Genomic DNA, 57,671 nt, shown 5'->3' with positions numbered 1-57,671 from the left:
GGCATCAAGGACACCGTAGCCTTGTTCTCTACCAAGACGGAAGCCGAAATCAAGGAAATACGCAAGCGTGCAGGCCAGGTGGCAGAGCAGGCTTTGTGGAAGCACTTTATACAATATTATTACGAGGCTTACGACATTGCACTGCGCAATGCCATGAAGCGTCAACTAAAATAAAAGAATTATTAATCAATTAGTTATCATACAATGAAGATTAAAGTTAGTAATGTAAACACTCCTAACTGGAAAGATGTGAATGTGAAATCGCACATTCCCGCCGAACTGGAGAAACTGTCTGAACTGGCACATAACATCTGGTGGGCATGGAATTATGAAGCCACCGAACTGTTCAGAGACCTTGACCCTGCTCTCTGGAAAGAAGTGGGACAGAACCCCGTACTTCTGCTGGAACGTATGAGTTATGCTAAACTCGAGGCACTCGCAAATGACAAAGTTATTCTGCGCAGAATGGATGACGTATACTCCAAGTTCCGCACATACATGGATGTGAAGCCTGACAGCAAGCGCCCGTCCGTGGCTTATTTCAGTATGGAGTATGGTTTGAGCCATGTACTTAAGATATATTCCGGCGGTCTGGGTGTACTTGCCGGTGACTACCTGAAAGAAGCTTCCGATAGCAACGCCGACTTGTGTGCAATCGGTTTCCTGTACCGCTACGGTTACTTTACACAAACATTGTCTATGGACGGCCAGCAGATTGCCAATTACGAGGCACAGAACTTTGGCCAGTTGCCCATCGACCGTGTATTGGATGAGAAGGGCGAGCAGATGGTAGTGGATGTTCCTTATCTGGACTACTACGTGCATGCTTATGTGTGGAGAGTGAACGTTGGACGTATCTCTCTCTATCTGCTTGATACTGATAATGAAATGAACAGCGAGTTCGACCGTTCCATCACTCACCAGCTGTATGGCGGTGACTGGGAAAACCGCTTGAAGCAGGAAATCCTGCTCGGTATCGGTGGTATTCTGACGCTGAAGAAGCTGGGCATCAAGAAAGATATCTATCACTGCAACGAAGGACATGCTGCTTTAATCAACGTACAGCGCATCTGTGACTACGTGGCCGAAGGTCTGACTTACGACCAGGCTATCGAGCTGGTACGTGCTTCTTCTCTCTATACTGTACATACTCCGGTTCCTGCCGGTCACGACTACTTCGACGAAGGCCTTTTCGGCAAGTACATGGGCGGCTATCCTTCAAGAATGGGTATCAGCTGGGACGACCTGATGGACCTCGGACGTAACAATCCGGGCGACAAGGGTGAACGTTTCTGTATGTCTGTATTCGCTTGCAACACTTCTCAGGAGGTGAACGGTGTGAGCTGGCTGCACGGAAAGGTTTCCCAGGAGATGTTCGCTTCCATCTGGAAGGGTTACTTCCCCGAAGAAAGCCATGTGGGCTACGTTACCAACGGTGTACACTTCCCCACTTGGAGCGCTACGGAGTGGAAACATCTCTATGCTGCGCATTTTGATGAGAACTTCCTCTACGACCAGTCCAACCCCAAGATTTGGGAGGCTATCTATAACGTGTCCGACGAAGAAATCTGGAAGACGCGCATGGTGATGAAGAACAAACTGATTGACTATGTTCGCAAGCAATACCGTGAAACTTGGTTGAAGAACCAGGGTGACCCTTCACGCATCGTTTCCCTGCTGGACAAAATCAATCCGAACGCTCTGCTGATAGGTTTCGGACGCCGTTTCGCTACCTACAAGCGTGCACACTTGCTGTTCACCGACCTCGACCGTCTGGCCAAGATTGTGAACAACCCCGACTATCCGGTACAGTTCCTCTTTACCGGTAAGGCTCACCCGCACGATGGTGCCGGCCAGGGCTTGATTAAGAGAATCATCGAGATTTCCCGTCGTCCGGAGTTCCTGGGCAAGATTATCTTCCTGGAAAATTATGACATGCAGTTGGCACGTCGCCTCGTTTCAGGTGTGGATATCTGGCTGAACACTCCGACACGTCCGCTCGAAGCATCCGGTACTTCCGGCGAAAAGGCGTTGATGAACGGTGTTGTAAACTTCTCCGTACTCGACGGCTGGTGGTTGGAAGGCTATCGTGAAGGTGCCGGTTGGGCATTGACCGAAAAGCGTACTTACCAGAACCAGGAACATCAGGACCAGCTCGATGCCGCTACTATCTACAGCATTCTTGAGCAAGAAATTCTGCCGTTGTTCTATGCACGCAACAAGAAGGGATATTCTGAAGGTTGGGTGAAGACTATCAAGAACTCCATCGCACAGATTGCTCCCCACTATACAATGAAGCGTCAGCTGGATGACTATTACGACAAGTTCTACATCAAGGAGGCCAAACGTTTCAAGATGCTGGCTGCCGACGGTTGTGCCAAGGCTAAAGAAATAGCTGCTTGGAAGGAAGAAGTTGCCGAGAAGTGGGACAGCATTGAAGTGGTGTCTTGCGAAAAGACCGAAGACCTGGTGAAAGGCTCCATCGAGAGCGGTAAGGAATACACCATTACTTACGTTATCGACGAGAAGGGCTTGAACGATGCTATCGGTCTGGAACTGGTGACTACTTATACGGCTCAGGATGGCAAACAGCACGTTTATTCCGTAGAACCGTTCAATGTAGTGAAGAAAGAAGGTAACCTTTATACTTTCCAAGCTAAGCACAAGATGGAAAATGCGGGTAGCTTCAAGGTTTCTTACCGTATGTTCCCGAAGAATGCAGACCTGCCTCACCGTCAGGACTTCTGCTACGTTCGCTGGTTCGTATAAGAGCATAAAAAAAGATAATGTGCCTGCGGATATGGCGGAACACATTATCTGTTCAGATAAAAGATATCATCTGCATGATGCAGGCAGACCATCCGTTTAAAGTAAACGGATGGTCTGTTTCTTTTCTAGAGCTTGCTTTTTATTTCGGCTGTCCAGGCATCAATGCGTTCGGCGGTTTTGTTACTTTCGTTCACTTCGTCGAGGGGAAGTCCTACGAATGCACCGTCTACCACGGCGATGGAAGAGGAGAAGGAATACCCGTCCGTGCTAACTTTGTTGCCCAAGAAGGTACACCCGCTATCCTTCAGGTCCTCGTAGAGTACTCCGATGCCGTCGCAGAATGTGTCGCAGTAGGATTCGGAGTCACCGCAACCGAATAGGGCTACGAACTTCATGGAAAGGTCGGCGCTCTTCAGTACTTTTACACCGTCATACCAGTCGTCCTGCGGTTCGCCGTCTCCCCAAGTGGAGGTACCTAGAACCAGCACTTCATATTCCTTGATTTTATCGGCGGTCATCTTGTCAACACTATGTACGTCGGTGGAGGAAACTCCCAACTTTTCGGCTATCTGGTTAGCCAACTCTTCGCAGGTTCCGGTACTGGAACCATAAAAAACACCAGTCTTTTTCATTGTAAATAAAGTGATTAAATTGTTTGCTGCAAAGTAAAGGCTTTGCCGGAGAACGTGAAATACCTACATGTAGGGCTTTTAGTGTTGTGCCGCTCCCCATTTCGGGTTAGCTTGTGGCGTGGTTTATAGAGGTCGCGGCTACCTACTAATTGGGATGGCAGACTCTCTTTTTGATGAAAAGTAGGTATTGCCGGATTGTTAAAAATGAAGGACATTTGTACCGGTAATAATAGACAAGTGTTTATGGTTAGATTCGTACATTCCACTCATTCGCAATTCCATCCTTCCGTGGCTGGTAAGTGGCTGGTGTGGGGGACTTTGATGATGCTTCTTGCGGGGGTGGCTATCATTGTTTTTTCGGTATTCTCGCATGATGCACTCGATGCGTGCTGTAATTGCATAATCTGTACTTTCAACCGTGTCCCGAAGGAAGGGGAATATTTATATAACCGCTACCTGCCGGTCATCAGCATGGTGTGGGTGGCGTTTCTGATACTTTTGGTATATGTGGTCCGCTATTGCATGAACAAGAGGAGGTAGCCGGGTGTTCTATAGGTAAAACTGAAAGGAGACTATATGAAAAAGATTGTTTTGCTTCGCCACGGCGAGAGTGCATGGAATAAGGAAAACCGCTTCACGGGGTGGACGGATGTTGATTTGACAGAGAAAGGCGTTGCTGAAGCTGTAAGGGCGGGTGAGCTGCTGGCAGAAAAGGGATTCCGCTTCAAGAAGGCGTATACTTCCTATCTGAAGCGTGCCGTGAAGACACTGGATTGTGTGCTGGACCGCCTCGACCAGGACTGGATTCCGGTGGAGAAATCGTGGAGGTTGAATGAGAAACACTACGGCCAGTTGCAAGGGCTGAACAAGGCAGAGACGGCTGCCAAGTACGGTGACGAGCAGGTGTTGGTATGGCGCCGGAGCTTTGATGTGGCTCCGCATGCATTGGCCGAGGATGACCCGCGTAATCCGCGTTTTGAGGACCGTTATCAAGAAGTGCCCGATGCCGAACTGCCCCGTACGGAGTCGTTGAAAGATACGATTGAGCGTATCATGCCTTACTGGAAATGTGTCATCTTCCCGAATCTGAAGACGGCCGACGAATTGCTGGTAGTGGCTCATGGCAATAGCCTGCGGGGGATTATCAAGCATCTGAAGCATATTTCGGACGATGAAATTGTGCATCTGAACCTGCCTACGGCGGTGCCCTACGTCTTTGAGTTTGACGATGAGCTGAACTTGACGAAAGACTATTTCTTGGGTGATCCCGAGGAGATAAAGAAATTGATGGAGGCTGTGGCCAATCAGGGAAAGAAGAAATGATTTTGGCGCGCGGAAGCGCGCTATTTCTTTATCCTCTCATTCCATGGAGCAGCGTCATGCTGAGCAGTACCCCGACCACTATACAGATGAGGATAAGGAACCAGTTCATGAGCCGTGCGCCCAGCTTGGTTTCCTTGTGCAAGTTCTGGTCAAAGTAGTTCTTGAAGAACAGATAGATGGCAGGAACGGTAGCGCTTGCCAGTAGCAGGTCTTCGGGAATCTTGTAGATGTAGACTTTGGAAAAGGCGATGAGCGCCCAGTGGCAAAGGAACAGAATGACGAGCAGGTTGACCCTGCGCGAGAAAGCCAGCAGCAGCCCGATGGTGAAAACAGCCACCGAGCAGGGCATCACGGTGGTGGTCATCATGGGAAACTCCATTCCGCGTGCCCACGAAAGGAGCGGGTAGAGGAAAGGCATTGCATAGAGTACCCCCACCAGTACCTTGTATTTCGGGTTGCGCTCGAACGGAGTGTAGCCGGTAAACAAATCCCATAGCCACAACAGTGCAATCACTCCCCAGAAGATGGCTAGTATATGGTGGTGTCCGCGCGCTCCGCAATACATCATGTAGTACACGATGGATATCCACCCGTTCAGAAATACCATGTAGATTTTCATGGAGCGCTTTGCCCATAAGGTCGGTTTCCGGTAGAGCTGCGTGGTGAGCAGGATACCTGCTGCGGTGATGAGGAACTGTGCCCACCAGGTGGCCTCGTTGTATTGTGCGATAGTATTCCAGAATATTTCCATTTGTGTCCATTAAAAAAACGGCCGCAAAGGTAGAGTTTTCTGCCGAAAGAATGAAATCGTTTTCTACATTTTGCCTATCTTTGTGCCTCCAAAAAAAATAGGTAAAAAGATTCATGGATAAGACTTTGACTGAACAAGAGATTGCCCTGCTGCGCAGGAAACTCGATTTATTGCTTCGTACCGGACAGCTGCTGGTGGAGAGTGCGGCTGATACAAACCGTGTTGTTCGTAACTTGAACCGTGTTGCCGCCTATCTGGGACTGCCGGAAGAAAAGCTCCACATCGACGTAAGTTATACCATGCTGGTGGTGAATGTGAGCGACGGCCTGCATTCGTTCTCCAAATTCCAGAAATGTGAAAAGCATGGCATCAACATGACTGCCATTTCCGAAATCAGCAAACTGTCCTGGCGGGCTATTGAGAATGACTATTCCCTCGACCAGTATGAGGAGGAACTGGAAAGAATCAAAAACAAGAAGCGGAACTATGTGCCATACGTTGTTGCCATCGGTGCCGGCTTTGCCTGCGGAGGTTTCTGTAAACTGTTCGGTGGTGACTGGATGGCGTTTCTGTTTACCTCTATCTGCGCTTTTGCCGGCTTCCGCGTCCGTGCCCGTTGCATGGAGTTCGGCATCAATCACTATATGAGTATTGCCATTGCCGCATTGATTTCTACCTGTCTGGCCTATGTGTCTTCGTTTGCCGGGCTCTCGGAAACTCCCTATCATCCGTTGTTGGCGTGTGCACTGTTCATCGTTCCGGGGGTGCCGCTGATAAACTTTGTGGATGATATGATTGACAATTATATCCAGGTGGGCATTGTGCGGGCTGTGAATACGGTGCTGATGGTCTGTGCAATGGCCTTCGGCATTGTAATAGCCATGCGCCTGCTGACGGTGGAGGATGTCGTGATTGACAAGAAGTTCAGCGAATTGAGTATGGTGCCTCATGACAGTTATCTGGTGTATGCCATTGCGGCGGCGATAGCTGCCATGGGATTTTCCATGATATTCAACATACAGCGGCGTTTGTTGTGGGTTGTTGCGGTGGGCGGCATCATTGCCGTTTGTACGCGTAACTTTGTCAATTTCGAATTGGGTTACGGACCGGTGATAGGTTCGTTCATGGGCAGCATGGTTGTCAGCCTGATAGCCGTGAAGGCAGTGCATTGGTTCCATGTTCCCAATCACGTACTGACGATTCCTTCTGTCATCCCGATGATTCCGGGAGTGCTGATGTATCGTGCACTTTTCGGGCTTATCAATATGCACGGTGTGGTAGGCGAGGTGACGGCGGTTGTTTCCAACGGCATCACGGCTTCACTGATTATTCTCTGCATAGCGCTGGGAGTGGCGGTGCCCAATATCTTTGCCCGCCGGTATATTGCCAAGGATAGGCAGCGCTTTCTTCAGGAGGAGCTGCAGAAGCGCAGGGAAAGAGGGAAATTTATAGAATGGTGATATAGGTGGAGGGTGTCAAAAAACTCTTAACACTTTCTTTTAGGCGCGGATTACGCGGATTTCACGGATTTTGTTTATTGAATCCGTGTTATTCCGTGTAATTCGCGCCTGATATTATAACATTATAAAAGTGCTCATATATTTTTGAAAACTTCTCTTCTTTTTTAAATGCCCTTTTTCGGATTATAGTGGTAAATGACGGTTTCGCCTTTTTGCAGGGATGTTTGTACGTCAATCAGACGCTGGTTGCGGCTTCCCCGGAAATAGAGTTCCTCATCCCTCAGTTCTTTCTTGAATTTGCCGTCCACCAGTACGTCGATGTACTTCAGCAGTTGGGCTTGGCGCGGGTTGCGCAGTAGTTTTTCGAAAGTATAGCCCGTATAGCACCAGATGTTTTTCCGGCTCCGCTCCTTGATGGCATGTGCCAGTTGGGTGAATCCTTCCGGCTGGAACATCGGGTCTCCACCACTGAAGGTGACGTCTGCAAAGTTGTCGGCAAGGACTTTTTCCAGAATCTCTTCCGTACTCATCCAGTGCCCGCGGTTGATGTCCCACGACTCCGGATTGTGGCAACCGGGACAACCGTTGGGGCATCCGGCAGCATAAATGGCGGTCCGGAAGCCCGGACCGTCTACTGTGGTATCTTCTAAAATATCGAGAATAGAAAGCATGAGTAGGGAATTAATAATTAAAAATTAAAAATTAAACATCGCAGGTAGGAAGCTGAACATTAATCATTAAAAATTAAACGTCAACCATTAAAAATGAAGCTCCGCTTTGCACTGCGCGGCCCTTTAATTTTTAATTTTCAATTATGAACGACCCTGTCGTTCAACTCTGCCAGCTTGGCATTGTTCCAGCGGTCGGTTGTCCCCACCAGGTAGCCGGTGATGCGTTGCAGCTTGTCGATATGCTTGCTGCCGCACTTCGGGCATTCTTCCAGGTTTGGGGTGGAGTTTTCGTGACCGCACTCCAGACAGCGGTTACGGTTGTGGTTTACCGAACCGTAGCCGATGTTGTATCGGTCCATCATGTCCACTACACGCATAATGACTTCCGGATTGTGGGTGGCGTCACCGTCTATCTCCACATAGAAGATGTGTCCGCCGCGGGTCAGTTCATGATAAGGAGCCTCCACTTCCGCTTTGTGGCGGGCGCTGCATTTGTAGTATACGGGCACGTGGTTGGAGTTGGTGTAGTAGTCACGGTCCGTAATGCCCGGCAGCGTGCCGAACTTCTTACGGTCGATGCGGGTGAACTTGCCCGACAGCCCTTCGGCAGGAGTGGCAAGCACGCTGTAGTTGTGCTGGTATTGCTCCGAGAACTGGTTGGCACGGTCGCGCATATAGGTCACGATTTTCAGTCCCAGCTCCTGGGCTTCGCCAGATTCGCCGTGATGTTTTCCGAGCAATGCCACGAGACATTCTGCCAACCCGATGAAACCGATTCCCAGTGTTCCCTGGTTGATGACGGAAGCAATCGTATCGTTCGGTTTCAGCTTCTCGCTGCCTATCCACAAGGCAGACATCAGTAGCGGGAACTGCTTGGCGAAGGCGGTCTTTTGAAACTCCATGCGCTCGTGCAGCTGGCGTGCGGTCACTTCGAGCATACTATCCAACTTGGCAAAGAACCGGGCGATGCGCTGTTCTTTGTCTTCGATGTTCATGCACTCAATGCCCAGACGGACGATGTTGATGGTAGAGAAAGAGATGTTGCCGCGTCCGATGGAGGTCTTCGGTCCGAAACGGTTTTCGAATACACGGGTGCGGCATCCCATGGTGGCAACTTCATGCTGGTAGCGTTTCGGGTCATCGGCTTTCCAGTCCTCGCTTTGGTTGAAGGTGGCGTCCAGGTTCAGGAAGTTCGGGAAGAAACGCCGTGCCGTCACCTTGCAGGCCAGTTGGTAGAGGTCGTAGTTGCGGTCTTCAGGCAGGTAGCTCACACCCCGTTTCTTTTTCCATATCTGGATGGGGAAGATGGCGGTTTCTCCGTTTCCTACCCCTTGATAGGTGCTTTTCAGCAGCTCGCGGATGATGCAGCGCCCCTCGGCAGAGGTGTCTGTGCCGTAGTTGATGGAGCTGAACACCACTTGGTTGCCGCCGCGTGAGTGGATGGTGTTCATGTTATGGATAAACGCCTCCATGGACTGGTGCACGCGCGATACGGTCTTGTTGACAGCATGCTGCACGATGCGGTCCTCGCCCGTCAGTCCGTCCAACGGCTGTAGCAGATAGTCGGCCAGTTCCTTCTGATAGAGATGGGAATAGTCTTTTCCATTCAGTTCTTCCAGGTTCTTGACTTCCTCGATGAAGCTGTTGCGCACGTAGGGGGCAAGGTAGAAATCGAATGCAGGGATGGCTTGTCCGCCGTGCATCTCGTTCTGGGCTGTTTCCAGCGAGATGCATCCCAGGATACTGGCAGTCTCGATGCGTTTGGCCGGGCGCGATTCGCCGTGTCCGGCAGAGAAGCCGTATTTCAGAATATGGTCCAGCGGATGCTGCACGCATGTCAGGCTCTTGGTGGGATAATAATCCTTGTCATGGATGTGCAGATAGTTCTGGGTGACAGCATCCAGCACTTCTTCACTCAGCAGATAGTCGTCCACAAAAGGCTTGGTGGTTTCACTGGCAAACTTCATCATCATGCCTGCCGGGGTATCGGCATTCATGTTGGCATTTTCGCGTGTGATGTCGTTGGACTTGATGTTAATGATTTCCAGGAACATGTCGCGCGTCTTTGCTTTGCGGGCAATGCTTCGCTGGTTGCGGTAAGCGATGTATTTCTGGGCAACGTCCTTGCGGCTGCTCTTCATCAGCTCCACTTCCACCAAATCCTGGATGGCTTCCACCGTCATCTGCGAATCTCCCTTGAAAGAGATGCGGTCCGTAATCTGGTGTATCAGTTGCAGGTCTTCCCCCTTGTCTGTATGCAACATGGCTTTGCGGATGGCCGTTGCTATTTTTTCTTCGTTGAATCCGACGACGCGCCCGTCGCGCTTGAGTACTGTCTGTATCATAACCTTTTATGCTTAAATATGACTGTCTTTTTTAGTTTAATTGCGGAAACAAAGATATTATAGTTATTGATAGGTTTTGCTTTTTGGAAAACTTTTTGTGGTTTAAAAAGTGTTAATCTATTGATTGTTAATGATGTAATTGTTTAAAGTGGAAAACTTCTAATGAAAAATAACTTTTAAAGTTGTTCATTGCTGATTATTATTGCATGCATAAGCATCATCTGATTTCGAAGTGTCAAATGAAGATAAATCTTTTGGGCAGATTGTGAATCTTCGATTTTTTTAGTTATATTTGCAACGAATTGGTTTATTTAAGGTTTTTAGTCCTTGATAATACTTCTTGTTGCCATTCGATTGTATTGCTTTGCTGCTCATGGTATTGGGGCAAAAGTATCATTATTATAATAATCAAAGAAAGGATGAACATGGCAAATGTATTTCCTCCGTTTAAAATTGATATAGCTGGGGCTTTTTGTGTACCTCGTGCATTGAAGGATGTCCGCGAGCAATATCAGAACGGGCAGGTGAGCCGGCAGATATTGCAGGCTGTTGAAGATGCGGAAGTGCGCAGTCTGGTGGAACGGCTGGAGCTGGGAGGCATGAAGGTTGTTTCCGATGGTGGTTTCCGAAGTCGCGATTTTTTGGAAAGCTGGGAGGGTATTTGTTCCAAAGACGGCCGGCCTTTCTCCGAAGGTTCTCCTTTGGAGATTACAGGACGGCTCAGTTTGCTACGGCATCCTATTCTGGAAGAATTCGCATTTCTTGATTCCATTGTGGACGGAGGGGTGATGAAAAAACAGCATATCCCTTCGCCGGCAGAGGTTATGACCCAGATTATTCAACGTGTGGAGCGGACTCAGATAGAAACCGTTTACTCCGACATCCGGCTTTTGACGGATGATATTGCTTCCTGCTACAAATTTTTGCTTACCAAACTTTATGATGCAGGCTGCCGCTACGTCCAGTTCGACGGGGTACATTCGGTGATAATGGAAGATACCATCCGGCTCAACAACCGGGTTTTGCGTGAGCGTCCTGCAGGGATGTATGTTGCATTCCATGCACCGACGGACATGCTGGTGCAACTGCATGGGGCCGATGCTTATTTCCTGAATTACGACTGTGGCGCGTGCGACCGTAACCGTCTGCTCTGGTTCATACACGAGAAGGAAGCGGTGTTCGGTTTCGTGCTGTCCCATTATCCTCAGGAGGACGAGTTGGATGAATTGCAGGCAAAAACCGAAAGTGTATTGAACTATATTCCTTTGAAACGTTTCACTTTATGTCTGCCGGATGCCAATGCGCTTCTTTCGCCTTCGGAGGCCGATGAGGAGAAACAGTGGGAAACCGTAAGGTTGGGGATGGAAATGGCTGCGCGTATCTTCTCTTGAAAAACGCCGCATTCCATCATTCCGAATGCCACACTTCAGCAAGGAAAATGCCACATTTCACAGAGGTAAATGCCATTGATTGGGCCTCGTGAAGTGTGGCATTTCGATTGACGAAGTGTGGCACTCCTTTTTTAGTTTCCGGTGTGTCCGGTTTTATTATTTGACAGCTTCGGCTATCTTTTCCTGAAGCTCGTCACCGTGCAGTCCGCGTGCAAGGATAGTTCCTTCACCGTCAATCAACACAGTGTGGGGGATGCTGCTTACGGCATAAAGCTGTGCGCCTTCGCAGTTCCAGTATTTCAGGTCGGACATTTGCGGCCACGTGATGTTCAGCTTCTTGATGGCTTCTTTCCATGCGTCAGCACTCTGGTCCAGAGATACGCCTACAATCTCGAAGTTCTTGTTCTTATATTTGGCGTAAGCTTCCACCAGGTTGGGCATCTCGCGACGGCAGGGGCCGCACCAGCTTGCCCAGAAGTCAACAAGGACAACTTTGCCCTTGCCTACGTAGTCGGACAGTTTTACCGTTTTTCCTTCCGGCGTCTGCATCTCGAAGTCTGTAAACTTCTGGCCTACGGCAGTGGCTTTCATCTTTTCAACGTTGTTCTTTATCTTGACGATGGCTTCGTCGTTGTCGTAAGCTGCAGGGATTTGGGGCATCAGCGGGTCGAGGTCTGCCACATCCATGTAGTAGTAGTTCTGCTTCAGCAGGAGTACACCCACCGGGTTGGTGATGTTCTTGTTGATGCCGGCTTTGATGGCGGATATCATGCTGTTTTCCAGATTTTCCATCTCTTTGCCTTTAGCCTCGCGTTGTTCGTCGGTCAGTGTGGTGTCCGACATGGATTCGTAGATGCTCATCATTTGTTTGTTCAGACCGTTGATTTGGGCTCTGATTTCCTGGTAGGCATCATTGTTGGCAGTACCGGTGGCAGAGTTGTTTTCCTGCGACAAGTTGATTTTAATCTTGCCGTTTTCCAGGAAGAAGTCGATGGCTGCGCCGTCTTTTCCTTCGGCTTTGTAGGAGATGTAGCGGTTGACAGCAGTATCTTGTGTACCCTTGAAGGTAAATGTTCCATCTTTGATGACAGCAGAGTCCAATTTTACGAATTGGCGTCCTTCCACGGTTTCCAGATATACGGTGTCGCCGTCGGCTGCACCCTCTACAGTTCCGGTTACGGTGTAACCGTTGTTTCCACTGTTACAAGCTGTAAATACAGCGGCTACAGCGAGCAGATAAGTAAACTTTTTCATTGTTTGTTTTTTTAATGAATGATTATAGCTGCAAATATAGTAATAAAAAATCCCCTCCGATATGAACCGGAGAGGATTTTTATAGTTTTAATCCCATTTTTAGCGATAACGCTGTGCTTACTATTATTCGGCAGCAGCTTCTTCAGCAGCAGGGGCTTCTTCGGCAGGAGCCTCTTCGGCCGGTGCTTCGGCAGCGGCTTTTGCAGCAGCTTCAGCAGCTTTCTTTTCAGCCAGTGCTTTTGCTTTTTCTTCGTTTATCTTCTTTTCAGCTTCCAGACGTGCTTTTGCTTCAGCTTTCTTAGCTTCGTCTTCCTTAGCCTTCAGAGCAGCCAAACCGCTTTGTTTGTTGTTCTTCCAGGCTTCGAACTTAGCATCAGCTTCAGCTTCGCCGAATGCGCCTTTCGCTACACCGCCCAGCAAGTGCTTCTTCATGTAAACACCTTCGCGAGAGAGGATGTTACGAACTGTGTCAGTAGGTTGTGCACCCTTCAACACCCAGTCAAGTGCGCGGTCGAACTTCAAATCTACTGTGGCAGGATTGGTGTTAGGATTGTAAGTACCAATCTTCTCAATAAATTTACCATCACGTGGTGCTCTTACGTCTGCAATAACGATAGAGTAGAAAGCGTAGCTTTTACGTCCATGTCTTTGCAATCTGATTTTTGTTGCCATTTAATTAAAATGTTTTTAGTTAATGATTTGAATTATGCTACTATCTCGTAATAGCGAGTGCAAAGGTAAGAAAAGATTTTGAGTTTTGAGTTATGAGTTATGAGTTATTTGTTGGCACGAGGGGTGTTTTTTTTAAATGTTCACACAACGTCACCCATAACTCATCACTTGTCACTCATCCTTCTCCCGAGTATTTCCTGGGGTATCTCAGCAGAATGGCGAGTATGGCGCATGTTCCCATGCAGAAGGGGTAATACAGGTTTCCGATGATGCTGATGGGTGAAATGCCGGCAAGTCCGGAGGCTATCAGCATTTGCGCTCCGTAGGGGATGATTCCTTGCACGAGGCATGAGAAGGTGTCCAGTATGCTGGCTGTTTTCCGGCGGTCCAGGTGGAAGCGGAGGGCGATGTCCTTGGCTATGGGGCCGGTGGTGATGATGGCAATGGTGTTGTTGGCGGTGCAGAGATTGGCGATGCCGACCAGGGCGGCGATGCTGAATTCGGCTCCCCGCTTGCCGCTGACGTGGCGGGTCAGCCGGGAGATGATGAAGTCGATGCCGCCGTTGTAGCGGATGGTCTCGAGCATGCCTCCGGCCAGCAGGGTGATGATGATGAGCTCGCCCATGCCGGTGATGCCCGTTCCCATGGCTCCGAACCAGTCGAAGAAGGCGGTACCGGTATAGATACCGATAATTCCAGTAGAGAGGATGCCCAGCAGCAGTACCAGCATGACATTGACGCCTGCTACGGCCGTACCCAGTACGATGAGGTAGGGGATTACTTTTATCCACTCGATGGTCTGTACTTGTGGTGGGGCAGAGACGGACAGTCCTTGAAAGATATAGATGCCCAGTATGATAAGTGCTGCCGGTACCACAATCATAAAGTTGACGCGGAACTTGTCCCTCATCACGCAGTCCTGCGTCTTGGTCGATGCAATGGTGGTGTCGGATATGAAGGAAAGATTGTCTCCGAAGAACGAGCCTCCCACCACGATGGCAACCATGTAGGGCAGGTCGATGCCCGTCTTTTCCGCCAGCCCCACGGCTACAGGAGTCAGTGCGACGATAGTTCCTACGCTTGTTCCTATCGAGAGGGAGATGAAGCAGGCTGCAATGAAGATGCCCGCCAGCAGCAGGTTGTCCGGCAGTATATGTAGGGTCAGATTTACGGTCGCATCAATGGCGCCCATCTGCTTGGCGCTTTGGGCGAATGCTCCTGCAAGGATGAATATCCATACCATCAGCATGATGTTCTTGTTGCTGGCGCCTACGGAAAACTGATAGATGCGCTGTTCCAGATTCAGGCCGCGCGTGATGGCGATGGCATAGCAGGATGAGGCGAGGAAGGCTACCGTGATGGGGACTTTATAGAAGTCGTTCACCAGGAGCGAGGTCACCAGGTAGAGGCAAAGGAACACCGCCAACGGGCTGAGTGCCCACCAGCCGCCTTTGGTTTTAGGGGTTGTATCGGTTGTTGCTGACATAGTTGTATTGTTTGGTTGAGATTAATGTTTCACCACAGATTTCTATCTTTCAATCAATTCCATGTTAATCGGTGTTATCTGTGGTGAAATCAATTCCGCCGCAAAGGTAACAAAAACAAAGGGCGGCACAAAATGGTTTTGTCCCGCCCTCCATCTATCAGCCCTTAATTTTCAATTTACAAAGTTACTCCGGTCTTGAAGATGGCTATTTCCTTGTAGCCTTTCTTTTCGTTGTTCACGAATTCACCGCTTGCTACTTTGATGATATATTCGATGAAGCGTTCGCAGGTTTTCTCCATCGGTTCGTTCTCGACGATAACTCCGGCGTTGAAGTCTATCCAGCCCGGCTTGTTCTTTGCCAAAGTGGAGTTGGTGGAAATCTTCATGGTCGGCACATAGGTTCCGAAGGGGGTTCCGCGTCCTGTGGTGAACAGCACCATGTGGCATCCGCAAGAGGCAAGGGCAGTGGCGGCTACAAGGTCGTTTCCCGGAGCAGACAGCAGGTTCAGTCCCTTTACTTTCAGGCGTTCGCCATATGGAAGTACCCCTTCCACGTAGCTTGTGCCGCATTTCTGTGTGCATCCCAAGGCCTTGTCCTCCAATGTAGAGATGCCACCCGCCTTATTTCCCGGAGACGGGTTTTCACCTACCGGTTCACCGTGTGAGAGGAAATATTCCTTGAAGTCATTAATCAGCTTCACCGTGTCCTCAAACAGCTCTTTGGTGCGGCAGCGGTTCATCAGTATGGTTTCTGCGCCGAACATTTCCGGCACTTCCGTCAGTACGCTGGTGCCGCCTTGTGCTACGAGGAAGTCGGAGAACATGCCCAGTAGCGGATTGGCGGTGATACCGGAGAAACCGTCCGAACCGCCACACTTCAGGCCTACGCGCAGTTCGCTTAAGGGAATATCCTCGCGCTGGTCCTGGATGGCTTTGGCATAAAGTTCGCGCAGCAGTTCCATTCCTTCTTCGTATTCATCACCCACTTTCTGGGTCACCATAAACTTTACGCGCTCCTGGTCATAGTCTCCCAGGAACTCGCGGAATACATCCGGCTGATTATTCTCGCACCCCAAGCCTACCACGAGTACGGCTCCCGCATTGGGATGCAGCACCATGTCGCGGAGGATTTTCTTTGTATTCTCGTGGTCGTCGCCCAACTGGGAGCAGCCGTAGTTATGGGGATAAGCCATGATGGCATCCACGCCCTTTCCGCCCGTTTCGCGGCGCAGGCCTTCGGCAAGCTGGTTGATGATTCCGTTCACGCAGCCCACTGTCGGAATAATCCATATCTCGTTGCGCACACCTACGTCGCCGTTCTTACGTTTGTACCCTCTAAAGGTCAGGTTTGGCGCGCCGGTATTGAGGTTTAGGGTTGTAGTATTGAGGTCTACGTTGACGGGGTTGTAAGTGTATTCCAGCAACCCGGACAAGTTGGTCTTGATATTGTTTTCATTCATCCAATCCCCCTGCTTCTGCGCTTTCCGGGCGTGGCCGATGGGATATCCGTATTTAATGACGTTTTCGCCTTCCGCAAAATCTTTCAGTGCAAATTTGTGTCCGGCAGGAACATCCTCATTCAAGGTGATTTCCTTTCCGTCCACCGTGAGTTTTTCACCGGCCGGGAGTGCTGTGATGGCCACTGCAACATTGTCGGCAGGGTTGATTTTCAGGTACTTTGCCTCCATCTTTTAAATTTCCCATTTACCATTTACAATGTACAATTTGGCTGCGCTGCATTAGTATTAGTCCCCTTCCGCATGGCCGAATTGTACATTGTAGATGGTGCATTGTACATGTAACTATTTATTGTAATAAAACTCTATATTCTCCTTCGTCAGCAAGTCAATCGGCATGAAGTTCTCCCTTGTGATTTCCTTCTTCAGAATCAGGTATTCGCACAAGGCCTTGATGCCGTCGAATCCTTGCAGGGTGGGCTGCTGTGCTATGAGGAAGAAGATGCTTCCCTGCTTCAGGCAGTCTACGTTGCGTTGCAGCAGGTCATAGCCCATCAGGTTGAAGCCCTTTTTCTCTTTCTTCAGCAGGTATTCCCCGATGATGTATGCTTTGGAGTTGAAGGTGATTCCGTTCTTTACGGTAGGATGCTCTTGGAAGAACTCGTCCAGCATCAGTGTGTCCTCGCTGTCGCGCTTGGCATGCAGGTCCAGTTCCCAGATGCGGCAGGCGGGATGATGCTCCTGCATGTATTCGCGGAAACCTATTTCGCGGCGTTCCTGCTGGTTCGACCCCACGATGCCTTCATTTATCTTGCGGAAGATGACGATTTCCTGCGCGTCTTCTCCGGCAAGCAGCATCAGCATGCGGGCGGCAAAATATCCGCTCTGGTGCGAGTTCTGCCCGTAGAAGGAGAGGGCGGGCTCTTCCTTTATGTTGGAGTCTATATATATATAAGGTATATTATGTTGCGTCAGCTCATCCGTGAAGGGCTTGGTGTATTGCGGAACGGTGGGGGCAAACATCACTCCGTCCGGCTCCAGTGCCAGAATCTGTCCGGAGGCTTCCGCGAATGAATGATAGTCATACGGGTCATAGTAGGAGAGGTGCACGGCCACGTTGAAGTCAGAGTAAGTCTCTACGGCGTTGTGTATGCCCGTCTCCACGTCTGTCCAGTATTCGCCTTTCTCGTGCAGTGGCAGCAGGCAGGCAAATGCGTACTTCTTGTTCGAAGCCAGTGCACTGGCATACATATTGGGCTGGTAATCCAGTTGTTTCAGGATTTCTTCCACCCGCTTCCGGCTGGACTCGGACACACCGCTACGCCCGTGAATCACACGGTCGACGGTTCCCACGGATACATCGGCCATCTTGGCGATATCCTTTATTCTGACTCTTTCCATCTGTATATTTACGATTTAACGATTTACGATGTACGATTGATGTTGCTTTGGCTACGATTCTACAATGTAATCTCAATCGTCTAATCGTAAATCGTCCCATCGTACATCTTCTTGTGCTCGCACACAATTATAATCTTAATATTTTCGATACAAATATATGATAATTTTTTGTATTTCAAAAATTGTTGTATCTTTGTGCCCGTACACGAAGACTATGAAGAACGAATATTATTTTGATTTACTCTCCATAGTTTCAGATGTTTAGGTTCTGTTTATACCTCGAAATGATAAATTGAAAGGAAACAAATTAATTTCATATTAAAATAAAACATAGAAAGATTATGGGAAAGAAAGTAGTTACATTAGGTGAAATCATGCTGAGGCTGTCTACTCCGGGAAACACCCGTTTTGTGCAGTCCGACTCTTTTGATGTGGTATATGGCGGCGGCGAGGCCAACGTGGCTGTCAGCTGTGCCAACTACGGACATGATGCTTATTTTGTAACCAAGTTGCCGAAACATGAAATAGGCCAGTCGGCTGTCAACGCATTGCGCAAGTATGGTGTAAAGACAGATTTCATTGCGCGTGGTGGTGACCGTGTAGGTATCTACTATCTTGAGACCGGTGCTTCCATGCGTCCCAGTAAGGTAATCTATGACCGTGCACACTCTGCCATTGCCGAGGCAGATGCGGCAGACTTTGATTTCGATGCCATCATGGAAGGTGCAGACTGGTTTCACTGGTCAGGTATCACTCCCGCCATCTCCGACAAGGCCGCCGAGTTGACCCGCCTGGCTTGCGAGGCTGCCAAACGTCACGGCGTTACGGTGTCGGTAGACCTCAATTTCCGTAAAAAACTCTGGACCAAAGAAAAAGCCCAGTCCATCATGAAGCCTTTGATGCAGTATGTGGATGTCTGCATCGGCAATGAAGAGGATGCTGAACTCTGTCTGGGCTTCAAGCCCGATGCAGACGTGGAAGGCGGCAAGACGGACGCTGAAGGCTACAAGGGAATCTTCAAGGCGATGGCGAAGGAATTCGGCTTCAAATACGTAATCTCTACGTTGCGCGAGTCTTTCTCCGCTACCCACAACGGCTGGAAAGCAATGATTTACAACGGCGAGGAATTCTACGAGTCAAAGCGTTACGACATCAATCCTATCATCGACCGCGTAGGTGGCGGCGACTCTTTCTCAGGTGGTATCATCCACGGCCTGCTGACAAAACCCAACCAGGGTGCCGCCCTCGAATTTGCAGTAGCCGCTTCCGCCTTGAAGCACACTATCAACGGTGACTTCAACCTTGTTTCCACAGAAGAGGTAGAAGCGCTGGCAGGAGGGGATGCAAGCGGACGAGTGCAGAGATAAGTTCATTTACAATTTATCATTTACAATGTACAATTTGTGCTGCTGATGAATCGAGATGATATGAAAAACCGCTTGAAGATGTTTGCGGTACGAATAATAAGGCTGGTAGACAAGTTGCCTAATACATCAGCAGGTAGAGCTATTGGCAACCAGATTGTCCGTTCCGGTACTTCTCCCGGTGCCAATTATCGGGCAGCTTGTGTTGGAAAATCAGACAAGGATTTCTTAAACAAATTAAAAATGGTAGAGGAAGAACTTGATGAAACGGCCTATTGGTTGGAGCTTATAATGGAATTGGAACTTGTTAAACCTGATTTGTTGCAGGATTTGTATCTTGAAAACAAGGAGCTTTTGAAGATTGTAGTAAAATCTATACTCACTATGCGTGATAAAGTAAATGGTAAAGTATAATATATAGAGGTAAGTATAATATATTAAGTAATATGACAATTAAGCATTGTACAAGTAGTCCGCATGGTAAATTGTACATTGTACATTGTAAATAGTAAATAAAAAGATGAGTAAATTTGATAAAATCTCAGTATTGAATAAGATTGGTTCTACCGGAATGGTGCCTGTCTTTTATCATAAGGATGCAGAAGTTGCAAAGAAAGTTGTAAAGGCTTGTTACGATGGAGGTGTTCGTGCGTTCGAATTCACGAACCGTGGTGACTTTGCCCACGAGGTGTTTGCGGAAGTTGTGAAGTTTGCGGCAAAAGAGTGCCCGGAGATGGCTATGGGTGTAGGTTCCATCGTTGACCCTGCTACTGCGGCGCTGTATTTGCAGTTGGGTGCATGTTTCGTTGTAGGCCCGTTGTTCAACCCGGAGATTGCTAAGATTTGTAACCGTCGCCTGGTAGCCTATACTCCGGGATGCGGAAGCGTTTCAGAAGTGGGCTTCGCGCAAGAAGTAGGGTGCGACCTCTGCAAGATATTCCCGGGCGACGTGCTTGGTGCCAAACTCGTGAAAGGTCTGCTGGCTCCGATGCCCTGGTCCAAGCTGATGGTGACCGGTGGGGTGGAGCCGACTCAGGAAAACCTGACCTCCTGGATTAAGGCGGGTGTGTTCTGCGTAGGTATGGGTTCCAAACTCTTCCCGAAGGATAAGGTCGCTGCCGAAGACTGGACTTACGTTACAGAAAAATGTAAAGAAGCTTTGGGGTATATTGCCGAAGCAAGAAAATAAATAAGAAATTCATTTTGTTTAAAGGGGACAGCTATCGAAGCGTTTCGGCGCTTCGGTGGCTTGTTTTTTACTGGAAAGTATACTCCCGATGAACAACAAACTGTTTATAAGTGTAAACTACACCCTTAAACTCTAAAACAATGTTATAAAACATGCGAAAAATGTGCCGGTATTTTGCGTGCGCGGAGAAAACACTTACCTTTGCAGTGCAGTTGGGAAACTGCATTTGGATTTGATAAATAATAAAAACAGTTTTCAATAAAGGATATTAGTTGTTAGGTAAAAGGATTGAAAATAGATTTTTTTCATAAGCTAAATGTTTTGAATAAATAGGTAAATTAGGTAAAGGTAAAAATTGGATTTTGAAGTTTTCAGAATAGGTAATTGAAGTTTTATTTTTCAGGTAAAGAGAAAGATTGATTTTTAGGTAACATTGACGCAGTTTAAAAGAAAAGCCTTTAAGGCTTTTCTTACAGGGGCGAGGGGTTCGTGAGAGCTTGCTCGTTTTTTTATTCCTATATTCTTCGCATTTTTTGTATATTTTGTCCGGACTCTACTTCTTTTTTGTATCTTTGTGTCGGATACCCATTAAAAACAAGCAGCAACTCTAAAGCTTAAATAGCTCTGAATTTGGAACATATATTGAATATATTCGATTGGCTTTTATACATATGGTTTGCAATAAACATACTGTATCTATTGGTTTACAGTCTGGCGTCACGCCGGCGTGACCTGCCTCTGCCCCCTCCAGCCAAGGAACACAAGCGTTTTGCCATACTGATTCCTGCCTACCGCGAAGATGCCGTGATACACGAGTGCGTCCATTCATGTCTGGAGCAGGATTATCCCGCCGACTGTTTTGATACGGTTGTCATTTCGGACCGTATGCAGCCCGAAACCAACGCTTCCCTCGCTGTGCTTCCTGTCCGCCTGGTTGAAGTGCATTTTGAGAAAAGCACCAAGTCCAAATCTCTGAATGCCGCCATGGCTGCCATCGGCAATGACTATGACATCGCTTTGGTGCTCGATGCGGACAATGTCATCCCTTACGATTATCTGAGTGATATTAACGACCTCTTCGCCAATCCGGAAGTCGAGATTGTGCAGACCCACCGGAGTGCCAAGAACCTGAACAATGACATGGCCCTGCTCGATGCCATCAGTGAGGAAATCAACAATACCATTTTCCGTCTGGGGCATGCCAAGCTGGGCTTGTCGGCTGCCCTTATCGGTTCCGGTATGGCGTTCCGTTATGACTTGTTTCGTGATACGATGGCTGACATCAAGGCTGTGGGCGGTTTCGACCGTGAATTGGAGCTGACCCTGCTCTATCGTGGCAAGCGTTTTTATTATCTGCCCGAAACCTTTGTGTTCGATGAGAAGATACAGAACACCGGCGATTTCTCCCGTCAGCGCCGCCGCTGGCTGTCGGCACAATGGCACTACTGCCAGACTTTCGCCAAGTTTCTGTGGAAGGCGCTTGTTGCGCGTAACTGGGACTTCTGCGACAAGCTTTTCCAGCAGCTTTCCATTCCCCGCCTGCTGTTGATGGGCTTCACGTTCCTCTTCTCCGTGTTGTTTACGGTTTATCGCTGGACATGGGGGCTGAAGTGGTGGCTGCTCTTGGTGTTGCTCGCTGTCGCACTGCTCGTTGCCGTTCCCAAAAGGTTCTGCACCAGCCGCCTGGCAATGGCCCTGCAAAAGATACCCTATACATTCCTGCTGATGGCAGGAAACATCTTCAAGCTGAGGGGAGCAAACAAGACCTTTATACATACCAGGCATGGGGTGGCGGAAAAATAGAAAGGGATACACAATAAACAAGTCTATAAGCAAACAAATGATATACGGAAAAATCACTTTAGAAGATTGGCGTACAGTCTGTGTAGAGGGAGAAGAGCCGGAATCTTCTTTTGAAAGTTATAATCTGAGACTTTTCTTTTTCGGAACTTTGTATAATCGGGACACCTTGCAGGCAACTCCGGATGATACCAATGCCAAGCTTGCTGCTGATGCGTTTCTATCCGATCCGGCATATGGCTTTTCACGCCTGGACGGTTCGTTCACCATAGTATATTATTCAGAAAATGAATGCGGAGTGGTGCGCGACCATCATGGCACGCATTATCCCGTCTATTGTCACATTGATGGTAATTTTGCCACTTCCTGGCAATTTTTAGAGGACCAACTGGAAGAAAATTTCGAGCCTAATCTGGTTTCATTGAGTACATTCCTTCAGCGTGGCATTTTGAAGAAGAATAATTTCGCCCTATTCGATGTTCATTCTTTAGGTGCCGGCGAAAAGTTCTACATGTTGACAGAGCTTGGTTATCTGATGCCGGTTTGGGCTTCTGTAAAGTTAGAGACACAAGCGAAAGTACATTCCATGTTTGATTCGCTGAAGGAAAGAAATCCCAGCTTATATGAAAAGGTGGCAGATGACATTTATTGTCTGAAGCGCGACAGCGTTTTTGAGCATGAACCCAAGGTGGCGACTGAACGGAATCCGGATGTAGAAACCTACTCCCGCCGTTATGGAGAATTGCATGCGCAAGCCATCCGCCGGCGTATCGGCCATAGCCGCAGGGTAGGTATCCTGCTGAGTGGCGGCTATGATTCCGGTTCAAACCTTGCTGCGCTGCGCAGCATTTACGACGGCCAGATTGACTCCTATTCCGTGGGCTTTAAAGGAGATGCCTGGACGGAGCTGCCCATGGCCCGTCTGATGTCTGAAACCTTTGGTACCCGCCACCACGAGTACGAGATTGACGGTACGGAAACCAGTGCCTTGCCCGACATTGTCCGTTTTCTGGGTGAGCCTTTTATGGAAGGCGGGCTGATGGTAAACTATTGTGCCATGCGCATGATAGGCGATGACAAGCCCGACGTGATTCTGGGAGGTGACGGCAGTGACCAGTATTTCGGTACTTCCGGTCGCGAAGTGGCGTTGCATTATCTATCCGCCCGCATAGGATTGCGTCCCTTGCTACGTGGCATCAGCCGTCTGCTGGAGCATGAAACCTTTGATACCGGTGGAAAGCTTTCCCGCATCAATTTCCATTTGGATAAGATACTTCATATTCTGGAAGGGGAGCGTTTCGGCTTCTCCGATTCTGCCTTGTGTGCCCTTCTGCAAAATCCGAAAGAAGATTTTGAGCCGGTAAAATCACTACGGCCCGATATCCACAGTTTCGAACATCTTTACGCGCAGCATGCCATTCTTTCCGATTTGGAGACTGTAATCAACCGTATCATTCTTTTCAAGGCTTCCAGCATGGCACGCATGTTCGGTAACAATCTGACGTATCCTTTTATGGACCTGGAGCTTTTCCATTTCCTGCAGGAGCTGCCGGTAGGGTTGAAGTGCAGGGGCAACAGTGTACTGGACATTGCGCGGGGCCGTTCCGTTTCTAAATATCTGTTAAAGCACCATTATAAACCTTTACTTCCCGAGGCCATTACCTTGAAGAAGAAGCAGGGCGGTTTTGCACCTATGCCACTGTTCTTCCGTGATAGGGCCCGACGTGCTTTCTTTAAGGAATTTATTCTTGCTTCCGGCATTATGGACAACTATCTGCGTCGTGATGCAGTGGAGAAGTTTCTTACAGATTATGAACAAGTTGCAGAGAAGGAGGGTGGTTGGTTCTGGCATAGGCAGAACAAGGCTTTGCAATATTTCAATCTGTTGACGCTTGTTGTGTGGTGGGAAGAGTTTGTGGAAGGACATGAGGTGAAATTCTGAAAATATGATTGAAAGCATGAAAGTTTCCATTATTGTTCCGGTTTATAATGTTGCCAAGTACATAGAACGGTGTTTGTTGTCCGTGTTGAACCAGACTTGGCAGGATTTGGAAGTCATTCTTGTGAATGACTGCACTCCGGACGACTCTATGGAGATAGCCAGACGGGTGGTGGCTTCGCATCCGCGCGGAACGGTGGTGAGATGTCTGGAACATGAAGAGAACAGAGGGCTTTCTGCTGCAAGAAACACCGGTATTTCAGCGTCTGTTGGCGATTATCTGTACTTCTTGGATAGCGACGACTATATTTCTGCGAATGCAATAGAGCTTTTGGCAGATGCAGCGGTGCAGAAGCGACCGGATTTTGTGATAGGCAATTACGAGGTGACCGGCGCCAGACGTTGGGCTCCTCCTTTATCATTAGGCACCGGGTTTTATGAAGGGAATGCTCTTGTACTTTCCACTTATGTGCAGGGAAAATGGTATGTCATGGCGGTGAACAAGCTGATAAATCGTTTCTTTGTTTTGCAACATAAACTTTATTTTCAGGAAGGTATTGTACACGAAGATGATTTATGGTCATTTAAGTTGGCATGTATAGCCCAAAGTATGTATGTTGTTGATGAGGCAACTTACTTTTATTTTATGCAACCGAATTCTATTATGCGGGCACCGTCTATACGTAATTTGGAATGTCGTGTGCTGGTGCTGGGGTATATTTACGACTTTATCCGGTCTTCCCGGTGTTTGCAGGATAACCGGCAGATATATATATACTTTGAGAATCTGAAAGCGAAATATTTTGACCGTATTCTGTATTTTACGAAAGACACATCCTTTCATTATCAGAGTTATTTGGTATTCAGGAACAAAAAGTATGCGTCTTTGTTGGAGATGACGGGCCTGCACCCCGAATGGAAGCTGATGTTGCAGAACATCCATTATGTGCTTCCTACGTATGCCGGCTATTTGTATTTTAAGGCTTTTGTAAAGTCAGCCTACTATTTGTTGGTGTTGTCTATAAAAATGAAGGCAGTGTTGCATACAAAATGAGCGAATATGAATAATGTTCCGGAAATATCCATTATAGTACCCGTTTATAAGGTAGAAGAGTACTTGCCCCAGTGCATTGACAGTATTCTTGCACAGACCTTTACGAATTTTGAGCTGTTGCTGGTAGATGACGGGAGCCCTGACCGTTGCGGGGAGATTTGTGAAGAGTATGCCAGGAAGGATACGAGGATACGGGTGTTCCATCAGGTCAATGCAGGATTGAGCTGTGCCCGGAATACTGGTTTGATGAATGCTTGTGGAAGATATATAGCCTTTGTTGATTCAGATGATTATGTAAAGCCTTGTTATCTTGAGAGGCTGTACGGTGCATTGCCTGCCGATAAAACAAAGGAGGGAGTAATAGTCGGCTCTTTTGATATATATCTGTCCAATGGAAATTTTCAAACGTTTCACGTTCCTGAGCAGGAAATCGTTTCAGAAGAAATGTACCTTATGCTGACGGATTTGATAGACAAGCGCGTTGCGTATGCATGGAGCAAGCTATACGACAATAGAATAATCAAGCAATATCAAGTGAGTTTTGTCCCTTTTGTCTCCGGATTGGAAGATATGCTGTTTATGTTGGACTACTTGATGTATTCGGATTTTATGGTTATTCGTGATTATAATAATTATATTTATAGAGTGGGCTATTCCATGGATACATTGTCTGTATGTATAAACAGCTTTCCGGCAGAATATGCAGCATTCTCCAATTTTTTGGAAAGGGTGTATGTGTATCAAAAGAAATTTAATTTGGAGGATAGCTCATTGGATAGAACATGGAATTCATTGACTGTCTTTTTCCATAAAGTGATTTTGGCCATCTATAAACCAGAGCATAAGTATACCCGGCAGGAACGGTTGTCTTTTTTACATCAAGTCCTTTTATCAGACAAAGAATGGATAAGAAGATTTTTTCTTCCACAATATAAAGCGGATGTGTTGGGCAAATTCTTGCTTTGCAGGGTGGGGGCATCGGCTTTTGACGGGTGGATGCGTTTCTTGTCAGGTATAAAATTCAAGAAAATGTTTGGAGTAAAATAGCGGAGGTCATTATGAATATCTTGTTTATATATCCCAGAATGTTCCATCCTCATCGCGGAGGTATCGAAAGAGTGAGCGATTTGCTTTGCAGAGAATTGATAAAGAGAAAACACAAGGTGTTGTTTTTGCATAACATTTGTGATGAATCCCTTGAGGATTATCCATATCCTGCTCCTATTTATTTTTTCCCTTTTTCTGTTCAAGAAGTGGAGAAGAATGCTCCTTTTTATCGCAATTTTCTGATAGAACATCATGTTGATATTGTGATAAACCAAGATATTATGGCATATCATGCACTGTGCCGCTTTTCCAAAGACATCAGTGGGGTAAAAGCAATCTCCGTGTTGCACTTGTCTCCTTTAAATATGTATGATCACTTGTTTGGCCTCACGATGCGTTTAAGAAACAAATCATGGATTGAAAAGGTCAAGCGAATAGCTCGCGTAATCAAGATTCCGAAGATAAAATCCGATTATTGGCAGAATTTGAAAGTCTGTTATGACGATTGTTTCCTTTATACAGATTTATTCTGCTTGCTTTCCTCAAAGTTCATTCCTGAACTGAAAAGGATACATCCGGGTGATATGGAGCGGGTTGTCGCCATCGGTAATCCTAATACTTATACCACACAGACTTTTATAGAGACAAAGAAAAAACAGTTATTGTATGTTGGCCGGATAGAGTGGTATCAAAAACGGGTTGATCGTTTAATTGACATTTGGAGATATCTGTATCAAGATTTTCCTGATTGGGAATTGGTAATTGTGGGTGATGGACCGACACGGAAGGAGTTGGAGCAAAAGTCTTCAAAGATGGAACGTGTTGTTTTTGCAGGATACCAAAATCCTGATTCGTTCTACCGGGATGCAAGTATTTTATGTATGACAAGTGATTTTGAAGGCTGGGGAATGGTATTGACCGAAGCCATGACATTCGGAACGATTCCGGTGGCATTCAACTCGTTCGCTGCTATAACGGATATTATAGAAGACGGACAGACCGGCGTGCTGGTTCCTCCTTTCTCTTGTAAGCAGTTTGCACGGAAGCTGGGCGTATTGATGAAGGATGAGGAATTGCGCAGGGAGATGTCAAAGCATTGTATGGAGCATGTGAAACGTTTTGATATACAAAATGTGGTGGATGAATGGGAGAAAGTTTTTGACCGTTTGAAAAACAATCAATGATGCCTTTTCAGTATCCGGTGAGCGAATGCACGTATGCCCGGAGTGAAAAGATAGAGCAACGAGCAGGTTAATATCCCATAAGTGGAAATCAGAATCATTCCATAGAGAATCCAATGTGTAAAAGAGCTTTCCGGTGTAAAGTCATTGCTTGGATAGAGATGGTAGCATACTATTCCCGGCAGCAGTATAATCAGCAGATGCTTGATGTAGCCCGTCCAATAGTGGAAAACGGATATTTTGAATCCTTGCGAATAAAGAAAGTAAGGTTTCCAAATGACTATGATGAGAAATAAACTGGTTATGTTGCCCATCAAAATTCCCGGCAGTCCCCAAAAATGTCCGGCAATGATGGCAACAGTCAGGTTGATGATTACTTCCGCAATGGGAGCCCAAGTATCTTGAAATAAGCCATACCCATAGGTAAATTGGTCTATGGCACCTCGGGTGTAGCTGATGAACGAGTTGATGATAATCAGGTACAGAATGTGTTGGGGCAATACATATTCACTTCCCAACCATAATGAAATGAAAGCGCCGGTCAGTCGAATCAGGGCAAATGAAATGGTTCCGGCTATTAAGAAACGGATACCCATCAGCTCCCAGAATACTTGCTGGATACGTTTGGAATCGCCTTCGGCTATCAGATTGCCTACTCCTGCATTGGTACTCCCTAATAGGTTGCTGATAAATATACTTATCTTATCTATAATGAGGGTATAGTTTCCATAATATGCCACAGTCTTAAGAGAGACGAAGGCATATACCAGGAAGGGAGTGGTTTGGAATTGTACGAAACTGCCCAGTTTATGGACAAATAGCTGTTTGGTATACCGGGTTACTTCCGGATATTTCTTGAAAAGCAGCTTGCCTTGTTTCACTTCGCTTTTCAGCCAAGGGTATACCTGGTTGACTTTCCAGTTCAGGATAATGGAATAGACAATGCCCAGCAGAAGTTCCAGGCTAATCCACAGGTAATAGTTGCCCGTATAATAGACTAATCCCATTTGCAGACAAGTCTTTATCAGTACGGCACTTTGAAAATAGGCTGTCACTACATAGTTTTTCTGGTCCGCTCCCAAAAGGGTTTGCTTGTAATTGGCAAAATATCCTATTAGTGAAGTGGTCAGATACGAGAAAAATGCAAAATAGATGATGCCTAAATCAAAGACATTATTGGGGAATATCAGGGGTAGGAAGCATGCCAAGGCACATCCTGCACTTAGAATGATGAAACCGATACGGCGGTAGATGAAACCGAAAACGGAAATGATTTCATTGATTTTCCTTTCATCGTGTTCAAAGAGGGGTTTATACAGAACGTAGCCGATGGCTGTGCTGATACCCAATTCGGCAAGGTTCAGAAAACCCAGGAGATTGTTCAGTGTACCTATCAGCCCCATAAAGTCTGCGCCCAATGCATCCAGAAAGATTTTCCTGGAAAAAAATGATAGGGCTAAACTCAGGACATAAAAAATGAGGTTAACCCGCGCATTGAGCAATGATTTTTTAAGGCGTGACTCCTGAGGCATAAGTTTTTTGTTATTACCGGCAAAAGTACACAAAAAAACAGTATGCTTCCTTTTTTTGTGATTTGTGGGTAAATTATTGATAATTAGTGGCTTTTATGATACGCTTTTATTCAATTTTCCATCCGTCGATACTCCTCTTCTCCAACGAGAAGTTTACGCCGATGCGGTACAGCTTCCGGTGGTCCATTGCGAAGGGTTTGGCATATCCTTTGTCTTCTATCTGTTGCAGGGCTTCCTCGGGTGTACCATCCAGTTTAAACTCTACGATGTAGACGTAATCCTTAGTCTCTATCACCATATCCATACGGCTTTCACTGGTAGGACGCTCCACTTTGGTATAGAATCCCATCATGCGCATCACGATGAAGAAAGCATTCTGAAAATAGAGTTCGGCATCGCCTACAATCTTATAGTCCGTATCAGAAAACATGGTGGCCAGGCGGGTCATGAACTGCTCCGGATTACCCTTGCGTACATCTGCAATGAAGTTTGATACAAAATAGACGGACTCACTGTCCTTTATCGGCATGTAGTAGGGAACCAGGTATTTGATGAATCCTTCGGCCACTTCCTTGTTAGGGAATCCCAGCCGATAGATGTTGAATTCTTCGTCATATTCCTTTATCGTGAGGTAGCCGCTTTGGTAAATCACGGCAATGGGATTATCCTTGAACGACTCCACGTCTGTCAGTGTCTCTGCAGTCACTCCTTCACTCGTAAGGTCGGGCAGACAGAAGTTGTTGTCTTTCAGCAGTTTCACAAGGTAGGTGGGGGTGCCGGTCTCGAACCAGTAGCTGCCGAACTCCAGGGAACGGAAGGTATTCAGCAGGCTGAAGGGGTTATACAGATTGGTTCCGTTCTGGCGGAAGCGGTAGCCGTCGTACCGTTCTTTCAGTCGCAGGCAGACTTCATCGTAGGTGATACCGTAGTTTTCGGCTATCTGGTGCAGCGGTTCTTCAAAATAGGTGTGTATCTCCTTGTCGGTCATTCCGCAGAGCGTCTGGAACTGTCGGTCCATGGAGAGGTCTATCAGGTTGTTCAGGTCGCTGAACACACTGACTTTTCCGAATTTCGTCACTCCCGTTAGGAAGCCGAAACGGATATACCGGTCCTGCGTTTTCATTACGGAGTAGAAGGCTTTGAGTGTGTTGCGATATTCATTTTGCAGTTCTTCGTCACCAATGGCTTGGAGCATGGGTTTGTCGTATTCGTCCACGAGGATGACCACGCGCTGGCCGGTCTGCTCGTAGGCGCGGCGGATGATTCCCTTGAAACGCAGTTCGGGGTTGACTTCGCTGGAGACGGCTCCGTAGATGTTTTCCCATTGGCAGAGAGTATCGTTCAATATGTCGATAAGACTGTTCTTCTCATCGTATTTACTCGTGTTCAAATCCAAATGCAGTACCGGATATTTCGTCCATTCTTTTTCGAGCCGTTCCATTTCCAGTCCCTTGAACAGTTCCTGCTGCCCGTTGAAGTAGGCTTCCAGTGTGCTGATGAGCAGACTCTTTCCGAATCTCCGCGGGCGGCTCAGGAAGTAGTAACGACCGGTATGTACTAACTGATAAATCAGGGCGGTTTTGTCCACATAGATATATCCGTCATTGATAAGGCTCTCAAAACTCTGTATTCCAATAGGGTACTTCATACGGCTGAACTTTGTTTGATGCGCATTTTGCTTAATTAGAACAAATGTATGAATAAAAAATGAGGTGGCAAAGCTTTTGTCATGCTTTGTCACCTCCCTTTTCTTGGTTACCACTTCTCTTTTTTTACTTCAAAACACGGGCATTGTTTCGTCCATTCCATCGGTTCCACCTCTCCGTTGTTGTTCCGGTCGGGGCTGAGGTCGCGATGTCCCGCCACTTTGGCTTCCGGATAGTCCATCAGCAAAGCGCGGACCAGTACGCGGAGCGAGTGGCGCTGCCATTCCGTGCGTGTGTCTTTGGGATTCCCATAGTGGTCCAATCCGCCTTCGTAGGCGATTCCGATAGAGTGGGCATTGTAGCCGCGGGCGTGGGCGCCGGCCCTCTCGACTGGGCGTGTGGTCAGGATTTGTCCGTCACGGCGGATGTAGAAATGATAGCCCGTGCCATCAAATCCACGTCGGCGGTGCGCGGCTTCCAGAGCTTGCCCGGTAAAGGGACGGTCCTCGCACGTGGCGCTGCAATGTATCACAATCAAGTTGATTTTTCTCATTTCTTTCTACTGTTTGCCTTTGGGGGCTGTGCGCTAAAGGGGACCACCGCTGTTCATGGCGTGTGCGCTGAATGCACCCAAAAGTGCCGAAGCTACAGCGATGATTACTTTCAGAATCTTGTCCCAGGTTGATGATTTTGTACTCATAATGGTTAATGGTTAGTGATTAGGGATTAGTGATTAGGGGTAGGGGTTAGGGAACACAAGCTCATCGCTTATCGCTAACCCCTAACCCCTATTTTTTATCCCAGCGGATTCTCCCCCTGGTCTCCGTCGGAACCTCCGCCATCGGGGTTATTGTCGCCGCTTCCGCTACCGGTGCTATCCTTGTCGGCAGTTACAAGCTCGAAGACGAGGTTGTTTGCTCCGCCTTTGGTGGTGGCGTTGCTGTCGTTCACTAAGCGCAGGGTGTTGGCTACCTTGAAGCGGATGTTGACGCGCTCGATGTTTTTTACGGTGCAGTCTTTGGCCAGTTCGGTGGCACGGCACTTGAAGGTGGTGTGGAAGATTCCGAAACCGTCCAGACGGACACTGTTGCCGTCCGTCAGCGTCTGGCGCATCTGGCGTACGATGGCTTTGCCTACGTGCTCCACGTCTTCGGACGACATGGCGCCCAGGGCTTCAATGTCTTTTGCGATGCGGGCAAGGTCGAAGATTTTGGCATCTTGGGGCTTGCGTTTCAGGGTGTAGACCATGGGGGAGCTGCTGTCCCCGATTTTCTTGTGGCGCTGTGTGCGCACTACTAATGCTGTTGACATGATGGTTGATGTTTAATGGTTAATGTTTCATTCCGAAAGGGAAAGGAGGTGTCTCCGCGGCGATGGCTTCTGTTCCGTTTCGTTGATACAAAGATAGGACATGGGGCAGGGAAGAAGGGAGGTTGGGGGAGGCAGGAGGAGGTTGGGAGAGGATAAGGGAGGTTATTGTTTCTTTTGTTTTGGATTTGTGACAAATAGGAGGTATATTTGTATTCGCATAGATGTGCGTAAACTGAATAAAAAGACATGGAATATGTTGGAAAACAGTAATCAGGATATGTGCTGTTTTAGCTCGTTTTGATGAAGTGCGTGATGTGGTGGTATATGCCAATCTTGAAAACGAGGCATTGCGTGAGCATATAGACAGAGTGGGGGTGAGGATTTATGTGAAAAGTGGGGAACCTTCTAAGAAGGCTCCCCGAAGACATTGATCATAAGCTGCACCTGCGCGGGCGTGTACCGTCGGCAATAGGGGTTCATGCCCGTGGCAAGCAGGCGTTGTTCCAGCCCGGGGGCGGTGCGTATCCATTCGTTCAGCCGGTTGACGGCAGTCTGCTGGGCAATGCCCGGAAGGTAGTACATGGCGAGTTCGCCTTTCCCGTAACTGCGGACGGGGAAGCGGGGCTCTGCAAAGGAATCATTTTCTTTCATCATATTCTTTAAAGTTCAGGTTATATGTTTTCTTTAATACGGATAACACATGATTGCACGGATAACCTGTGATTGCACAGTTTGCACATGCTTGCACGGATTCTCTTTTTCTGTCTTGTAAAGATACGGATTTTTATTCGAATAACCTGCCTTGTTCTTCATTATTTTTCAACCAATTCTCATTGTCGAACTGCGTGTTCACCGGTCCCGGTCGCTCTCCTTGGGGGGTGTGGATGATGTCTTCCTCGCAGGGCCAGTAGCGTCCGTTCAGGTGGTTGTAGACGAATTTGGCCTCGGTGTGGGCACTGCCCAGGTGCTTGAAGCGGACTTTCTCGATGTAGATGGTGGCTATCTGTTTCGTGTCGTTACGGTCTACCACGAGGCAGAAGTCGGACATGTTGGCGAAGTTGGCGGAGCCGTTGATGTCGTTCATCTCGACGCGGCGCAGGGTGCCGTCCTTTTCGTTGCGGTTCACCTTGCGGGGGTGGGCCACGAGGATGACGAGGCACTGGTTGCGGGTGGCGAAGCGTCCCAGCTTGTTCAGCGTGTCGGTGATGTAGTCCATTTCCGTCTGCCCCGGTTCCAGACGTTGTTCCAGGCGGTTCATGGGGTCGATGACGAGGATGCGTACCCCTTTGCGGCGCACCACCTGGCGGGCTTTCTCCAGGATGTGGTCGATGCCGTAGCTCCCGTCGTCGGGCAGGATGTGCGACACGTTGCGGTCCAGCCAGCCCACTGCCTGCCCGTAGAGGGCTTCCGTCATGCCCGGTCCGGGGGTGAAGCGGTGGCCGGTCAGCTTCTCCGCCAGCTTGTGCAGGTGGTAGGCGATGGGCATGTTTTCGGGGCTGAAGAAGGCGATTTTCCACTCGTGGCGCAGGCAGAGGCGCAGCACCAGCTCGTCGGTGAATTCGGACTTGCCGTCGCCGGGGCGTCCGGTCATCACCAGCAGGCGGCGGGGCTCGAAGGTGCAGTGTTCGTCGAAGTTGTCCCAGCCGGTGTCGGCACCCCGCTGCAGGCCGTTCTCGTAGAGGGAGCGCAGGTCGTCGCGGCAGTCTTCGGCGGTGAAGATGCCTTCCAGGGGCATTTCTTCGGCTTGCTCGATGCAGATGCGGAGGCTTTCGGCGCCGTATTTCACCAGATGCTCGTTGGCATCCTTGCAGCCCTCGCCGAAGTGCACGATGCGGCAGCGTTCCACTCCGAGGCGGCGCGTGAGTTCCTGCCGGAGCGACTGCCCTGCCGGGTCCTCGTCTACGGTGATGTAGATGGCCTGCTTGTCTTCGAAGTGCGACTCCACGAAGCGGTCCAGCCACGTGAGGTTGCTCTGGGCGCCGGCGGGCACGGAGACGACGTCCTTGCGTCCGGCGGCGATGATGGCTGCCGCGTCGAACTCGCCTTCGGTGATGATGCACTCCGGGGTGCCCAGGATGCTGTCCACGTTGTAGGGGATGAGCTCGGCCCCCTTCACCATCATGAAGTGCTTCAGGGCGCTGCGGTATTTGGTGTTGACGAGCGTCCCGTTCTCGAAGTAGTTGAAGCAGATGCAGTTCTCCTCCTGGCTGCTCTCCGGGAGGCGCACCGTCTCTTCGGTGATGCGCAGGGTGCGCAGCAGCTCCTGCGGCAGGCAGCGGACGGTGGTCCAGTAGCGTTCCAGGTTCTCGGAGAGTTGCATCCGGGCAGGGTCGAAGGTGGGACGGCGGAAGTGCTGGGGCGGTGCGGTGGGCTTCCGGTGCATGTCGCGGCGTTGCTGCTTGAGGCGTTCTTCGGTGTCGTCGGGCACGTAGAGCTTGTAGCCGCAGTGGTGGCAGTAGCACAAGCCTTTGTCCAGGTCTACGGAGAGTGACTTGTTGCCTTTGTGTCCGCGGGTGTCGTTGCATTGCGGGCAGATGGTCTTGATTTTGCCGCTGATGCGGCCACGGGTGTCGATACCGTGTTGATGGAAATTTCTCATATAGGTTTGCTTTAGTAGTTTTCTGATAATTTTTTAGACGCAGATTTTAGTTTCAAGGCAGCCTGAGGGGCTGAAATGCCACACTTAGCGGGTTGGAATGCCACACTTCACGAGGGTAAATGCCACACTTGGGACGTGCTGAGGTGTGGCATTCGGAACGTTGACATGTGGCATTCGGAACACTGACGTGTGGCATTCCGGATGCCGGAGTGTGGCGTTTCAGCCGGGGTTCTGTTTCGGCTTTTTCGATGACGGCGGCGGGTTTTGCGAAGTCCACGAACGGGTCGTTTCGTTCCAGAAGGCGGTATTGTCCGGTCGGGGCGGCGCTCCGTCGGGGATGGGGCAGCCCAGGTAGGTGCGCCGTCCGTTCACCAGTTGCTCGTAGCGATGGGGGTCGGGAGGAGCGGTGGCGGACTGCTGCTTTTCGAGGCCCTGCAACAGCATGTGCAGTTCCTGCGAGGTGCGCTGGCCGGCTTGGGTGTAGAACGTGAAGTAGCTTCGCACTTCTTCCTGGCTGTTCATCTTCTCCTCTTTTCCGAGGAGTACGATGTGTTTCTTGAATTCTTCCAGTGCCGTATCAAAATGCTTGTTCAGCAGGACACTGTATCCGCTTCTCATGCAGACCATTTCACGGAACAGTTGATTTTTCGACAAGCCATCCACTTGCTTCCTCCAGCTCTGGTAGGGAGTGATGCCGCCGTCGCCGCCGTTCTTTTGGACGACATCGTCGTCTTTTCTCTTCATCTGTTCTTCTCTATTCTGTTCTTCTCTTACGCGCGCGAGGCTGGTTTTGTTTGTATTACCACTGTTGTTCAGTGATTTATCTTCATTTTTCGCATCCTCCGTTTTTTCTGGAGTTTTCAAATCATTTTGCAAATGATTTCCTTTTTCCGTATAGTTGAAGTTGATGGCTGATTCAAATTCTTCTTCGTGGATAGTGAAAAGTTTGTATTCCCAGATGATTTTCTCCATGTATTTTTTGGAGAACCCTTTTCTTGAAATAATATTCAGTTGACTGAAACTGAGTTTCCTGTCGGGCTGTGCACAGAGCATCTCGATGATGCGCAGATACATGCCATAGCCCCTGCATCCTTCATTGTCGATGAGTGCGGCCAGTCTTTTGTCATTAGGCAAATCGTTGGGGTGTTTGAACCAAATCATTTTCTTCGTGTATTAGTTTTCTATTTCCTGATAGTTATCTTATATTCTGAAAGGATAGAAGGGCTTCATAGTGATGTGTAAGGGAGAGACTGTTCAGCGGTCATATCTTTTAAAATATGCGGCAAAGTTACGTATAACAGAACAAGCCTGCAAATGGACTTTTGTAGGTTTAGCAGTATTTCATCGGCCTCAGAAGCTATTCTGCGTGTGTTCCCGCCTTTTTTCGGGTGCTTAGGCATACAATGGTGAAATATGTGATTTTTTTTACAGAAAGTAGCCGGTGGAGCCCTCTCTTTAGGCGGCCTTCTACTTGTTACATTCGTAAACATTTGATTCACAGTAGCTATTACTCTCCGGACTTTGTTTTGTGCATACGTGTCATCTGCCGTATGTGGGCCAGACTGCGCAGTTCGCTTTGGGAGAAAGACGATTTCCCTTCCAGTAAGCCGCCAATTGCCTCTGCAATGATTTCCAACTGATCCAATAATGGATTTCTACTGTGTGCAGTATTCTTTTCGATGCTTACTGCGTTTTGACCCTCGCTATAGAGGGTCAGGGTTACTTTTTTTACTCATTGTACGTTTTTAAGAAAAACATGGCAAAGATACGGATTTTACCCGGAAGGAGATGTATTTTTACAATTTTAAAAGTGCGTCAATGCAGGAATAAAGAAGGAAATAGTGAGACCGGTTACAGAAAAATTCCGTATATTTGCAATATGGCAAATGTGGAAAAAAACTTATCTGTTGAAACTTTGCGTGGCATCGCTATTCTATTGGTAGTGGTGGGACATGTCATCGGTTCCGGGCCCGATGGCGGCATGAAGATTGATTTTCCCCACCCATTGCGTTATTTCTATGTATGGATAGATTATATTCAGATGCCTTTGTTTACCGCCATTGCCGGTTGGGTTTATGCACTGAAGCCTTTCTCCGCATCTTCCGGTTTTGGAAGTTTTGTCCGGAAAAAAGCGTTGCGCTTGCTGGTGCCGATGGCGGCGGTGGGCACGTTGTATTTTCTGGTACAGTATCTGATGCCGGGCACCAATAATAAAGGGGAACTCAGCCAGTTGTGGCGCATATATATATTTCCTTACACTATATATTGGTATCTGCCGTCGTTGTTCTTGATTTTTGTGGTGCAATGGTGGATAGACAGCCGGAAGTGGATGGACACTCTGGGCAAGTGGAGTATCTGCTGTGTGGTGGCTCTGGTGTTTAGTAGGATAAATGATGTATGGATTCTGCATGAGGTTCCCGACCTGTTCAGTTTCAAGGGTGCTTTGGGGCAATTGCCCTATTTCTTTGTCGGTGTGGCTTCCTGCCGTTTTGCTGTGTCGCTCTGCAGTCGTCCGGCTGTCAGGCGTGTCTTGCTTGCCGTGGCGCTATGGGGGATTGTCTTGATACAGATAGTGTGGTTCTATCCCGGTAAATACGCCTCTTTGAGCATGCTGCTTTATCCCGTGACGTTGATTCCCACCTTGTTCCTGCTGCTGGCATCGAAGTGGCACAACCGTTTTTTTGTCTGGATAGGCGGCTATGCGTACAGTATTTATCTTTTTCATGGTTTCGGTACTTCCGGTGGGCGGATTATACTGAAAATGATGGGGATTGATGCGATTGTCCCCATATTGCTGTCTGCAACTTTTATTGCAACAATCGGGCCGGTATTAGTAGACAAACTGTTTAACTGTTCCAAAATGCTGCGAATGCTATTTCTTGGAAGGAGATAATGCTCTCAGTCTGTTGCGCACCCTTATCATAAAACGCCGTAGCCACGGGCATGTTTCTCCCGACTTCAGATTATAGTATAGTGATTTGGACTCATAAATCATCCGGAAAGTTTCTGTACAAAGTACCGGTTTCTTGGTCAGGCGGTTGATTTCCACAGCCTGCGGCATAGAGCTTTCTACAAACAGCATGTAGTCGGTGGATGAACCGTATTCTTTGGCTTTGAAGGAGGCGTGGCAATTCGCCCGTTGGCGTGCAGCCATATCCGGCAGGTCCAGCATGACAAGCTTATTGTATTTCACATGGTTCTTCCGGAGCCAGGCTTCCGTCTCCGGACGGTATTTCTCCAAGCGTGAAGTGACCAGTGTGCCAATGGTGACTTTGGGAATGAATAGCGGAGGAGCGTTCAGCAGGAAATGACGGTACTTCTCGCCGTCATCGTTCTCTTCCGGAGTGGGGTCTGCGCAAAGCACGCCGTCGATGTCCATGCATGATTTTTGCAGGATGGAGTGGTTCATTATGTTCCACTGGAAGAAACGGGGATAGCTCAGAATCTCAAAATGATAATCTACGCTTTTGGTGTTTTCGGGTGTGCTGTAAATGGCACAGTATTTTATTTCATAGCTGTCCTTGAGGTCCTGCAGCAATATCCTGCATTTATTCATGGCGTTTCCACTGGAGATGCTGTCATCCACCACCAATACTTTGCGGATGCCGGTCATATTGAAAGTCTTGCCGCGCTCTCCTGCCTGATAGATATGTCCGTTGCGGAAAGAATCTATGTCCGTGACCGGCAGGTTCAGATAGAGCGCCAGCAGATTGGCCGGGAACATGCCGCTGCGGGGCACGCCGACGATGAGGTCGAAATCCCGTGGCAGAATGCTGAGATGTTGCAGGATGCAATGGTTCAGGTCATCTATATTACGATAGTTCATGTAGTTCTCTCCTTCAGGAATTTATCGATTATGTCATATATTTTCTTCACGCTATGCCCCCAACTGTGGGTCTCGGCAAAGGCTATGCGCTGTTTGGCCAGTTCTTTGTAGTCAGCTTCGGTCACAGCACGGTCTATGGCCGCAAGCCATTCCTCCGGGTTGATGGCCAGGTGCGTGTGACCTGCGAATATGTTGCGCATGGTGTGGGTACTGGTTGCGACAGTGGGTTTACCCATAGCCAGATATTCGTCTATTTTCAACGGATAGTTACCGTCGGTAATCTCGTTCACCATTTGCGGATTGATGCAGACATCGTAGGCAGCTATGTAGGCCGGTAATTCGTCCACTTTTTTTTGTCCGGTGAAATAGGCATTTTTCAAACTATGGATACGGTTCCGACGGAAAATGTCATCTTCTGGTCCGGTGAACACAAAACTATAATCGGGACGCTGACTTATTATCTGATAAAGCAGTTCTCCGTCAAGGCGGGTACTGTTTATCGTACCCATATATCCGATGATAGGGCGTGGAATGTCTTGCATGTCACCGGGTGTTTCGTACTTCTTGGCCGGATTGTACAGCTCCAGGTTTACGCCGGTTTCAATGGGGTAGGTATGGGGATTGTAGGGTTGCAACTCTGCGGCAAAACGGGTGGAGTTTGCCAGAACAATGTCCGCAGAGGCTGCTAATTCCGGCTCAAGACGAGTGCCGTGCCTGCGCCAGTAGGCCTCGCCTATGATGTAGTCGCGCCGATAATAGATGCTGACAGCCGGATGGATATACTCCTTCAGATAGCGGCTGCGGTAAATGTCTGTATCAATGAGGTGAATGTAATTCTTGAAGCCGAGCGCGGTGGCCTGCTCTACAATCCATCGAGCTATGCGGGCATTGTTTTTTCTGTTGACGATATTGAAAAGCGATGCGGGCAGGAAATTGGCCGAGAGCACGGTGAAAGGACAGTCCAGTACCCACATGTTGGCGTTGATTTGCCGGAGTGGTGAAGCCTCTCCTTTGATGACGTCCATACGCCGGATGTATGACGGAGATTGTCTGTTCCCTCTCAGCCGGATGGAAATGTCCATCGGAGTGTTTATGTAGAGCACCCGGTTCTGCTTTGAAATTTCCAATGCAGTATTCTTGATGGTACTACCTATTTCGATGTCCCATGTTTGCAGGCTGGTGATGATGAAGTCTCTCATGATGTTTGCCGATTACTGGTGAATACTGTGATATATCTTTACATATTCTTCTGCTGTGTGTTTCCAGGAGAACAGTTTTACACGTTCCAGACTGTAATTTACTTGTTGCTGATAGAATGTTGCATCATTCTCCAGACGTAGCAAGGCATCTGCTATTTTTTGCGGTTCTTGAGGGTCGACTAAAATGGCACCTTTACCGGCAACTTCGGGCATTGCCGAAACGTTGCTCGTCACTACAGGAGTGCCGCAAGCCATAGCCTCCAGCATAGGAATTCCGAAACTTTCACGCAAGGAAGGATAGAGGAATGCAAATGCTGCATTATAAAGGGTTACTAAATCTTTGTTGCTGATATATCCCGGATAATACAGGTGTTCTTTTATCCCGATGATTCCTTCTTGCTGAAGAAGCTGGTCGATATATTCTTCTTTTAAATCGGCAATGAGAAGGGGGCGTTTCGTTTGGGATGCTTGCAGATATAACGCGTATGCTTTCAGGGTACGCGCCGCATTCTTTTTGGGGTCTGTATTTCCAAGAAAGAAAAGAAAGTCCGGGTGCGGTATGTATTTCTGCACAATACTCTCATCGGGTGTTTCCTGCATCGTAAAGTAAGCGCTGTAGCCGTTGTACACGGCTTTAATGACTTCTTTGGGAAGCTGCAAAGCTTCCCGTATGCGGGTACACTCGAACTGCGAAACTGTAATAATCTTTCTTGCTTTCTTCAGGATGCGGGGAACAATCAGGCGGCGGTAATGCCATCCCATTTCCTGATAGAAGGAAGGACTGCGATGCTGACGCGGTTCCAGATAAATAATGTCATGAAGCGTCAGCACCAATGGGACGGGACACCATAGCGGAGCTGTATTCGATGTACAATGCAGCAAGTCTGCTTTCAACGTCCTGACAGCCTGGGGCAATGCTATCTGCTCCCACAGTGGATAAGTAGGGCAGCGAAGCTCAATGATATGGAGATTCTCCGATTCTTCCAGGCACCGGTCCTCTCCCGGGGCAACAAATACGTAATATTCATTACCGTCTTTCCGCTTTTGCAGTTCTTTCAGTGTCTCCAGGATGACAAAGTCCATGCCATGCTTGTCATTGCGGAAAATGCGTTGGGCTTCGATGGCGATTCTCATTTTGCTGCATTTCCTTTCTTCCTTATTCTGAATATTCTTGTGATGTGGCTCATGAAAGAAGTGAATACCAATATCGGCAGGGACCAGAAAGCGCGACGGAATCTGCGGTTGATTTCCCCTTCGGGCATAGCCATTAAGAAAGTGATGAATAAAGTGGCTAAAAGGGCATACCACTTGATGGACAGTGGCCATTCCAGCAGTGTCATTACGACGGCACACACTGTGATGTACACAATGAGCAGAAAACGGGATGGAAGCAACCATTGGAACAGCTTCTCGCATAAATCCCATTTTCCTTGTAAAAATGCTATCGGAAACTGTCCTAATGCCAATAGGGAACTGCGGTATTGCGAACCCAACCAGCGCTGGCGTTCCCTGCTGTAGCCTGATGTGTCATCCGTCTTTTTGCAATAGCATATGATTTCTTCCATATATTCGGTGTATATGTTTTCCTTTAAAAGCTCCATTTCTGTGGCCTTTGCCAAGTCGCTCCCCGACAATCGTGGAGTGATTTTCTGGAACATCTCAAAGTCAAACATCATGCCGGAACCTATGAGGGCAGACGAAAAGCCGAGTATGGTATGGGCTTTGCGGAATAAGTGGTTGTTGATTTCCTCACTGGTGGCATTAAGTATGGCAATGTTCGTATTCAAGTTCTCGGTCATGCGGTGTGCCTGGATAGCATCGCATCCGGAGTAGTATGCATTGTTGAAAAGCTCCAGCGCATTGGGAACTATCTTATTGTCGGAATTGAATATGGTAATGGCATCATACTCATGGGGAGAATAACGCTCCATGACTTGCTGTATGGCGTATATCTTTGTGCAGTGTTCTTTGTCGGGAACAACGATATTGACCGGCATCTGGAGCAGTGTCACCAAATCTTCTTCGGGCAACTGCGTGGCGGCCACTGCAATGTCATATTTGTCCTTCGGATAGATTTGTGTATCGAGGAAATGATTGATGGACTCTATTACTTCTTTACCATTTCTCAATACAACGAAGAGGACCAGGAACCGGTGCTGTTTTTTGGCGAGCGGATAAGGATTCTTGTATTTTCGCAAAGAAGCCAATGCGTAAATAAACAAATACGCTACGGGGATGGCCAGTAACAAAAAAAGAACCGCGTCCGTCATTTGCAAGGCATTGTTGTTCTCATCCATCCACCACTCGGGATTGAATATGGAAAAAAAATCGTTCATATCTGTTTTTCTATTTAATTTTTTCTATTGTTTTTTTCGTTCTCAGTTTTTCTGTCAACAGCTGGTCTATATGTTCCCCATTAAGCAGGACAGATAAAAATAAAATGACCATGAAGCCCGTAGGAAATTGCATGAAGAAGGCATTCCCGTAAGCGCTTATCATCAGCCCGAAAATTCCGCAGGCAATGGCTGTGAGTACACCGCGCAGTTCTTCGTTCTTAATCCGGAACATGATAAGATAGCATCCCCTTAACAATGCGCTTATATATATGGTAAGGAAAAGTGTCAACCCTACAATGCCGGTTTCCATCCAAAGCTTTACATAAGACGAGTCATGCGGAGTCATGGTGGTGAGGCGCTCTCCGTATACTCTGGCTTCTACTCCTCCTAAGCCGAGCCCTTCGCCGAAAGGTTTGTATTTCAGATATTCAGCTAATTTCTTCCGGTTCTCCTGGCGGACAATATATGAAGGGTCATCAGTCGGCCTGAAGGCTGTACGCATGCGTCTGATTTGAGGATTGCCTTCTCCGATATAAGTATGGGCGAAGAAAAGATAAACACATAAACCGAATATGGCTGTGGCTCCCATTAGTTTGGCATTTTTACTTAGGAAGGTGAATAGAATGATGCCTCCTATCGGGACGAATAAAGCTCCACGTGTTCCGGAAATGAATAGAGCATAGATGGCACAGACTGTAACGGCAATGAAATATATCTTTATGGAGCGCTTTTTCATAAAGATTGCCGAAATTCCGAATAAAATAGCGGCAAAACCCATATTGGAACCAAAATTTCCGGCATCAGTGAAAAAAGAAAAATAGCGTGTAATGCCAGGCAGAAAGTGTGTTTTGTACATCTCTGTCTCAATCAGCATGTTCATTTCTATGTCATCAAAGCCGAAGTATTTCTGGTAGGCGGCTTTGGCAACAGCTGTTAAGGTAAATGCAGAGAGAAAAAATAGGATAATACGTAACCGTTTATAGGAAGTTATCGTCAGGACACCGATTAATGAAACGATGAAGGTGCTGTATATAATTCCGCGGGAGTAGATCCAGGCTTCTGTGACAGCTGTTGGATTCATTACTTCCGCTGCGGTATATAACGCCCATATACCACCTCCTAATGTAAGAATATTTTTTGTGTATTTCCATGAAACTTTTCCTTGATGGTAAGAATATACTAAAAATACTACAAACAATATGATAGTTGAAGTGTCATACCAGACACTTAATCCGGTTCCTAACGTATATCTATACCAAAGTATAAAGAAGTAATTGAATGTAAACAAAAAGCATAAGCCGATGAATGGGTTCTTAAATGCTTGTATCAGTATTATTAGAAAAAAAGGGGAAAAGCAAATGTATGCAATGATATCCCACGTACTGAATAGTACGCTATAGATAATTGCGCTTAATCCGATGATGAACACTAATAATGTGACCGCCAAGGGAGATATGCTATGTCCTTTGATATCCGTTTGCATTTATTTGACAGCTGCTGATTTTGACGTTAAACCTAATTGTGCCAATCGGCTGAAGAAGCTATGGACAGGAGTATGAGGCGGCAATTCTCCAGTGAAACTCTCAACCACTTCACGATCTGCATTGTTGAGATACATGAATAGGGGAGTGCCTTCCAGTTCTTCCTTCAACGGCTTCAACTGCGTGTCATCGTCCTTGCCCCATAAGCGGGCGGCATTGGCTATCAGCAGATTGAAATCTGCTTTCTTCAATACCGGCATAGGCAATGTTGCGGTACTGATAGCGGGATATTCCACCAAGATGATGTCCGGTATCTCTTCTGCTTCGTTCAATACCCAGAAATCGGACAGTTCTTGCGCTTGTACATACGCTTTGGTTTGTGTGTCAAAATCGTGGTCGTATTGTACAAGGCGTACCTTCATGTCTTCAGTTTCCCAGTAATCAATGAAGTACTTGGCAAGGAATGATTTTCCTTCACGCTTCTCCATACTGAGCAGGTTGATGACGGTGGGACGGTCCGGACGCAGATAGTTGTTCATTTGCCGGCAACTATAGGCAGCGGCAAGCCGGTTGCAAGCCTTGAGGAATCCACGGAATTTCAAGTTGCTTACGCCGTTGAATGCTGCAATGACAGAGAGTCCGGTCAGACGTTTGCTGCGGTCCGGGTCACGGAGAGTGCGGTCTAACAATTCAATCAGCAGGAAGTAGCCGCTTATGAATACCAAACTGCCGAAAAATGCGGCAAGGATGTAGATAAGCCTTTTTCTGCCGTTGTCTGTCAATGGATACTCGGGCGATGCTATAACTTGCAGGTTGGCGGTCGTCATCTTGATGTTCTGCAGACGGAGATGGGCTTCTGCAAGGCCATGTAATTGCTGGCGGTAATTATCTTCAGCAATACCTACGGCACGCTCTTTTCGTTTTATTTGAGTACCTACGGGTGAAAAATCCCGATATTGGTTGACGATGTCATGCTGGCGGTCAATCAAAACTTTCACTTCGGCTTTGGCCTTAGCCTCATTGACACATGCCGTCAGCCATTCTGTCACCATATCTTGAATGCCTACACCTTCTTTGGAGAAACCATATTCATTCAAATTGTCGGAGAGATGACTGATTTTCTCTTCTGCCTTTTGCAGAGCATCTTTTTCTCTTTGAAGTTTACTGCTGTTCTGCTGGCTCTGTTCTGTGGTGAATACTTCTTGTTCAAGAATACTTTGGTTTAGGGTGCTGACTTTATCCAACTCTTGCAGCAAGCCAGTGTTGGTACGTATAATCTTGGCACGTATATCCATCTTATTCTCTAACATCTGACGGAGCGCAATGGCACTTGCATAGTTTCGTTGAGCCTCTTCCATGCGGTCGTCGGTTGCATATTTGGTTATAGACAAAGACTTGGATTGTTCAGTGTAATTGATAACTTGCTTTTGGACACTGTAATCTGTTAAGTCATCTTCTTCGTCGGTAAGCTTGCTCTTGGCTATGCGTACTTGTTCCTCAAAATAGGCAATGGCACTGTTCGTTGCACTGAACCGGAGAAGCTCATAGGCTTTTAACAGTTCGTCTTCCAATATTTTGAGTGTGTTTTGTGTGATGCCGGGATCGGAAGAAGTATATATCAATTCTATTAAGTCGCTGGTTCCCAGTCGTTTGATAATAATAGTATTCAATGCATCGTAGCTATAAAAAGGATAGGGACGGTTGAAAATTGAATAAACGAAATTACTGCTGTTCTCTTTCCGGTAATTCATCAGGTTATTTGTAGTTTTATCCAAAGAGGAACGGTCTACCAAAGCCAGCACTTCTTTAGGAAGGAGTTGGACAAGTTGTCTGTAGTGTTTGGCTTGAATGTACATGTTGTCTTTCCACTCATCACCGTATACGAGGTTGGTTGCAAGCAGACGTACCGAAACCTTTGCCAAAGTGTTTTTGGACTTACCTATATTGATGATATTGTCGAAGGTACTATTGATATTGATAAGCTGGCTTCCGTCCAGATTGGTACTGTTGGTTACACCTGCATATAGGCTGCTGTTTACCGTATAACTGTATGGTAAAAACTGTGTGAAATATATGACTAATGCTGTAACAAGGAGGCTTCCCCACAATAACCAATAACGGATGCGGTAAAAGAAGCTTGCCAAAAATTGTACTATATTCATAACTGGTATTTTACTTGTCTGTTATAACTTTAACATTAGTCAGCATCTCTAACAATACGATAGAATTGTGCAGGGCTACACGGCTCTGTTCATAGTTGGTCACAGCACTGGTACGGCGTGCACGTTCCAAAGAAAGCGATATGATATCAATGGCTCCTTGTATGAAATTATTTTCAGAAATTTTCATCTGTGCGTTATACAATGCAGCTGTTTCCGCTTTGGCCTTTATCGTAGCCAATTGTTCGGTAACTGCATTGTAGGCTTCCAGAACTTTCAGCTTTCGGTCTTCCATAACTCCTTCTTGCGTATATTGCAGTTGCTCTATCTGGTAGCGGTAGTCTTTCAGTTTCAGCGGACGGTTAAACAAATCCCCTAAACTTACCCCAACGCTGGCCCCGACATTGAAGTTGTGCTGGGCACTTGACATCGTTGTCTGGTATACAGAGGTGAACTCGTCACTGGAATTGCCTATAATATTGTAGCGTCCGTAAGAATAGTTACCGTTCAGTCTGAAGTAGTTCCACCAACTCCTTTTTTCCAGGCGATATTGGTTCCTCACTTGCTCCACTTGGGACTGGGCTCTTTTTACTGACGCATTCTCTGTCACTGCATCAAGAAAGACAGATAGAGGAGGAAGCTCTAATTTTTCAATTTCTATAGATGCCTTCGGACTGATTAAACCCAATGTGTTGACTTCTATTTTTTTATCCTCCATCTTGAGTTGCTCCAATATCTTGATGCGCTCCTCCCGTGTCAACTCCTGCTGCGCAGCCACAGACAAAGGTACCCCCAACAATCCTAAGAGGATTACACTGTAAATGATGGACGTGATATATCTTTTTATCATCTCTAAAGCCATATAATTCCTGTTATCTTTATTTTTATACATTCTCTTTCTGCACAAACGCTGTCAGCGTCTTGCACAGTATCTTCATGTCCAGCCAGAATGAGAATTCTTTGGCGTACTTAATGTCCAGTTGCTTGCGCTCTTCGGCCGACATCTTCCCGGTACCGCCTCGTTTCTCCACTTGCCACAGTCCCGTCAGTCCGGCGGGAGCCATGAAACGCTCGATATACGCGTCGCTGGTCAGCAGCTCGGCCTCGTAGAGGGGGAGCGGGCGGTTGCCCACGATGCTCATGTCCCCTTTGAGGACGTTGAACAGCTGCGGCAGTTCGTCAATGCTGTACTTGCGGATGAAACGGCCCACGCGGGTGACGCGGGGATCGTTCTCTATCTTGACAAACGTATTCTGTTTTTCTTGGGCCTTCTTTTTAAGGAAATCTTCTTCAGAGATGACAAAATCGTCCGAAATCAGCAGGGTAGCCTCCTCTTCGGAAGTGCCGGTCAGGTCGTCGAAGCGGATATCGGGCTGCTCGTCCGTAAGCTCTTCCTCTATCTTATATTGGTTGAGGGCGTTCAGCTCTTTCAGGCGCTTGTCGGCATTGGTGTACATGGAGCGGAACTTCAGGAAGTTGAATATCTGGTAGTTGCTGCCCACACGCTGGGACTTGTAAATCACTCTTCCCTTGCTTTCCACGCGGATGGCTATGGCTGTCGCGATGAGTATGGGAGACAGCACAATCAGTACGGCAACGGCAAAAAGGATGTCGAATATGCGCTTCCACATAGGCAGGTGGAAGGTGTTGAATATCTTACGGTGTGACTGGCTGAATTCCTGCAACTTATGCTCCTTGCGCAGTTGGAGGAATTTTGTCATTTGCTGGAGGCTCTCTTCGCTGGCCATGGGGGAAAGGGTGTTGTTGACACCTGCCTGCAGATAGAGCTTGCGGTGTTCCTTCTGCAGTCCTTCGGTGATGAGGATGATGTAGACACGGGGGAAGCGCTTGTGCAGGAAAGTGATATTCTGGCTGTCCTTTTGAGGGGTGCTTTCTTCGTAAAGAATGGATGTGTTGTACCGTTCGCGGATACCGTCGATGACTTTCGCCGCTTTGTTGCAGGATGAAACAGCCATGAACATGCCTCCCGCAATTTTGCTCAAGTGGTCGATGGTGACGCGATTGCTACCTATGTAGATATAATATAACATATCCATTGATTTTGTCGTTTAGAGAAATTTCTTGATACGGGCCTTCAGCTCCATAGGATTGAAAGGTTTCAGTATGAAATCCTCGGCTCCGGCTTCGAGCAGGTTGATGCGCTCGGTGGTACTTTCTTCACTGGAAAGCATCACAACCGGAATGTCCTTGAAAAGTGAATTGCTTTTCAGATATGCCAGGAATTCACTGCCGGTCATCTTAGGCATGCGTATGTCCGAAATGATGAGAGCGGGCTCGTTCCCCTCATTCAGCCATTCTATGGCCCTGACGGGATCTTCGAAATAAACCAGCTCATTCTCTTTCCCTAAATAGACCGAGAGTACCTTGCCTATGGCAGGTTTGTCATCTACAAATAATATTTGTTTCATTGTTTATGATAATTGTTTGCTATATTTATCTATATACATTTTCTTCTACCGGGTGTTCGTACCATTCCGTATACTGGGTTCTGTCTTGGGCCCAATAGATGAATTCCGGATATGCGCTTGCTTCGGGGATGTCAGTACGTGAAACATTGATGGTTTCCTTGGGATAGCGGAAGCCATACGGCACGCAGATTGCCCACGTGTTGTTGCCTGCTAAGTCAAGATTCTCTTGCTGTATGGTTCCGGCGGCAGTGGCGCCATATCCCCAAAATTCGTAAAGATGAACTTCCATGCGTTGTTCCATGCTTTTATATTGATAACAGATGAAGAAGTCCAGATTGTCTTTTGAGAATAGGGGCTCTGTCCGAGTTTGGTCTGTCAGTTCAATAATGACTTCATAAGTATATTCTTTGGCGGTTACTCCAATGCCGGTGTTTACCATCTCACCCGGTTCGACTCCAAATACATTGTGTACTTCGCCTGCAATGGGGATTACGACACTCGGATCGGAATCTTCCATATAAGTAACGTTATTGTACCTGAATTTGTTGTACGAGCTGTTGAATGACTCCTGGAAACGCGAATCGTCGCCTCCGGTCTTGATTTCCCGGATATCGGATTTATTGATTCCGGTAATCCGGAGCCCTACGCCCAACGGCTTGCTTGCTCCTGCTGCAGCAAGGGTCACGTCGAGCTGTATGCGCTTGATGTGGTTCGTCTTTTTCTCGCGGTGATAGTAGGTCTCCACGTCCAAGACCACGTCGTTGAAGTCATAGTCGCCTACCAACGGGAAGTTGTCTTCGAATACGTACGTATAGGAGACCGGGTCTGTAGGGGTTTCTGAGCCGGACTCGTCCGGAGTATTGCCTTCGCCCGTACAGTCTCCGGCAGGAATGGTGATGGGGGATTCTCCCCATTTGGATATGGTTCCTTCGGTGTTCTTGATGGCATCAAGGAATTTGGCTTCCCACCAGATATCCTCGGTGATATCATCGTCAATTTCTTTCACTTCATAATGAATGTTTCCCTGGCTGGAGAAATTTCCTATATCTTCAATTTTATTGATTTTTACCAGTGCATATTCATTGTTTGGACCCATAAATTGTGCTTGTGACAATTCTGCTTCATCAAGTACGGTTATCATGGAGTTGTCACCCATCGTGATTTGGGTGTTGTAATTGTTGCTATGGTCCCCGAAATCCTCTATCTCTGCAGAAGAGGTGTCTCCCATGTTCAGTGTGCCTACAAATTCTTCCGCATATAGATAGCATCCGTTGTCTATAGTGATGTTGCTGTCGGTTTTCCCGATATAGGCTTTGCCCTGGTTGATGAATTTGCATCCGCTGTCGAAATTCATTTCATCGACACGCACGGTACCGCAATTATAGAATGCTCCTCCCTGGCTGACATGGAAATCATCTATTTCCATAGTGCCGGCATTGTAGTTGTAGCTGCCTCCGGATGCATTGGTCAATTCGATGTCGTTCCCTTTGATGGTTCCACCCGCGTAGACGATAAACCGGCTGGATTGCACTAAAGTGAAGGTGTGCTCGTCCGGTATCACGATTTCCCCTCCGTCAATCACATAGAATTCGAAGCCTCGTTCAACGGTCATGTTGTTTCCATTGGGTTCCCAGCTGCCTTCAATGATGATGATGGCCGGATTGTCACTTCCCATGCCGTCCTTGCTGATTTTATTCCTATATATATTGTCTTTGGAGATTTTGTAGGCTTTTCCGTTTTGAAAATCGGTATTCGGCCTTATTTCTTCGGCACTTGATAGCATTGCGGTGATTTCCGCCTCGGACTTTTCCGGTGAATAGGTCTCGATGCTGACACTGCGTGTCCATGCGGCACGTGTAGTTGCAGGGGAACTGCCGAAAGCGGCGTGGAGCTGACCGTTTTGGATGGATACGTATTTTACTATGTTGCGGCTGTGTGCATCGGTGCGGCACACAAAAGCGCTCGTCAGCACAGAAGGGCAGTCCATGACGGTAGTAAATACTGTTGTATTATTGGCGGTGCCTTCTGCCAGCAGTTTGGCAGATGACCGGCTGATTAAGGGGTTCTTGTCGTAAATACGTATGGTATAGTCGATGCCGGTATCTTCGGATACAGAAACATTGACCCGGACCTGCTGAGTCATTTTCCAATCCATAGCCGGGTCTATGTTCTTGACCGGAAACCTGTCCTGATAGGCTGCTTTCACTTTCTCGGGGTTAAAAACATCGTCTTTACAACCCTGCAGCAGCATGCCTACTGTAAGAATAACAAGCGGCAGAAAGCGTTTGTATTGGATATTTTCTCCCATATTTTACATTTGTTTTGCTTGATTGTAAGCAAAAGTACGTTTATTTAAACTAATAAGCTTTATTAATGGGGGATAAAAGCGTGTTGGTTAACGCTTTTTAACGATTTTGTATGGATAGATAATGCAAGTTTGTCTTGAAAATTATCAATATTACTATATACCCTATGTATTGCCGCTTTACTGAATCTTGGTGATTTCTCCTGCCAGGTCGGAATTCATGCGGTGGCGGATTTCGGCTTGGTTCAGTCCGTGTCCCAGGAGGAACATAAGTTTGGTGACGGCACATTCGGGGGTACTGTCATAGCCGCTGATGACACCTGCCTGGAGAAGTTGCAGACCGGTTTCGTAACGTCCCATCTCGACGGCGCCACTTTGGCATTGGGTGATGTTGACGATGACAATGCCACGTTCGCTGGCTTCTTTCAGCTGGCGGATGAACCATTCTTTCTGGGGGGCATTGCCGGAACCGAAAGTCTTGAGGACAACGGCTTTCAGGCCGGGAACATGAAGCACGGAGTTGATAATGCTTTCCTGGATGCCGGGAAAGAGGGTGAGCACTACGACATTGGTGTCGAAAAGGTAGTGCGGCTTCATGGGGCGCGACGGGTCGGGGCGTCGGATGAGGTGCTCGTTATAGCGGATATGGATGCCTGCCTTTGCCAGTGGGGGATAGTTGAAGGAGCGGAAAGCGTTGAAATTCTCGGCATTGATTTTGGTGGTACGGTTGCCCCGCATCAGCTCGTTCTCGAAGAAGATGCACACTTCGGGGACGATAGGGGTACCGTCCGGATGCTTGGCGGCGGCTATTTCAATGGCGGTGATGAGGTTCTCTTTCCCGTCGGTGCGCAGGGTGCCGATGGGAAGCTGGGAACCGGTGAGGATGACCGGCTTGGAAAGGTTCTCGAGCATGAAACTGAGGGCGGAGGCTGTATAGGCCATGGTGTCGGTACCGTGCAGGATGACGAAGCCGTCGAAATTGTCGTAGTTGTAGTTGATGATTTTTACAATCTTTGCCCAGAGGGAAGGCTCCATGTCGGAAGAGTCGATCGGTGGGTCGAACTGATAGGAAGAGATGCGGTAGTTGAAGCGCTTCAGTTCGGGAACATGCTGTAGCAGTTGGTCGAAGTTGAAGTTCTCAAGCGCACCGGTCTCGGGATTTTCTATCATTCCGATAGTTCCGCCAGTGTAAATCAATAGTACGGAAGGGCAATCGACTTTCATGATATTCGTATTAGAGCTTTTTTCGGGCACAAAGATAGTGAAATATGAGATGGGGAGAAAATAAAAGAGACAAGTCTTTGCAGATTTTGTCTCTTTTATTATTTCATTGCGAAAAATATATTGTATGAAATTTGAATAAGCTCACTGTTTCAAATCTTCCTTCAACTGCCTGATAGCCTTTTCCGCATCTCCTTCCTTCTCGTTGAGCAGCGTGACGAAGCGGCTGCCGATGATGGCACCGGATGAGTGGGCGCAAGCGGCATCGAATGTCTGCTTGTTGCTGATGCCGAAGCCTACCATGCGTGGATTGCGCAGGTTCATATCCTCTATCTTCTTGAAGTAGGCTTGCTTCCGGGTGTCGAAGTCTTTCTGGGCACCGGTGGTAGCGGCACTGGACACCAGATAGATGAAGCCGTCGGTGTGGGCGTCTATTTCGCGGACGCGGGCTTCGCTGGTTTCGGGGGTAATGAGCATGATGACACGGATGTCATACTTCGAGGCGATGGCTTTGTAACTCTCTTCGTAATCGCGGAAAGGGAGGTCGGGAATGATGACGCCATCGATGCCGCATTCCACGCACTTCTGGCAGAAGGCTTCGAAGCCGAACTGCATGATGGGATTGAGGTACCCCATAAGGATGAGGGGGATGCGGACATCGCGACGGATGTCGCGCAATTGTTCGAAAAGCAGGCGGAGGGACATGCCGTTGTGCAGGGCGCGGGTGGCGGCGTTCTGAATGACAATGCCGTCGGCCATGGGGTCACTGAACGGAATTCCGATTTCAATCATGCTGACTCCGTTTCTTTCGAGGGCACGGATAACGTCGGCAGTACCGTCGAGGTTGGGACAGCCTGCACAAAAGTAAATGGACAGCAGATTCTTGGGGCTGTCCTGGAAAAGTTGGTTAATGCGGTTCAACATACTATTTCTATTTACTATTTTACAATTTACTATTTACTATTTGGCTGCGCAATATATGCTGCATGGTACGATTTACAATTTTACAATTTACTATTTACTATTTACCATGTACAATGTACAATTTGCCATGTGGCGTATATTGCGCAGCCAAATAGTAAATAGTAAATCGTCAAATCGTACCTCCCTTGAGTTCTTTCAGGAAGTTTGAGATGCGTTCCACATCCTTTATTCCCGGTGCCGTTTCGAAGCGGCTGTTGATGTCGATACCTGCGAAATAGGGATGGCGGAACTCCCGGAGGGCTTTTACGCTGTAGGGGTTGATGCCACCGCTGAGCAGGAACGGGGTGGGTCCGTTGTAGCGGTGCAGGAGGTTCCAGTCGAACTGGTTGCCGGAACCGCCGTACTGCGGGGTCTTGGTGTCGAAGAGGTAATAGTCGCACAGACCATTGTAGGCAGAAACGGAAAGCAGGTCCTTGGGCAGCAAGATGGAGAAAGCCTTGATGAGGTGCAGGCCTGCATTGCGCAGGGAACGGCAGTACTCGGGAGCCTCATTGCCATGCAGCTGGATGTAGTCCAGGCTGAAACGGTCGGTATACATCAGGATGTTTTCCTTACTTTCGTTGACAAAGACACCGACACGCTTGGCGCAGGCTGGCAGATACCCGGGCATCTGGCACAGACAACGGGGAGATTTTGGGTAGAAGATGAAACCAATCATATCTACACCTTGCAGTTCTACATTGCGGATGTTTTCTGCTTCGGTCATTCCGCATACTTTGATGAGAGGAGACATTTTATTTACGATTTACAATTTACGATTTACAATTTGGCTGCGCGATGTAACGCTGTATGAGAGACTTTTGTATTTACAATTATCAACTTTCAGCTTTCAATTATCAATTAAGAGACTGTCTTGGATGAACTCTTTCAGGGTTTCGCCCGGATTGGCTGTTTTCATGAAGGTTTCGCCGATGAGGAAACCGCGGAAGCCGGCGGCACGCAGGCGGCAGATGGTTTCGGGGTCGGAGATGCCGCTTTCGGAGACAAGGAGCGGGGATGCCGGTCCGTGGGTGGCTTCGCGCAGTTGCCGGGCTATCCGGAAGGAGTTCTCCACATCGGTGACGAAAGAGCCGAGGTTGCGGTTGTTGACACCCACCATGTCGACCTCCTTATTTATATAGGAGAGTTCCGAAGGGCTGTGGATTTCGAGCAATACCTCCAGCCCGAGTTCGTGGGCTTGGGCGGTGAGGGTGCTGCACTGCTCCGGACTGAGGCAGGAGGCAATGAGCAATACGGCATCGGCACCTACAATGCAGGCTTGCAGAAGCTGGTACTCGTCGATGATGAAGTCTTTGCGCAGGATGGGGATGCGGACGAGCGGACGGGCCGTGCGGATGTCGCGCAGCGTACCGCCGAAGAACCTCTCATCCGTCAGGATGGAGAGGGCGGCGGCGCCGGCGGCTTCGTAGGCGGCAGGTATTTCCTCTGCCCGGGCAGCCTCGTTTATCCAGCCTTTGGAGGGTGAACGGCGTTTGAACTCGGAGATGATTCCTGTAGAAGAAGCGGCAAGGGCCTGCTTCATGCTGCGGTGGTGGGCCGCATTCTCCCGGATGATGATTCCGGCCTGCTCCTGCAACTGTTCCAGAGAGACGGTTTGCTTTTGCAGTTCAATCTCTGTTTGCTTATGGGTGATGATTTCGGACAGTATATCTTTCATTGCTTCATTTATTAATCTCGATAAATTTTTTCAGTGTAGCTAGCGCCCGTCCGCTATCCAGTGATTCGCGTGCGATGGCGATGCACTCTTCAATCTCTTTCTGCGGCTCCATCACCTGGATGGCAAAGGCGGCGTTGACAATGACGCATTGCGTTTGTGCAGGTGTGGCATGCCCCGTAAGGATATTGTCGAAGATGCGGGCGGCATCTTCCTTGCATGCGCCGCCGAAGAGTTCTTCGGGACGGGCATCCTTGAAGCCGAGAGCCTGCGGACGGTAGATGCGCTCATAGTTGCGGGTCATCACCTTGAACTCGTCCGTCAGGGAGATTTCGTCGTAGCTGTCGAGGCTGTTGACCACGGCAAAGTCAATGCCGAGCTTATAGAATACGTTGGTGTATAGGCGCATCTGCGAGAGGTCTGCCACACCGAGCAGCTGGTATGCCGGACAGCATGGATTCACCAACGGGCCGAGCAGATTGAACAAGGTGCGCACTCCCAACGTCTTGCGTACGGGACCGACAAACTTCATCGCCGGATTGAAAAGCTGGGCATGAAGGTAGGCGATGTTGCACTCCTCCATGCTGCGTTTCAGCGTGTCGGGGTTGTTGGTGAAGCGTACGCCGTGCTGCTCGATGACATTGCTGGCTCCGCTCACGGAAGTGGCTCCGTAGTTGCCGTGCTTGGCAACCTTGTAGCCGGCTCCCGCCACCACGAAGCAAGCGCAGGTGGAGATGTTGAAGGTGTTCTTTCCGTCGCCGCCCGTACCTACAATGTCGATGGGGCGATAGGGGGCGAAGTCGATGGGAAGGCGTGTCTCCATCAGTGCTTCGCGGAAACCGATAAGCTCGTCCACAGTGATGCTCCGCATCTGGAAGGCAGTGAGCAAGGCTGCTATCTGCGCCTCAGGATACATTTCCTTGGTGATGTTGAGGAGGATTTGTTTGGTCTCCTCCGACGTAAGCTCTTCGTGATTGAAGAGACGGGTGAGTATTGCTTTCATCTTTTTATTTACGATTTGACGATTTACGATTTGACGATTGAATTTACTCTTTTTCTGAAGTGCCTCATTTGAAAAGCCAGTTTTTTACGATTGTTTTTCCGTCGGGTGTCAGTACCGATTCAGGATGGAACTGGATGCCGTGTATGTCATACTCCCGATGTTTCAGCGCCATGATTTGTCCTTCGGGGCTGATGGCGGTAATGGCCAGCGCTTCGGGAAAGTCCTTCGTATCCACTACCCAGGAGTGGTATCGTCCGACGGGAATCCTATTGGGTAAACCGCAGAAGATATAGTCTTCTTCGAGAGAAATACCTTCATAATCCTTTCCCCCCAATCCTTCATCACTAATCCCTAATCCTTCCTCCCTCGTCCCTAATCCCTCACTCCTAATCCTTATCTCCGTCTGTACCCCATGGAACACCTCTTCCAGATTGACCAGCTTTCCGCCAAACACTTGTCCTATGGCTTGTTCGCCCAGACAGACACCGAGTATGGGTTTCCGTCCGGCATAGGTGCGGATGACATCCAGCAGCAGTCCGGCTTCCTCGGGGACACCGGGGCCGGGTGAGAGGATGATTTTATCGTATGGCTCCAGTTCTTCGAGCCGGAATTTATCGTTGCGCAGCACATCCGTTTCTGCGCCAAGCTCTTTCACCAGATGGGCAAGGTTGTAGGTGAAGGAGTCGTAATTGTCTATGATAACTGTTTTCATCTTTTGTATTTACAATCTATTTTATTTACTATTTGACGATTTACGATGTACGATTGAAGTTACTTTATTTACGATGTACGATTTGGCTGCGCAATGTACGTCGCATGGCAAATCGTACATCGTAAATCGTCAAATCGTACATAAACTCACATTTTCTCTGCCATCTCAATCGCCTTTTTCAGTGCGCCGAGCTTGTTGTTCACCTCTTGCAGTTCGTACTCGTCGTTGCTCTTGGCCACGATGCCGCCGCCTGCCTGGAACCAGAGGACACCGTTGCGGCTGACAAAAGTACGAATCGTAATCGCCTGGTTCAGCGAGCCGTTCAGTCCGATGAAACCGATGCAGCCTCCGTAGGCTCCACGGTTGTGCGGTTCCAGCTGGCTGATGAGTTGCATGGCGCGTACCTTGGGGGCGCCGCTCAGGGTACCGGCAGGGAAGGTGTCGATGAAGGCCTTGACGGGGTCGGCCTCTTCGCGGAGCGTTCCGCTGACACGGCTGACGAGGTGGATGACATGGCTGTAATACTGCATCTCCTTATAGAAGTCCACCTTTACATCGTGGCAGTTGCGGGAGAGGTCGTTGCGGGCAAGGTCCACCAGCATCACGTGTTCGGCGTTCTCTTTGGGGTCGTCGTGCAGGTACCGGGCATTGAGGGCGTCCTGCTCTGCATCGCCGGTGCGCTTCGTGGTTCCGGCAATGGGGTCGATATAGGCATGGCGGCCTTCGATGCGGCAATGGGTTTCGGGAGACGAGCCGAAAATGCGGAAGCCCCCGAAGTCGAAATAGAACAGATAGGGAGAAGGGTTGATGCTGCGCAGGGCACGGTAGAGCTTGAAGTCATCGCCCGTGAAACGCTGCTCGAACCGGCGGGAGAGGACTATCTGGAAAACGTCGCCGCGCAGACAGTGGGCGATGCCGCGGCGGATATTCGCCTTGTGCTCCTCGTCCGTAAGTGGGGAGGTGGTGGGGCCGACGGCGCGGAAATCGTAGGCGGTGTAGTTGCGGTTATGGATGGCCTTCTGCACCTGGTCCAGTTCGCTGGTCTCGCCGGGAGCCAGCATCTCGAGGAGCAGCATCTCATTCTTGAAATCGTTGAAGACGATGAGGTACTTATATAATATGTACAGCATGTCCGGCGCATCGTTGGTAGCTTCGCGGCTGTCCTTCACGGGGATATTCTCGAAGTAGCGGACAGCATTGAAGGAGGTGTATCCGTAGAGTCCGCAGTAATTGCTGTATTCGCCCTCCACGCGGAAGCGGGCGCGGAAATCGTTCAAGGCATTCTCCACCCGGTATGTATCGGTTATGGGATGCTCTTCGCGGCTGTCGTCCGGCAGGCGGAAGATAACCGTGCCGTGGTCTATGCTGACACTTGCCAGCGGACACAGAGCGATGAACGAGCGGTTGTTCTCACTGCCATGATAGTCGGAACTCTCCATAAGTGCGCTCTGCGGAAAGATGTCGCGCACCTTCAGATACGTGCTCACCGGCGTATGCAAGTCACCGAGCATGGTGCGGCTGATTGTTTTATAATCATATTGTTTCATTGTATCTTGTATTTTATTTCATTGTATCTCGTATTTTCAAATAACTCATCACTTATAACTCATCACTCAAATACGTCTCTATATCCTTATCCCCCCGTCCCGACACCGTCAGCACCACCACGTCCGTCGGCTTGAACCTCATCTTCTCCAGCGCACCCAGTGCGTGGGCACTTTCCAATGCGGGGATGATGCCCTCGAGCCGGGTCAGTTCGTAGGCGGCGCGGATGGCTTCATCGTCGTTGACGGCGAGGACGATGGCACGTTTCTGCTTGGCAAGGTTGGCGTGCATGGGGCCGATGCCCGGATAGTCCAGTCCGGCAGAGATGGAATAGGGCTCTTCTATCTGTCCGTCCTCGTTCTGGATGACGTAGGTGCGCGAGCCGTGGATGATGCCCATCTTGCCGAGGGCGATGGTGGCGGCTGTCATTCCCGTTTCAATGCCTTTTCCGCCGGCTTCGGCGAGGACGATTTGCACGTGCGGGTCGTTGACGTAGTGATAGATGGTGCCGGCTGCATTGCTTCCTCCACCTACGCAGGCGAT

General features: G+C 48.3%; 50 protein-coding genes (2 of these 50 cut by a window edge). 15 read left to right on the top strand and 35 right to left on the bottom strand.

The genetic code is table 11. The features are described 5' to 3' along the window. Positions 1–174: the final stretch of a glycogen/starch synthase gene (locus DW096_RS03530; RefSeq protein WP_005827398.1), read on the top strand. The gene continues 1,488 nt to the left of window position 1, outside the view; 174 of the gene's 1,662 nt are visible here — the last part of the coding sequence; its start codon lies beyond the left edge, outside the window; its stop codon occupies positions 172–174. A 30-nt stretch (positions 175–204) separates the two neighbouring features. Further along, positions 205–2,769: a glycosyltransferase family 1 protein gene (locus DW096_RS03525; RefSeq protein WP_005827401.1), complete on the top strand. Its 2,565-nt coding sequence runs from the start codon at positions 205–207 to the stop codon at positions 2,767–2,769. A gap of 125 nt (positions 2,770–2,894) precedes the next feature. On the opposite strand, the gene fldA is transcribed toward DW096_RS03525, so the two are convergent. Further along, positions 2,895–3,401, bottom strand: a complete 507-nt coding sequence (gene fldA, locus DW096_RS03520) for a flavodoxin FldA (protein ID WP_118931148.1) — start codon at positions 3,399–3,401, stop codon at positions 2,895–2,897. A 243-nt stretch (positions 3,402–3,644) separates the two neighbouring features. On the opposite strand from fldA, the gene DW096_RS03515 reads away from it, so the two are divergent. Continuing rightward, the gene (locus tag DW096_RS03515; RefSeq protein ID WP_005837364.1) at positions 3,645–3,941 is read left to right on the top strand and encodes a hypothetical protein; all 297 of its coding nucleotides are present in this window, start codon (positions 3,645–3,647) and stop codon (positions 3,939–3,941) included. A gap of 36 nt (positions 3,942–3,977) precedes the next feature. Beyond that, complete coding sequence (gene gpmA / locus DW096_RS03510; RefSeq protein ID WP_005827407.1) at positions 3,978–4,724, top strand: 2,3-diphosphoglycerate-dependent phosphoglycerate mutase; 747 nt, start codon at positions 3,978–3,980, stop codon at positions 4,722–4,724. Between the two features lie 28 nt (positions 4,725–4,752). On the opposite strand, the gene DW096_RS03505 is transcribed toward gpmA, so the two are convergent. After that, the gene (locus tag DW096_RS03505) at positions 4,753–5,475 is read right to left on the bottom strand and encodes a DUF6064 family protein (protein ID WP_087333072.1); all 723 of its coding nucleotides are present in this window, start codon (positions 5,473–5,475) and stop codon (positions 4,753–4,755) included. Positions 5,476–5,588: 113 nt separating this feature from the next. Here DW096_RS03505 and DW096_RS03500 point away from each other — a divergent pair, with 113 nt between their 5' ends. Beyond that, the gene (locus DW096_RS03500) at positions 5,589–6,935 is read left to right on the top strand and encodes a threonine/serine exporter ThrE family protein (RefSeq protein WP_005827410.1); all 1,347 of its coding nucleotides are present in this window, start codon (positions 5,589–5,591) and stop codon (positions 6,933–6,935) included. A gap of 164 nt (positions 6,936–7,099) precedes the next feature. Here DW096_RS03500 and nrdG read toward each other — a convergent pair whose 3' ends face one another. Together nrdG and DW096_RS03490 are read right to left on the bottom strand one after the other, a co-directional pair. Beyond that, the gene (gene nrdG, locus DW096_RS03495; RefSeq protein WP_005827412.1) at positions 7,100–7,606 is read right to left on the bottom strand and encodes an anaerobic ribonucleoside-triphosphate reductase activating protein; all 507 of its coding nucleotides are present in this window, start codon (positions 7,604–7,606) and stop codon (positions 7,100–7,102) included. A gap of 137 nt (positions 7,607–7,743) precedes the next feature. Next, positions 7,744–9,951, bottom strand: coding sequence for an anaerobic ribonucleoside triphosphate reductase (locus tag DW096_RS03490; RefSeq protein WP_035448722.1), 2,208 nt, complete (start codon positions 9,949–9,951; stop codon positions 7,744–7,746). 419 nt (positions 9,952–10,370) lie between these two features. Here DW096_RS03490 and DW096_RS03485 point away from each other — a divergent pair, with 419 nt between their 5' ends. After that, a complete protein-coding gene (locus DW096_RS03485) occupies positions 10,371–11,342 on the top strand; it encodes a hypothetical protein (RefSeq protein WP_005827419.1) in 972 nt (323 codons plus the stop codon). 156 nt (positions 11,343–11,498) lie between these two features. Here the strand turns inward: DW096_RS03485 and DW096_RS03480 are convergent, their stop codons facing one another. The 5 genes from DW096_RS03480 to DW096_RS03460 form a co-directional block, all read right to left on the bottom strand. Beyond that, positions 11,499–12,596, bottom strand: a complete 1,098-nt coding sequence (locus DW096_RS03480; RefSeq protein ID WP_005827423.1) for a TlpA disulfide reductase family protein — start codon at positions 12,594–12,596, stop codon at positions 11,499–11,501. A gap of 123 nt (positions 12,597–12,719) precedes the next feature. Further along, a complete protein-coding gene (locus DW096_RS03475; protein WP_005837359.1) occupies positions 12,720–13,268 on the bottom strand; it encodes a 30S ribosomal protein S16 in 549 nt (182 codons plus the stop codon). Between the two features lie 175 nt (positions 13,269–13,443). Next, positions 13,444–14,754 carry a Na+/H+ antiporter NhaC family protein gene (locus DW096_RS03470; protein WP_008664330.1) on the bottom strand — a complete coding sequence of 437 codons (1,311 nt, stop codon included), beginning with the start codon at positions 14,752–14,754 and terminating at the stop codon, positions 13,444–13,446. A 176-nt stretch (positions 14,755–14,930) separates the two neighbouring features. Beyond that, positions 14,931–16,442 (bottom strand): UxaA family hydrolase, encoded by a 1,512-nt coding sequence (locus tag DW096_RS03465; protein WP_005827433.1) that lies wholly within the window; start codon positions 16,440–16,442, stop codon positions 14,931–14,933. A gap of 114 nt (positions 16,443–16,556) precedes the next feature. Further along, positions 16,557–17,612 carry a LacI family DNA-binding transcriptional regulator gene (locus DW096_RS03460; RefSeq protein ID WP_005827435.1) on the bottom strand — a complete coding sequence of 352 codons (1,056 nt, stop codon included), beginning with the start codon at positions 17,610–17,612 and terminating at the stop codon, positions 16,557–16,559. Between the two features lie 341 nt (positions 17,613–17,953). Here DW096_RS03460 and DW096_RS03455 point away from each other — a divergent pair, with 341 nt between their 5' ends. The 8 genes from DW096_RS03455 to DW096_RS03420 all read left to right on the top strand — a co-directional run bounded on the left by DW096_RS03455 (position 17,954) and on the right by DW096_RS03420 (position 27,189). Further along, positions 17,954–18,979, top strand: coding sequence for a sugar kinase (locus tag DW096_RS03455; protein ID WP_005827441.1), 1,026 nt, complete (start codon positions 17,954–17,956; stop codon positions 18,977–18,979). Positions 18,980–19,024: 45 nt separating this feature from the next. Next, on the top strand, positions 19,025–19,390 hold the full coding sequence (locus tag DW096_RS03450; protein ID WP_005827444.1) for a four helix bundle protein: 366 nt from the start codon (positions 19,025–19,027) through the stop codon (positions 19,388–19,390). Between the two features lie 106 nt (positions 19,391–19,496). Continuing rightward, positions 19,497–20,165, top strand: coding sequence for a bifunctional 4-hydroxy-2-oxoglutarate aldolase/2-dehydro-3-deoxy-phosphogluconate aldolase (locus tag DW096_RS03445; protein ID WP_005837350.1), 669 nt, complete (start codon positions 19,497–19,499; stop codon positions 20,163–20,165). A gap of 630 nt (positions 20,166–20,795) precedes the next feature. Beyond that, positions 20,796–21,968, top strand: a complete 1,173-nt coding sequence (locus tag DW096_RS03440; protein ID WP_034529734.1) for a glycosyltransferase family 2 protein — start codon at positions 20,796–20,798, stop codon at positions 21,966–21,968. Between the two features lie 37 nt (positions 21,969–22,005). Next, a complete protein-coding gene (locus DW096_RS03435) occupies positions 22,006–23,907 on the top strand; it encodes an asparagine synthase C-terminal domain-containing protein (protein ID WP_087333078.1) in 1,902 nt (633 codons plus the stop codon). A 16-nt stretch (positions 23,908–23,923) separates the two neighbouring features. Continuing rightward, positions 23,924–24,958: a glycosyltransferase family 2 protein gene (locus DW096_RS03430; protein WP_227212635.1), complete on the top strand. Its 1,035-nt coding sequence runs from the start codon at positions 23,924–23,926 to the stop codon at positions 24,956–24,958. A 6-nt stretch (positions 24,959–24,964) separates the two neighbouring features. Then, positions 24,965–26,005, top strand: coding sequence for a glycosyltransferase (locus DW096_RS03425; RefSeq protein WP_118931149.1), 1,041 nt, complete (start codon positions 24,965–24,967; stop codon positions 26,003–26,005). A gap of 281 nt (positions 26,006–26,286) precedes the next feature. Continuing rightward, positions 26,287–27,189, top strand: coding sequence for a glycosyltransferase (locus tag DW096_RS03420; RefSeq protein ID WP_227212637.1), 903 nt, complete (start codon positions 26,287–26,289; stop codon positions 27,187–27,189). On the opposite strand, the gene DW096_RS03415 is transcribed toward DW096_RS03420, so the two are convergent. From DW096_RS03415 to DW096_RS03380, 8 genes are all read right to left on the bottom strand, one after another. After that, positions 27,183–28,718, bottom strand: a complete 1,536-nt coding sequence (locus tag DW096_RS03415; RefSeq protein WP_118358056.1) for a lipopolysaccharide biosynthesis protein — start codon at positions 28,716–28,718, stop codon at positions 27,183–27,185. The genes DW096_RS03420 and DW096_RS03415 overlap by 7 nt on opposite strands. A gap of 106 nt (positions 28,719–28,824) precedes the next feature. Further along, positions 28,825–30,366, bottom strand: coding sequence for an ATP-binding protein (locus DW096_RS03410; protein ID WP_118931158.1), 1,542 nt, complete (start codon positions 30,364–30,366; stop codon positions 28,825–28,827). Between the two features lie 107 nt (positions 30,367–30,473). Further along, on the bottom strand, positions 30,474–30,917 hold the full coding sequence (locus DW096_RS03405; RefSeq protein ID WP_117589620.1) for an N-acetylmuramoyl-L-alanine amidase: 444 nt from the start codon (positions 30,915–30,917) through the stop codon (positions 30,474–30,476). Positions 30,918–30,950: 33 nt separating this feature from the next. After that, a complete protein-coding gene (locus tag DW096_RS19265; protein WP_005837338.1) occupies positions 30,951–31,064 on the bottom strand; it encodes a smalltalk protein in 114 nt (37 codons plus the stop codon). Positions 31,065–31,159: 95 nt separating this feature from the next. After that, entirely contained in the window at positions 31,160–31,675 is a 516-nt protein-coding gene (locus DW096_RS03400; protein WP_008664348.1) for an HU family DNA-binding protein, read from the bottom strand. Positions 31,676–32,080: 405 nt separating this feature from the next. Then, complete coding sequence (locus DW096_RS03390) at positions 32,081–32,329, bottom strand: DUF4248 domain-containing protein (protein WP_034532858.1); 249 nt, start codon at positions 32,327–32,329, stop codon at positions 32,081–32,083. Between the two features lie 130 nt (positions 32,330–32,459). Continuing rightward, complete coding sequence (locus tag DW096_RS03385) at positions 32,460–34,274, bottom strand: bifunctional DNA primase/helicase (RefSeq protein ID WP_120028680.1); 1,815 nt, start codon at positions 34,272–34,274, stop codon at positions 32,460–32,462. Between the two features lie 219 nt (positions 34,275–34,493). After that, entirely contained in the window at positions 34,494–35,435 is a 942-nt protein-coding gene (locus DW096_RS03380; protein ID WP_118358048.1) for a DUF4373 domain-containing protein, read from the bottom strand. 718 nt (positions 35,436–36,153) lie between these two features. Here DW096_RS03380 and DW096_RS03370 point away from each other — a divergent pair. Continuing rightward, positions 36,154–37,167: an acyltransferase family protein gene (locus DW096_RS03370; protein WP_227212639.1), complete on the top strand. Its 1,014-nt coding sequence runs from the start codon at positions 36,154–36,156 to the stop codon at positions 37,165–37,167. Here DW096_RS03370 and DW096_RS03365 read toward each other — a convergent pair. The 18 genes from DW096_RS03365 to trpB form a co-directional block, all read right to left on the bottom strand. Continuing rightward, entirely contained in the window at positions 37,147–38,100 is a 954-nt protein-coding gene (locus DW096_RS03365; protein WP_118358050.1) for a phosphoribosyltransferase, read from the bottom strand. The two genes, DW096_RS03370 and DW096_RS03365, sit on opposite strands and share 21 nt — an antisense overlap. Beyond that, positions 38,097–39,299: a glycosyltransferase gene (locus DW096_RS03360; protein ID WP_118931151.1), complete on the bottom strand. Its 1,203-nt coding sequence runs from the start codon at positions 39,297–39,299 to the stop codon at positions 38,097–38,099. Before DW096_RS03360 ends, DW096_RS03365 begins: the two co-directional genes overlap by 4 nt. Before the next feature lie 12 nt (positions 39,300–39,311). Continuing rightward, positions 39,312–40,433 (bottom strand): glycosyltransferase family 1 protein, encoded by a 1,122-nt coding sequence (locus DW096_RS03355; protein WP_117879083.1) that lies wholly within the window; start codon positions 40,431–40,433, stop codon positions 39,312–39,314. Continuing rightward, positions 40,430–41,635: a glycosyltransferase family 2 protein gene (locus DW096_RS03350; protein WP_117879084.1), complete on the bottom strand. Its 1,206-nt coding sequence runs from the start codon at positions 41,633–41,635 to the stop codon at positions 40,430–40,432. Before DW096_RS03350 ends, DW096_RS03355 begins: the two co-directional genes overlap by 4 nt. A 10-nt stretch (positions 41,636–41,645) precedes the next feature. Further along, a complete protein-coding gene (locus tag DW096_RS03345; protein ID WP_117879085.1) occupies positions 41,646–43,118 on the bottom strand; it encodes an O-antigen ligase in 1,473 nt (490 codons plus the stop codon). Then, positions 43,119–45,278: a hypothetical protein gene (locus DW096_RS03340; protein ID WP_117879086.1), complete on the bottom strand. Its 2,160-nt coding sequence runs from the start codon at positions 45,276–45,278 to the stop codon at positions 43,119–43,121. Between the two features lie 10 nt (positions 45,279–45,288). Next, positions 45,289–46,125: a TolC family protein gene (locus DW096_RS03335; RefSeq protein WP_165853736.1), complete on the bottom strand. Its 837-nt coding sequence runs from the start codon at positions 46,123–46,125 to the stop codon at positions 45,289–45,291. A gap of 34 nt (positions 46,126–46,159) precedes the next feature. Beyond that, positions 46,160–47,326, bottom strand: a complete 1,167-nt coding sequence (locus DW096_RS19680) for a sugar transferase (RefSeq protein ID WP_120028685.1) — start codon at positions 47,324–47,326, stop codon at positions 46,160–46,162. A gap of 18 nt (positions 47,327–47,344) precedes the next feature. Then, positions 47,345–47,704, bottom strand: coding sequence for a PleD family two-component system response regulator (locus DW096_RS03325; protein WP_005827508.1), 360 nt, complete (start codon positions 47,702–47,704; stop codon positions 47,345–47,347). A 25-nt stretch (positions 47,705–47,729) separates the two neighbouring features. Next, positions 47,730–50,012, bottom strand: a complete 2,283-nt coding sequence (locus DW096_RS03320) for an LruC domain-containing protein (RefSeq protein WP_118931152.1) — start codon at positions 50,010–50,012, stop codon at positions 47,730–47,732. A 177-nt stretch (positions 50,013–50,189) separates the two neighbouring features. Further along, positions 50,190–51,233 (bottom strand): asparaginase, encoded by a 1,044-nt coding sequence (gene ansA, locus DW096_RS03315; protein WP_118931153.1) that lies wholly within the window; start codon positions 51,231–51,233, stop codon positions 50,190–50,192. A gap of 141 nt (positions 51,234–51,374) precedes the next feature. Next, complete coding sequence (gene trpA, locus DW096_RS03310) at positions 51,375–52,154, bottom strand: tryptophan synthase subunit alpha (RefSeq protein ID WP_008664364.1); 780 nt, start codon at positions 52,152–52,154, stop codon at positions 51,375–51,377. A 169-nt stretch (positions 52,155–52,323) separates the two neighbouring features. Beyond that, complete coding sequence (locus DW096_RS03305) at positions 52,324–52,947, bottom strand: phosphoribosylanthranilate isomerase (RefSeq protein ID WP_016273894.1); 624 nt, start codon at positions 52,945–52,947, stop codon at positions 52,324–52,326. Positions 52,948–53,043: 96 nt separating this feature from the next. Further along, the gene (gene trpC / locus DW096_RS03300; protein ID WP_117866884.1) at positions 53,044–53,871 is read right to left on the bottom strand and encodes an indole-3-glycerol phosphate synthase TrpC; all 828 of its coding nucleotides are present in this window, start codon (positions 53,869–53,871) and stop codon (positions 53,044–53,046) included. Positions 53,872–53,875: 4 nt separating this feature from the next. Next, positions 53,876–54,871 (bottom strand): anthranilate phosphoribosyltransferase, encoded by a 996-nt coding sequence (gene trpD / locus DW096_RS03295; protein WP_005837316.1) that lies wholly within the window; start codon positions 54,869–54,871, stop codon positions 53,876–53,878. Between the two features lie 64 nt (positions 54,872–54,935). Next, positions 54,936–55,583, bottom strand: a complete 648-nt coding sequence (locus DW096_RS03290) for an aminodeoxychorismate/anthranilate synthase component II (RefSeq protein ID WP_009038313.1) — start codon at positions 55,581–55,583, stop codon at positions 54,936–54,938. Between the two features lie 146 nt (positions 55,584–55,729). After that, positions 55,730–57,130 carry an anthranilate synthase component I family protein gene (locus DW096_RS03285; RefSeq protein WP_120028678.1) on the bottom strand — a complete coding sequence of 467 codons (1,401 nt, stop codon included), beginning with the start codon at positions 57,128–57,130 and terminating at the stop codon, positions 55,730–55,732. Positions 57,131–57,182: 52 nt separating this feature from the next. Then, on the bottom strand, positions 57,183–57,671 hold the final stretch of the coding sequence (gene trpB / locus DW096_RS03280; RefSeq protein ID WP_171029006.1) for a tryptophan synthase subunit beta. It continues 690 nt past the right edge of the window; only the last 489 of its 1,179 coding nucleotides appear in the window; its start codon lies beyond the right edge, outside the window — the gene reads right to left on this strand; it ends in the stop codon at positions 57,183–57,185.

This window comes from Bacteroides sp. AM07-18 (assembly GCF_003602695.1).
GTDB classification, from domain to species: domain Bacteria; phylum Bacteroidota; class Bacteroidia; order Bacteroidales; family Bacteroidaceae; genus Bacteroides; species Bacteroides uniformis.
The sequence above is the reverse complement of the archived record's forward strand: the minus strand, read 5'-3'. Positions and strand labels throughout refer to the sequence as shown.

Bases quoted from the DNA above. Each gene is read 5' to 3' on its own strand.
- DW096_RS03500 (WP_005827410.1), top strand. From the start codon at position 5,589: ATGGATAAGACTTTGACTGAACAAGAGATTGCCCTGCTGCGCAGGAAA.
- DW096_RS03355 (WP_117879083.1), bottom strand. From the start codon at position 40,433: ATGAGAATCGCCATCGAAGCCCAACGCATTTTCCGCAATGACAAGCAT.
- DW096_RS03445 (WP_005837350.1), top strand. From the start codon at position 19,497: ATGAGTAAATTTGATAAAATCTCAGTATTGAATAAGATTGGTTCTACC.
- DW096_RS03400 (WP_008664348.1), bottom strand. From the start codon at position 31,675: ATGTCAACAGCATTAGTAGTGCGCACACAGCGCCACAAGAAAATCGGG.
- DW096_RS03325 (WP_005827508.1), bottom strand. From the start codon at position 47,704: ATGAAACAAATATTATTTGTAGATGACAAACCTGCCATAGGCAAGGTA.
- DW096_RS19680 (WP_120028685.1), bottom strand. From the start codon at position 47,326: ATGTTATATTATATCTACATAGGTAGCAATCGCGTCACCATCGACCAC.
- DW096_RS03420 (WP_227212637.1), top strand. From the start codon at position 26,287: ATGGCATATCATGCACTGTGCCGCTTTTCCAAAGACATCAGTGGGGTA.
- DW096_RS03455 (WP_005827441.1), top strand. From the start codon at position 17,954: ATGGGAAAGAAAGTAGTTACATTAGGTGAAATCATGCTGAGGCTGTCT.
- DW096_RS03345 (WP_117879085.1), bottom strand. From the start codon at position 43,118: ATGCAAACGGATATCAAAGGACATAGCATATCTCCCTTGGCGGTCACA.
- DW096_RS03515 (WP_005837364.1), top strand. From the start codon at position 3,645: ATGGTTAGATTCGTACATTCCACTCATTCGCAATTCCATCCTTCCGTG.
- nrdG (WP_005827412.1), bottom strand. From the start codon at position 7,606: ATGCTTTCTATTCTCGATATTTTAGAAGATACCACAGTAGACGGTCCG.
- gpmA (WP_005827407.1), top strand. From the start codon at position 3,978: ATGAAAAAGATTGTTTTGCTTCGCCACGGCGAGAGTGCATGGAATAAG.
- DW096_RS03305 (WP_016273894.1), bottom strand. From the start codon at position 52,947: ATGTCTCCTCTCATCAAAGTATGCGGAATGACCGAAGCAGAAAACATC.
- trpD (WP_005837316.1), bottom strand. From the start codon at position 54,871: ATGAAAGCAATACTCACCCGTCTCTTCAATCACGAAGAGCTTACGTCG.
- DW096_RS03505 (WP_087333072.1), bottom strand. From the start codon at position 5,475: ATGGAAATATTCTGGAATACTATCGCACAATACAACGAGGCCACCTGG.
- DW096_RS03460 (WP_005827435.1), bottom strand. From the start codon at position 17,612: ATGGAAAGAGTCAGAATAAAGGATATCGCCAAGATGGCCGATGTATCC.
- DW096_RS03350 (WP_117879084.1), bottom strand. From the start codon at position 41,635: ATGAACGATTTTTTTTCCATATTCAATCCCGAGTGGTGGATGGATGAG.
- DW096_RS03490 (WP_035448722.1), bottom strand. From the start codon at position 9,951: ATGATACAGACAGTACTCAAGCGCGACGGGCGCGTCGTCGGATTCAAC.
- fldA (WP_118931148.1), bottom strand. From the start codon at position 3,401: ATGAAAAAGACTGGTGTTTTTTATGGTTCCAGTACCGGAACCTGCGAA.
- DW096_RS03525 (WP_005827401.1), top strand. From the start codon at position 205: ATGAAGATTAAAGTTAGTAATGTAAACACTCCTAACTGGAAAGATGTG.
- DW096_RS03430 (WP_227212635.1), top strand. From the start codon at position 23,924: ATGAAAGTTTCCATTATTGTTCCGGTTTATAATGTTGCCAAGTACATA.
- DW096_RS03320 (WP_118931152.1), bottom strand. From the start codon at position 50,012: ATGGGAGAAAATATCCAATACAAACGCTTTCTGCCGCTTGTTATTCTT.
- trpA (WP_008664364.1), bottom strand. From the start codon at position 52,154: ATGTTGAACCGCATTAACCAACTTTTCCAGGACAGCCCCAAGAATCTG.
- DW096_RS03385 (WP_120028680.1), bottom strand. From the start codon at position 34,274: ATGAGAAATTTCCATCAACACGGTATCGACACCCGTGGCCGCATCAGC.
- DW096_RS03425 (WP_118931149.1), top strand. From the start codon at position 24,965: ATGAATAATGTTCCGGAAATATCCATTATAGTACCCGTTTATAAGGTA.
- DW096_RS19265 (WP_005837338.1), bottom strand. From the start codon at position 31,064: ATGAGTACAAAATCATCAACCTGGGACAAGATTCTGAAAGTAATCATC.
- DW096_RS03410 (WP_118931158.1), bottom strand. From the start codon at position 30,366: ATGAAGTACCCTATTGGAATACAGAGTTTTGAGAGCCTTATCAATGAC.
- DW096_RS03290 (WP_009038313.1), bottom strand. From the start codon at position 55,583: ATGAAAACAGTTATCATAGACAATTACGACTCCTTCACCTACAACCTT.
- DW096_RS03470 (WP_008664330.1), bottom strand. From the start codon at position 14,754: ATGTCAGCAACAACCGATACAACCCCTAAAACCAAAGGCGGCTGGTGG.
- DW096_RS03380 (WP_118358048.1), bottom strand. From the start codon at position 35,435: ATGATTTGGTTCAAACACCCCAACGATTTGCCTAATGACAAAAGACTG.
- DW096_RS03435 (WP_087333078.1), top strand. From the start codon at position 22,006: ATGATATACGGAAAAATCACTTTAGAAGATTGGCGTACAGTCTGTGTA.
- DW096_RS03335 (WP_165853736.1), bottom strand. From the start codon at position 46,125: ATGATAAAAAGATATATCACGTCCATCATTTACAGTGTAATCCTCTTA.
- ansA (WP_118931153.1), bottom strand. From the start codon at position 51,233: ATGAAAGTCGATTGCCCTTCCGTACTATTGATTTACACTGGCGGAACT.
- DW096_RS03405 (WP_117589620.1), bottom strand. From the start codon at position 30,917: ATGAGAAAAATCAACTTGATTGTGATACATTGCAGCGCCACGTGCGAG.
- DW096_RS03480 (WP_005827423.1), bottom strand. From the start codon at position 12,596: ATGAAAAAGTTTACTTATCTGCTCGCTGTAGCCGCTGTATTTACAGCT.
- DW096_RS03365 (WP_118358050.1), bottom strand. From the start codon at position 38,100: ATGAACTATCGTAATATAGATGACCTGAACCATTGCATCCTGCAACAT.
- DW096_RS03390 (WP_034532858.1), bottom strand. From the start codon at position 32,329: ATGATGAAAGAAAATGATTCCTTTGCAGAGCCCCGCTTCCCCGTCCGC.
- DW096_RS03340 (WP_117879086.1), bottom strand. From the start codon at position 45,278: ATGAATATAGTACAATTTTTGGCAAGCTTCTTTTACCGCATCCGTTAT.
- DW096_RS03450 (WP_005827444.1), top strand. From the start codon at position 19,025: ATGAATCGAGATGATATGAAAAACCGCTTGAAGATGTTTGCGGTACGA.
- DW096_RS03370 (WP_227212639.1), top strand. From the start codon at position 36,154: ATGGCAAATGTGGAAAAAAACTTATCTGTTGAAACTTTGCGTGGCATC.
- DW096_RS03285 (WP_120028678.1), bottom strand. From the start codon at position 57,130: ATGAAACAATATGATTATAAAACAATCAGCCGCACCATGCTCGGTGAC.
- DW096_RS03360 (WP_118931151.1), bottom strand. From the start codon at position 39,299: ATGAGAGACTTCATCATCACCAGCCTGCAAACATGGGACATCGAAATA.
- DW096_RS03465 (WP_005827433.1), bottom strand. From the start codon at position 16,442: ATGGAGGCAAAGTACCTGAAAATCAACCCTGCCGACAATGTTGCAGTG.
- DW096_RS03415 (WP_118358056.1), bottom strand. From the start codon at position 28,718: ATGCCTCAGGAGTCACGCCTTAAAAAATCATTGCTCAATGCGCGGGTT.
- trpC (WP_117866884.1), bottom strand. From the start codon at position 53,871: ATGAAAGATATACTGTCCGAAATCATCACCCATAAGCAAACAGAGATT.
- DW096_RS03485 (WP_005827419.1), top strand. From the start codon at position 10,371: ATGAACATGGCAAATGTATTTCCTCCGTTTAAAATTGATATAGCTGGG.
- DW096_RS03475 (WP_005837359.1), bottom strand. From the start codon at position 13,268: ATGGCAACAAAAATCAGATTGCAAAGACATGGACGTAAAAGCTACGCT.